The organism is Arthrobacter saudimassiliensis, assembly GCF_059090665.1.
The window spans coordinates 681857-738711 of sequence record NZ_JBNHFX010000003.1 but is presented as its reverse complement, the minus strand read 5'-3'; the positions used below and the strand labels follow the sequence as shown (position 1 = coordinate 738711).

General features: G+C 70.1%; 47 protein-coding genes (2 of these 47 running past the window's edge). 28 read left to right on the top strand and 19 right to left on the bottom strand.

The features are described from left to right. A protein-coding gene (locus AC5RV6_RS14540; RefSeq protein WP_494008034.1) for a hypothetical protein crosses the window boundary here: on the top strand, nucleotides 1–123 show its 3' portion. Its footprint begins 204 nt before the window's first position; only the last 123 of its 327 coding nucleotides appear in the window; its start codon lies off the left edge, out of view; the stop codon is at nucleotides 121–123. Here AC5RV6_RS14540 and AC5RV6_RS14535 read toward each other — a convergent pair. The 4 genes from AC5RV6_RS14535 to AC5RV6_RS14520 are packed head-to-tail and all read right to left on the bottom strand — an operon-like array spanning nucleotide 120 to nucleotide 6487. Continuing rightward, nucleotides 120–3230: an alpha-mannosidase gene (locus AC5RV6_RS14535; protein ID WP_494008033.1), complete on the bottom strand. Its 3111-nt coding sequence runs from the start codon at nucleotides 3228–3230 to the stop codon at nucleotides 120–122. The genes AC5RV6_RS14540 and AC5RV6_RS14535 overlap by 4 nt on opposite strands. Before the next feature lie 7 nt (nucleotides 3231–3237). Continuing rightward, nucleotides 3238–4188: a carbohydrate ABC transporter permease gene (locus AC5RV6_RS14530; protein ID WP_494008032.1), complete on the bottom strand. Its 951-nt coding sequence runs from the start codon at nucleotides 4186–4188 to the stop codon at nucleotides 3238–3240. A 2-nt stretch (nucleotides 4189–4190) separates the two neighbouring features. Next, nucleotides 4191–5150, bottom strand: coding sequence for a carbohydrate ABC transporter permease (locus tag AC5RV6_RS14525; RefSeq protein WP_494008031.1), 960 nt, complete (start codon nucleotides 5148–5150; stop codon nucleotides 4191–4193). Nucleotides 5151–5155: 5 nt separating this feature from the next. After that, a complete protein-coding gene (locus AC5RV6_RS14520; protein ID WP_494008030.1) occupies nucleotides 5156–6487 on the bottom strand; it encodes an extracellular solute-binding protein in 1332 nt (443 codons plus the stop codon). A 262-nt stretch (nucleotides 6488–6749) separates the two neighbouring features. Between AC5RV6_RS14520 and AC5RV6_RS14515 the strand changes: the two genes are divergently transcribed. From AC5RV6_RS14515 to AC5RV6_RS14500, 4 genes are all read left to right on the top strand, one after another. Next, entirely contained in the window at nucleotides 6750–7658 is a 909-nt protein-coding gene (locus tag AC5RV6_RS14515; RefSeq protein ID WP_494008029.1) for an MBL fold metallo-hydrolase, read from the top strand. 113 nt (nucleotides 7659–7771) lie between these two features. Continuing rightward, nucleotides 7772–8998 carry an NRAMP family divalent metal transporter gene (locus tag AC5RV6_RS14510; RefSeq protein ID WP_494008028.1) on the top strand — a complete coding sequence of 409 codons (1227 nt, stop codon included), beginning with the start codon at nucleotides 7772–7774 and terminating at the stop codon, nucleotides 8996–8998. Between the two features lie 129 nt (nucleotides 8999–9127). Continuing rightward, complete coding sequence (locus tag AC5RV6_RS14505; protein WP_494008027.1) at nucleotides 9128–10345, top strand: NRAMP family divalent metal transporter; 1218 nt, start codon at nucleotides 9128–9130, stop codon at nucleotides 10343–10345. Nucleotides 10346–10390: 45 nt separating this feature from the next. Next, nucleotides 10391–11200: a putative hydro-lyase gene (locus AC5RV6_RS14500; RefSeq protein ID WP_494008026.1), complete on the top strand. Its 810-nt coding sequence runs from the start codon at nucleotides 10391–10393 to the stop codon at nucleotides 11198–11200. Between the two features lie 97 nt (nucleotides 11201–11297). Here the strand turns inward: AC5RV6_RS14500 and AC5RV6_RS14495 are convergent, their stop codons facing one another. The 6 genes from AC5RV6_RS14495 to AC5RV6_RS14470 form a co-directional block, all read right to left on the bottom strand. Continuing rightward, on the bottom strand, nucleotides 11298–12140 hold the full coding sequence (locus AC5RV6_RS14495) for an alpha/beta fold hydrolase (RefSeq protein ID WP_494008025.1): 843 nt from the start codon (nucleotides 12138–12140) through the stop codon (nucleotides 11298–11300). Between the two features lie 109 nt (nucleotides 12141–12249). Beyond that, a complete protein-coding gene (locus tag AC5RV6_RS14490) occupies nucleotides 12250–12924 on the bottom strand; it encodes a GntR family transcriptional regulator (RefSeq protein ID WP_494008024.1) in 675 nt (224 codons plus the stop codon). A gap of 64 nt (nucleotides 12925–12988) precedes the next feature. Further along, nucleotides 12989–14725 carry an acetyl/propionyl/methylcrotonyl-CoA carboxylase subunit alpha gene (locus AC5RV6_RS14485; RefSeq protein ID WP_494008105.1) on the bottom strand — a complete coding sequence of 579 codons (1737 nt, stop codon included), beginning with the start codon at nucleotides 14723–14725 and terminating at the stop codon, nucleotides 12989–12991. A gap of 8 nt (nucleotides 14726–14733) precedes the next feature. Beyond that, nucleotides 14734–16455 (bottom strand): 5-oxoprolinase subunit B/C family protein, encoded by a 1722-nt coding sequence (locus AC5RV6_RS14480; RefSeq protein ID WP_494008023.1) that lies wholly within the window; start codon nucleotides 16453–16455, stop codon nucleotides 14734–14736. Next, nucleotides 16452–17210 (bottom strand): LamB/YcsF family protein, encoded by a 759-nt coding sequence (locus AC5RV6_RS14475; RefSeq protein WP_494008022.1) that lies wholly within the window; start codon nucleotides 17208–17210, stop codon nucleotides 16452–16454. The genes AC5RV6_RS14480 and AC5RV6_RS14475 overlap by 4 nt, the downstream gene beginning before the upstream one ends. Before the next feature lie 63 nt (nucleotides 17211–17273). After that, nucleotides 17274–17975: a TetR/AcrR family transcriptional regulator gene (locus AC5RV6_RS14470; RefSeq protein WP_494008021.1), complete on the bottom strand. Its 702-nt coding sequence runs from the start codon at nucleotides 17973–17975 to the stop codon at nucleotides 17274–17276. Nucleotides 17976–18086: 111 nt separating this feature from the next. On the opposite strand from AC5RV6_RS14470, the gene AC5RV6_RS14465 reads away from it, so the two are divergent. The 8 genes from AC5RV6_RS14465 to AC5RV6_RS14430 all read left to right on the top strand — a co-directional run bounded on the left by AC5RV6_RS14465 (nucleotide 18087) and on the right by AC5RV6_RS14430 (nucleotide 27682). Then, entirely contained in the window at nucleotides 18087–19187 is a 1101-nt protein-coding gene (locus AC5RV6_RS14465) for an NAD(P)-dependent alcohol dehydrogenase (protein WP_494008020.1), read from the top strand. Between the two features lie 228 nt (nucleotides 19188–19415). Next, nucleotides 19416–21134, top strand: a complete 1719-nt coding sequence (locus tag AC5RV6_RS14460; protein ID WP_494008019.1) for an ABC transporter permease — start codon at nucleotides 19416–19418, stop codon at nucleotides 21132–21134. Continuing rightward, nucleotides 21131–22273, top strand: a complete 1143-nt coding sequence (locus AC5RV6_RS14455; protein ID WP_494008018.1) for an ABC transporter ATP-binding protein — start codon at nucleotides 21131–21133, stop codon at nucleotides 22271–22273. Before AC5RV6_RS14460 ends, AC5RV6_RS14455 begins: the two co-directional genes overlap by 4 nt. A 13-nt stretch (nucleotides 22274–22286) precedes the next feature. Continuing rightward, a complete protein-coding gene (locus tag AC5RV6_RS14450; RefSeq protein WP_494008017.1) occupies nucleotides 22287–23324 on the top strand; it encodes an ABC transporter substrate-binding protein in 1038 nt (345 codons plus the stop codon). Between the two features lie 51 nt (nucleotides 23325–23375). Continuing rightward, nucleotides 23376–24989 (top strand): bifunctional 3-(3-hydroxy-phenyl)propionate/3-hydroxycinnamic acid hydroxylase, encoded by a 1614-nt coding sequence (locus tag AC5RV6_RS14445; RefSeq protein ID WP_494008016.1) that lies wholly within the window; start codon nucleotides 23376–23378, stop codon nucleotides 24987–24989. A 10-nt stretch (nucleotides 24990–24999) separates the two neighbouring features. Then, nucleotides 25000–25935 carry a DODA-type extradiol aromatic ring-opening family dioxygenase gene (locus tag AC5RV6_RS14440; RefSeq protein ID WP_494008015.1) on the top strand — a complete coding sequence of 312 codons (936 nt, stop codon included), beginning with the start codon at nucleotides 25000–25002 and terminating at the stop codon, nucleotides 25933–25935. Nucleotides 25936–25945: 10 nt separating this feature from the next. Then, nucleotides 25946–26791: an alpha/beta fold hydrolase gene (locus AC5RV6_RS14435; RefSeq protein ID WP_494008014.1), complete on the top strand. Its 846-nt coding sequence runs from the start codon at nucleotides 25946–25948 to the stop codon at nucleotides 26789–26791. Nucleotides 26792–26875: 84 nt separating this feature from the next. After that, entirely contained in the window at nucleotides 26876–27682 is an 807-nt protein-coding gene (locus AC5RV6_RS14430; RefSeq protein WP_494008013.1) for an IclR family transcriptional regulator domain-containing protein, read from the top strand. A gap of 30 nt (nucleotides 27683–27712) precedes the next feature. Here the strand turns inward: AC5RV6_RS14430 and AC5RV6_RS14425 are convergent, their stop codons facing one another. Next, nucleotides 27713–28744: a LacI family DNA-binding transcriptional regulator gene (locus AC5RV6_RS14425; protein WP_494008104.1), complete on the bottom strand. Its 1032-nt coding sequence runs from the start codon at nucleotides 28742–28744 to the stop codon at nucleotides 27713–27715. A 290-nt stretch (nucleotides 28745–29034) separates the two neighbouring features. Between AC5RV6_RS14425 and AC5RV6_RS14420 the strand changes: the two genes are divergently transcribed. The 5 genes from AC5RV6_RS14420 to AC5RV6_RS14400 all read left to right on the top strand — a co-directional run bounded on the left by AC5RV6_RS14420 (nucleotide 29035) and on the right by AC5RV6_RS14400 (nucleotide 34619). Next, on the top strand, nucleotides 29035–30300 hold the full coding sequence (locus AC5RV6_RS14420) for a M20 family metallo-hydrolase (protein WP_494008012.1): 1266 nt from the start codon (nucleotides 29035–29037) through the stop codon (nucleotides 30298–30300). Between the two features lie 34 nt (nucleotides 30301–30334). Next, on the top strand, nucleotides 30335–31078 hold the full coding sequence (locus AC5RV6_RS14415; RefSeq protein ID WP_494008011.1) for a DUF5058 family protein: 744 nt from the start codon (nucleotides 30335–30337) through the stop codon (nucleotides 31076–31078). Between the two features lie 27 nt (nucleotides 31079–31105). After that, entirely contained in the window at nucleotides 31106–31831 is a 726-nt protein-coding gene (locus AC5RV6_RS14410; protein ID WP_494008010.1) for a hypothetical protein, read from the top strand. Between the two features lie 79 nt (nucleotides 31832–31910). Continuing rightward, nucleotides 31911–33179 carry an amidohydrolase gene (locus AC5RV6_RS14405; RefSeq protein ID WP_494008009.1) on the top strand — a complete coding sequence of 423 codons (1269 nt, stop codon included), beginning with the start codon at nucleotides 31911–31913 and terminating at the stop codon, nucleotides 33177–33179. A 3-nt stretch (nucleotides 33180–33182) separates the two neighbouring features. After that, nucleotides 33183–34619, top strand: coding sequence for an amidase (locus tag AC5RV6_RS14400; protein WP_494008008.1), 1437 nt, complete (start codon nucleotides 33183–33185; stop codon nucleotides 34617–34619). A gap of 163 nt (nucleotides 34620–34782) precedes the next feature. Here the strand turns inward: AC5RV6_RS14400 and AC5RV6_RS14395 are convergent, their stop codons facing one another. Next, nucleotides 34783–35289 (bottom strand): SRPBCC family protein, encoded by a 507-nt coding sequence (locus AC5RV6_RS14395; protein ID WP_494008007.1) that lies wholly within the window; start codon nucleotides 35287–35289, stop codon nucleotides 34783–34785. Then, complete coding sequence (locus AC5RV6_RS14390) at nucleotides 35286–35642, bottom strand: ArsR/SmtB family transcription factor (protein WP_494008006.1); 357 nt, start codon at nucleotides 35640–35642, stop codon at nucleotides 35286–35288. The genes AC5RV6_RS14395 and AC5RV6_RS14390 overlap by 4 nt, the downstream gene beginning before the upstream one ends. A gap of 354 nt (nucleotides 35643–35996) precedes the next feature. Between AC5RV6_RS14390 and AC5RV6_RS14385 the strand changes: the two genes are divergently transcribed. The 4 genes from AC5RV6_RS14385 to mmsB all read left to right on the top strand — a co-directional run bounded on the left by AC5RV6_RS14385 (nucleotide 35997) and on the right by mmsB (nucleotide 42931). After that, entirely contained in the window at nucleotides 35997–38699 is a 2703-nt protein-coding gene (locus AC5RV6_RS14385) for a glycoside hydrolase family 3 protein (protein WP_494008005.1), read from the top strand. Between the two features lie 288 nt (nucleotides 38700–38987). Next, entirely contained in the window at nucleotides 38988–40103 is a 1116-nt protein-coding gene (locus AC5RV6_RS14380) for a substrate-binding domain-containing protein (protein WP_494008004.1), read from the top strand. A 78-nt stretch (nucleotides 40104–40181) separates the two neighbouring features. Continuing rightward, complete coding sequence (gene mmsA, locus AC5RV6_RS14375; RefSeq protein WP_494008003.1) at nucleotides 40182–41729, top strand: multiple monosaccharide ABC transporter ATP-binding protein; 1548 nt, start codon at nucleotides 40182–40184, stop codon at nucleotides 41727–41729. Then, nucleotides 41726–42931: a multiple monosaccharide ABC transporter permease gene (gene mmsB, locus AC5RV6_RS14370; RefSeq protein WP_494008002.1), complete on the top strand. Its 1206-nt coding sequence runs from the start codon at nucleotides 41726–41728 to the stop codon at nucleotides 42929–42931. Before mmsA ends, mmsB begins: the two co-directional genes overlap by 4 nt. A gap of 70 nt (nucleotides 42932–43001) precedes the next feature. Here mmsB and AC5RV6_RS14365 read toward each other — a convergent pair whose 3' ends face one another. Further along, nucleotides 43002–44102, bottom strand: coding sequence for a thermonuclease family protein (locus tag AC5RV6_RS14365; RefSeq protein ID WP_494008001.1), 1101 nt, complete (start codon nucleotides 44100–44102; stop codon nucleotides 43002–43004). 434 nt (nucleotides 44103–44536) lie between these two features. On the opposite strand from AC5RV6_RS14365, the gene AC5RV6_RS14360 reads away from it, so the two are divergent. The 3 genes from AC5RV6_RS14360 to AC5RV6_RS14350 all read left to right on the top strand — a co-directional run bounded on the left by AC5RV6_RS14360 (nucleotide 44537) and on the right by AC5RV6_RS14350 (nucleotide 47530). After that, nucleotides 44537–45373, top strand: a complete 837-nt coding sequence (locus AC5RV6_RS14360; protein ID WP_494008000.1) for an excalibur calcium-binding domain-containing protein — start codon at nucleotides 44537–44539, stop codon at nucleotides 45371–45373. A gap of 64 nt (nucleotides 45374–45437) precedes the next feature. Continuing rightward, on the top strand, nucleotides 45438–46022 hold the full coding sequence (locus AC5RV6_RS14355; RefSeq protein ID WP_494007999.1) for a TetR/AcrR family transcriptional regulator: 585 nt from the start codon (nucleotides 45438–45440) through the stop codon (nucleotides 46020–46022). A gap of 95 nt (nucleotides 46023–46117) precedes the next feature. Then, on the top strand, nucleotides 46118–47530 hold the full coding sequence (locus AC5RV6_RS14350) for a serine hydrolase domain-containing protein (RefSeq protein WP_494008103.1): 1413 nt from the start codon (nucleotides 46118–46120) through the stop codon (nucleotides 47528–47530). A gap of 42 nt (nucleotides 47531–47572) precedes the next feature. Here AC5RV6_RS14350 and AC5RV6_RS14345 read toward each other — a convergent pair whose 3' ends face one another. The 3 genes from AC5RV6_RS14345 to AC5RV6_RS14335 form a co-directional block, all read right to left on the bottom strand. Further along, nucleotides 47573–48574 carry a sugar phosphate isomerase/epimerase family protein gene (locus tag AC5RV6_RS14345; RefSeq protein WP_494007998.1) on the bottom strand — a complete coding sequence of 334 codons (1002 nt, stop codon included), beginning with the start codon at nucleotides 48572–48574 and terminating at the stop codon, nucleotides 47573–47575. Nucleotides 48575–48677: 103 nt separating this feature from the next. Continuing rightward, nucleotides 48678–49832 carry a Gfo/Idh/MocA family protein gene (locus tag AC5RV6_RS14340; protein ID WP_494008102.1) on the bottom strand — a complete coding sequence of 385 codons (1155 nt, stop codon included), beginning with the start codon at nucleotides 49830–49832 and terminating at the stop codon, nucleotides 48678–48680. Nucleotides 49833–49951: 119 nt separating this feature from the next. Beyond that, complete coding sequence (locus tag AC5RV6_RS14335) at nucleotides 49952–50998, bottom strand: substrate-binding domain-containing protein (protein WP_494007997.1); 1047 nt, start codon at nucleotides 50996–50998, stop codon at nucleotides 49952–49954. Between the two features lie 232 nt (nucleotides 50999–51230). On the opposite strand from AC5RV6_RS14335, the gene AC5RV6_RS14330 reads away from it, so the two are divergent. The 3 genes from AC5RV6_RS14330 (at nucleotide 51231) to AC5RV6_RS14320 (ending at nucleotide 55100) form a co-directional block, all read left to right on the top strand. Next, nucleotides 51231–52706, top strand: a complete 1476-nt coding sequence (locus AC5RV6_RS14330; protein WP_494008101.1) for a sugar ABC transporter ATP-binding protein — start codon at nucleotides 51231–51233, stop codon at nucleotides 52704–52706. After that, nucleotides 52703–53764: an ABC transporter permease gene (locus tag AC5RV6_RS14325; protein WP_494007996.1), complete on the top strand. Its 1062-nt coding sequence runs from the start codon at nucleotides 52703–52705 to the stop codon at nucleotides 53762–53764. The genes AC5RV6_RS14330 and AC5RV6_RS14325 overlap by 4 nt, the downstream gene beginning before the upstream one ends. Nucleotides 53765–53903: 139 nt before the next feature. After that, nucleotides 53904–55100, top strand: coding sequence for an ROK family transcriptional regulator (locus AC5RV6_RS14320; RefSeq protein WP_494007995.1), 1197 nt, complete (start codon nucleotides 53904–53906; stop codon nucleotides 55098–55100). Between the two features lie 13 nt (nucleotides 55101–55113). On the opposite strand, the gene AC5RV6_RS14315 is transcribed toward AC5RV6_RS14320, so the two are convergent. Continuing rightward, nucleotides 55114–56373, bottom strand: a complete 1260-nt coding sequence (locus tag AC5RV6_RS14315; RefSeq protein WP_494007994.1) for a hypothetical protein — start codon at nucleotides 56371–56373, stop codon at nucleotides 55114–55116. A gap of 87 nt (nucleotides 56374–56460) precedes the next feature. After that, nucleotides 56461–56855, bottom strand: the 3' end of a protein-coding gene (locus AC5RV6_RS14310; RefSeq protein ID WP_494007993.1) for an exonuclease domain-containing protein. 841 nt of this gene lie beyond the right edge of the window; 395 of the gene's 1236 nt are visible here — the last part of the coding sequence; the start codon falls outside the window, past its right edge; it ends in the stop codon at nucleotides 56461–56463.

Genomic DNA, 56855 nt, shown 5'->3' with positions numbered 1-56855 from the left:
GGCACCTGCCTGATTGCCGGCGCGCGGATGGGCGCACCACGCACCGGGGCGCTGCTGTTCCTGCTGACCTTCCTGCTTTGGGTGGCGCCGATCGTGGCGGTGCTGGTGGCCGGCAGCGCCTAGGGAACCGCCCGCGCGAAGCGCAGCGTGACCAGTTCGAAGGGACGCAGGGTCAGCGCCACCGTACCCCCGGTCGGTGAGCCCGGAGAAGCCGCGCCAAGGGCATCCGCGCCGGCAGCACCCGGGCCGGAGGGACGTTCCTGCAGATCGGTGGCCGTCACCGAAGTCCAGGGGAAGTCGGCGGTGAGGGCCGCCGTCGCGCGCCCGCCGAACGCTTCATAGAGCCGGACAACGACGTCGCCGCTGCGGTCCTCGGCCAGCTTTACCGCCTCGATCACCACCGCCGGATTGTCGACGGTGAGCAGCGGAGCGCTGCGTCCGCCGTCGGCGTCGTCCGTGCCGCCGACCCCGGTGACGGTGCGCAGCGGCAGGTTCAGCCGGTACCCCTCGGCCACGGCCTCCGGAATCCCTGCGTCGGGGCGGAGCGCGAACCGGAACCGGTGGCGGCCCTGGTCGGCGCCGGGATCCGGAAACACCGGGGCACGCAGCAGGGAAAGCCGCACGGTGGTGCAGGTACGCCCGGCCGCCTCGTCCCGGAGCGTGTCGTGCCCGTAGGTGCGGTCATTGGCGACGGCGACGCCGAACCCGGGCTCCCCGACGTGGACCCACCGGTGGGCCACCGTCTCGAAGCGGGCGGCGTCCCACGAGGTGTTGGCGTGGGTGGGCCGGTACAGGTGCCCGAACTGGATTTCCGACGCCGCCCGGTCCGCGTGCACATCCAGCGGAAAGGCGAGCTTGAGCAGCTTCTGCCGCTCATGCCAGTCCACCTCCACGTCCAGGTCCACCGCGGTGCCGTCCGGGCTCAGCGAGATCCGCTGCACCAGGGTGGAGGAGCCGAAGGATCGGTCGATGCGCAGCACCCGGCCGTCGTCCTCCACCGCCATGGCGTCCGGGCGCATGAGGGCAATGGTGCCGAACCGGTAGTGCGCGTCCAGGTCCCACGCGTCCCACTGGTTCGGAGTATCCCGGAACAGCTGGAACTGGTTGCCCGGGCGGCCCGGCGGGAAGACCTCACGGCCGCCGAAGGTCAGCGAGGGGAACAGCCCGTCCTCATCCACGGCCAGCCGCAGGCGCCCGCCGACAAGCTCCCAGCCGGCGCCGGTGCGTGCCCAGCTGCCGGGAACCGCCTCCGCGGCAGCGCCGGGCCCGCCGCCGTCCGCCGATTCGCCCCGGAGGAGGCCGTGAGCGACGCCGCCGGCGGGCACGCCTTGCTGCGGATACGGGCCGGCGTTAAGCACCGCCGCCGAGTCCCCGGTGCCGAGCAGGCTCCGCGCGGCGGCTTCGATCAGCACGGTCAGTTCGGCGGCCACGCGGGCGTAGTTGCGCTCGGCCTCCTGATGCACCCACGCGATCGAGCTGCCGGGCAGGATGTCGTGGAACTGCTGCAGCAGCACCGTGTGCCAGGCCTGCTCCAGCGCGTCGTAGGGGTACCCGGCGCCGGTGCGTACCGCGGCCGTCGCCGCCCACAGTTCGGCCTCGCGCAGCAGGTGCTCGCTGCGCCGGTTGCCGGCCTTGGTCCGGGCCTGGCTGGTGTAGGTGCCGCGGTGGAACTCCAGGTACAGCTCCCCGGACCAGACCGGAGGATCCGCCAGCTCCGCCTCCGCCGCCTCGAAGAACATCTCCGGGCTGGAAAGCCGTACCCTCGGCGAGCCCTCCAGATCCGCGGTGCGCGACGCGGCCGCCAGCATTTCCCGGGTGGGCCCGCCGCCGCCGTCGCCCCAGCCGAACGGCACCAGCGAGGTGTTCCCGAAGCCCTTCTCACGGTAGCCGCGCTGCGCCCGGGCCAGCTCCCGGCCGGAGAGCTCGGAGTTGTAGGTGTCCACCGGCGGAAAGTGCGTGAACAGGCGGGTGCCGTCGATGCCCTCCCACCGGAAGGTGGAGTGCGGCATGGTGTTCGTTTCGTTCCAGGAGATCTTCTGGGTCAGGAACCAGCGCATCCCGGCGGCCCGGGCAATCTGCGGCAGGGCCGCGGTGTAGCCGAACGAGTCCGGCAGCCACACCACCTCCGGCTCCACCCCGAAGTGCTCCCGGAAGAACCGCTGCCCCGTGATGAACTGCCGGGCGAGGGCCTCGCCGCCGGGCATGTTCGTGTCCGACTCCACCCACATGCCCCCGGTCGGCACGAACCGTCCGGCCCGGACCTTCTCCGCGACCCGGGCGAACAGCTCCGGATAGTACTGCCGCAGCCAGGCGTACTGCTGGGCGGAGGAGGCGGTGAACATGAACCCCGGCTCGTGGTCCATCAGCTCCACGACGTTGGCGAAGGTCCGGGCGACCTTGCGCACTGTTTCACGCACCGGCCAGAGCCAGGCGCTGTCGATATGGGCGTGCCCGACGGCGTGGATCCGGTGCGCGCTCGCATACGCCGGGCTGGCCAGCACCCCGGCCAGTTCGGTGCGGCCCGCTGCGGCGGTGCCGGCGACGTCGGCGGGGTCGACGGCGTTCACCGCCCGCTCCAGCGCGCGCAGGATCTCGTACCGGCGCGGCAGGTCCATGGGCAGCTCGTGCATCAGCCCGTTCAAGGTCCAGACGTCCCGTACCAGGTTCCAGGCCTCCACATCCAGCAGGGCCAGGTCCGCGGACCGGAAGACGTACAGGGGTGCCTCGCCCGCCGTTTCCCGGCTGCCCAGCGGCGTGGGAGCGTAGGTGAACCCGCCGATGATGTCCGGGTTGGACGCCGCCTCCAGATAGAACGTGAATTCTTCGCCGGGGGCCGCGTCCAGCGGTACGTGCAGGTTCCGCGGTTCCACGGCCTTCACCACAACCCCGTCGGCGGTGTAGACCAGGGCCTCGGCCTGGAAGCCCGGCTGCTGGCCGGTGAAGCCCAGGTCGACCACCAGCTCCGGCCGCCCGCCGTCGTCCTGCGCCCAGTGCCCGGGCACGGTGCCGGAGAGCCGGAACCAAGTGGTGCCCCACGGTGCGCCCCAGGCGGTGCCGGGGGAAAAGGGACGGAAGTCCTGGTCCTGGGCCTGTGCGAAGGGCACGGGCTCGCCCGGCGCGGTCCAGGCGGCGATGTCCAGCGGACGCCGGTCCCGCCAGCGGGCGGGTTCGAGGCGTTCGGCCAGGAACCGGCTGATCCGGGCCTCGACGTGTTCGCGGTTCTCGTGCACCGGATACCTAGCCTTTCATGGCCCCGCTCAGGGCGAAGGACCCGCCGAATCCGCGGGAGAGGATGTACAGGACGATCACCGGAACCGAGTAGAGGATGGAGAACGCCGCGAGTTCTCCGTAGGCCACGCCGCCGTACTGGTCGAAGAAGCGGAAGATGCTCACCGACGCGGGCTGGTTGTCGGGCGAGAACAGCAGGATGAACGGAACGAAGAAGTTTCCCCATGCCTCCAGGAACACGAAGATGAACACCACCCCCAGCCCGGGGCGCATCAGCGGCAGCACCACATGGAACAGCGCCTTCATATTGGAGGCCCCGTCGATCCAGGCGGCTTCCTCCAGGGACACCGGCACCGAGTCCATGAAGTTCTTTGTCATCCAGATGGCGATGGGCAGGAACGTGGCGCCCATGAAGAAGATGGTGCCGGCCAGGGAGTCGAGCAGGTTCAGCTGCACGAACAGGCTGTAGACCGGCACCATGATCGCGGTGATCGGCAGGCAGGTGCCGAACAGGACGGTGTACATGAAGGGGCGCTTGAACCGCAGCTGGTAGCGGGAGAGCGGATAGGCGGCCAGCACCGCGGCGGTGACGGTCACCAGGGCGGAGCCGACGGCGAGGATGAAGCTGTTCAGCAGCGGCACGAAGGTCTGCTGGGCGGTCATGATCGCCCCGAAGTTCTCCAGGGTCAGCGTGGCGGGGACGGCCAGCCGGTAGCTGGCATCCGCATTGACGGAGGCGGTCAGCAGCCAGGTCAGCGGCAGCAGGAAGGACACGGCGAAGATCGCGAGCACGATGTTCGCGCTGCGGGCGCTGCGCCGTCGCCCGCCCCGGCCCGCGGTGCTGACCGGGCCGGTGCGGGGATTGCCGGCCGGGGCGCCGTCGTCGGGGGCCCCGGCGGTCCGGGCGGTGCCGGGACGGCGCAGCCGGCCGGGGTCGGCGGCGGAGTCGAGGGCGGCCATGGTCAGTCCTTCCGTTCGCGCAGCATGCGGATGTAGGCGATGGAGAACACGGCGCCGATGAACAGCATGACGACGGCGATCGCGGTGCCGTAGCCGATGTCCCCGTACTGGAACGCCTGCTCATAGGCCATGATCGGCAGCGTGGTGCTCGCGTTCAGCGGCCCGCCGCGGGTCACCACGTAGATCACCGTGAAGGTGCCCAGGGTAAGCAGGGTGATCAGCATCAGGTTCGTGGCGATGCTGCGCCGGATCATGGGCAGGGTGATGAAGCGCAGCAGCTGCAGCCGGCCGGCGCCGTCGATGGTGGCGGACTCGGTGATTTCCGGCGGCACGTCGTTGAGCGCGGCCTGGTAGTTCATCATCGAGAAGGCGGTGCCGCGCCAGATGTTCGCCAGGACCAGGGCCAGCATGGGCTGCTCGTACAGCCAGTCCACGGCCGGCAGCCCGGCCAGCCCGGTGAGCTGGTTGAGCATGCCGTCGCGGAAGAAGAACGCGTAGGCAATGAACGCGGCCACGATCTCCGGCAGCACCCAGGCCGCCACCACGCAGGTGCCCACGATTCCGGCCACCACCCGGTTGGCGCGCTGCATGATCAGGGCCAGGGCCAGCCCCAGGCAGTTCTGCCCGATCACCGCGGACCCGAGCACGAACAGGAACGTCAGCCACAGCGAGCGGGGGAACAACGGGTCGCTGAGCAGCGTCCGGTAGTTCTCCAGCCCGATCCACTCCGGATTCCGGGCGCTGACCCCGGTGAGGCCGGCGTCGGTGAACGATCCGTAGAACGCCCACAGGATCGGCCCGCCGAGGAAGATCAGCAGCAGCGCCACGGCGGGCAGCAGCGGCAGCAGGCGGGCCCACCGGCGCAGCCGCACCCCGGCGGCCGGGGTGCGGGGCGGGAGCGCGGACTGCCGGGCGCGGGCCTCCGCGGGCCCGGCGGCCCGGGCGGGGGAGCTGCTCGCCATCGCCGCTATTTCTCGGTCACGTTGTCTTCGCCGACGATCCGCTTCAGCGTTTCGTCGTACGTTGCCGCCGCCTCCTCCGGGGACTTGCCTCCGGCCACGACCTCCTGCGTGGCGGTGAGCACCGCCGTGTCGATTTCGGCGAAGTCCGCGGTGGCGGGCCGGTAGTTGCTCACGTCCAGCACCTCGGTCACCTCGGCGGCAAAGGGGTTCATCTCCTGGTACTCGGGCGCCTCCGCGACGTCGGTGCGCACCGCGATCTTGGAAGCGTCCACCGTGTAGGCCAGCGAGTTGTCATAGTTCATCGCGGTCTTGAGGAACTCCACCGCCAGGTCCGGGTTCGCGGTCCCGGCCCCGACGGCGAGGGTCCAGCCGCCGGACATGCTCACGGCGCCCGGTTCCTGGCCGTCCTGGGTGGGGAAGGGGGCGGTGGCCATGACCTCCCCGTATTCCGGCCATTCGTAGTCCGCGCCCTCCTGCCAGAACTGCGGGGCGTAGGAGCCCTCCACCGTGGCGCCCATCCGGTCCTGGGGAAGCATCTCGCCGACGATCTGCTGCCAGATGTTCGGATCCAGGGCCTCGGCCGGGGTCACGGCCAGGCCCTCGTCGTAGATGGTCTTGAGGAACGCCAGGGAGTCGATGAACCCCTGCGAACCCGTCACCCACTTCTGCTCGTCCTCGTCGTAGAGGGCGCCGTCCTCGGTGCCGTACAGCAGTTCGTAGAAGCTCTGCATGGTCCCGGCGTACATGCTGAACGGCACCACGTCCGGATTCGCCGCCTTGACGGTGCGGGCCATCTCCAGCAGGTCGTCCCAGGTTTCGGGCTGCCACGGCAGTTCGATGCCGGCCGCGCCCAGGACGTTCCGGTTGTACCAGATGACCCGGGTGTCGGTTTCCAGCGGCACCGCGTACGTGCCGCCGTCGTCGCCCAGCCCGGCCTGCTTGGCGGTCTCGTTGAAGGTGTCCCAGTCCTCCCAGTCCGTGAGGTAGTCATCGAGCTGCAGGACGTAGCCGGCGTCGACGTCGGCGCGCAGCTTGAACGAATCCTCCACGAACACGTCAGGGGCGGTGTCCGGAGACCGCTGGGACAGGGCGAGCTTGGTGGCGTAGTCGTCGTCGTTGCCCTCGATGGGCGTCAGCTCCACGGTGACGCCGTCGTTGGCGGCCTCGAACTGCTCCTTGGTGTCTTCCATCAGGCCCTCGAGGACGGGGTCCGCCTTCTTGTAGGCGATCCGCAGGGTCTGCGAATCCTCCCCGCCGGCCTCGCCGCCCGAGCATCCGGTGAGCACCAGGCCCGCCGCTGCCGCCACTGCCATCAACGTCTTCGTCATGCCGCGCATGGTTCTCCTTTGATCCACGACGTGCCCGGCAGCTGCCGGCGGCCTGCTTGGTGACCCGAAGGCTAGTACGTCGCCGGAACTTACTCAACGGGTCCGGTCGGGTGGGCGGCCGGCCGGAGCGGCGCTGATCAGCACGTTTGTGCCCGACGCCGGCGCGGGGACGCGGCAGCGTCCGGCGCACGCGCTTCCGTGGCCTCGGCGTTTCGGGCATTGACCGGCGCGCGGGGCGGTGCCACCCTCGTGCTACGAGAAAGGCACGGGCATGACACATCACGGCGGATCCGGCGGCCGCAGGCCGGGCAGGAACAGGGCCGACGGCGCCGACTACACCTTGACCGAGCCGGCCCGGGACGTGGTGTTCGTGCAGGGGCCGGCGTCGAACTGGCTCCTGCTGCGCCGCGGTGCGGAGTTCACCCTGGTGGACGGGGGATATCCGGGGGACCGGACCCTGGTCCTGGCCTCCATCCGCGAGGCCGGGCTGGATCCGGGCGCAGCTGCGGCGGTGCTGGTCACCCACGCCCACGTGGACCATACGGGGGCGGCCGCGTTCTTCGCCGAGGCCTACGGCACGCCCGTGCTGGCCAGCCGCGGCGAACTGGCCCTGCTGCGCGGACAGGAAAAAGCGCAGGTGCCCGCGCTGCAGGTGCTGGCCCGATCCTGGCGGCCGCGGGTACTGGCGTGGAGCGTGCAGGTGCTCGGCGCGGGCGGGCTCGCCAGGGTGAGGATCCCGGATGCGGCGGCCTGGACGGATGGGCAGCTCGCCGAGCTGCCCGGCAGTCCCGTCGCCGTGCCCACCCCGGGCCATACGCCCGGGCACACCGCCTTCTATCTGCCCGGCGCGCACGCCGTGATCACCGGCGATGCACTGGTGACCGGCCACCGGACCAGCAGCCACACGGGGCCGCAGCTGCTGCACGGCATGTTCCACCACGACGGCGCGGGGACGGCGGACGCCCTGCTCACCCTGGCCCGTCTCGACGCGTCGCTGCTGCTGCCCGGGCACGGGCCGGCGCTGCGGGTCGGCATCCGGGAGGCGGTCGACGCCGTGCGCGGAGCCGCCAGGCGCAGCCGGCCGCGCGCCGTCGTCCTGCCCGGACGCCGGCAGCCGGGCTGGGCGGGCGAACCCGGTTACGGTCGGGTGCCGGACCGAAGCCGGGCCGTTCGGGGCTGACGCTCCGAGGCCCCGCGTGAGCGCGGAGGCGGCGGTCGGCTTCCCGAGGGCGGAACCGCCGCCGTACACTTTCCGCGACAGGCAGCACCGGACCCCAGCGAACGGACCGGGCCATGGACGAGAAAACCCCTGCACAGCGCAAACCCCGCCGGGAGCCGGACACCAAACGGGCGGCCATCCTCGGGGCCATGTTCCTCATGGCCACCAGCGCCATCGGCCCCGGCTTCATCACCCAGACCACCGTGTTCACCGTGCAGCTGGGGGCCGCGTTCGCGTTCGCGATCCTGGTCTCGATCCTGGTGGACATCGCCGTGCAGCTGAACGTCTGGCGGGTCATCGGCGTCTCCGGGCTGCGCGCCCAGGTGCTGGCCAACAAGGTGCTGCCCGGCGCCGGCTGGGTGCTGGCCGCGCTGGTGTTCGTCGGCGGGCTGGTGTTCAACGTCGGCAACGTGGCCGGCACCGGGCTGGGCCTGAATGCCATGCTGGGCCTGGACACCCGGATCGGGGCCGCCGTTTCCGCCGTCCTGGCCATCCTGATCTTCCTCTCCAAACGCGCCGGCCTGGCCCTGGACCGGATCGTGGTGATCCTCGGCGCGGTGATGATCCTGCTCATGCTGTACGTGGCGATCGTGGCCGCTCCGCCGGTGGGGGAGGCGCTGAAGAACACCGTGCTGCCGGACCAGGTGGACTTCCTGGCGATCACCACCCTGATCGGCGGCACCGTGGGCGGCTACATCACCTACGCGGGCGCGCACCGGATGGTCGACGCCGGCAACTCGGGCATCGGCAACATCCGCCCGATCACCCGGGCGGCGCTGCTCGGAGTGATCGTCACCGGAGTGATGCGGGCGCTGCTGTTCCTGGCCGTGCTCGGGGTGGTGGCCGGGGGAGCGGTGCTCACCAGCGGCAACCTCGCCGCCGAAGCGTTCGGCGTCGCCGCCGGGGAGATCGGCATCCGGATGTTCGGCGTCGTCTTCTGGGCCGCGGCGCTGACCTCAGTGATCGGCGCGTCCTACACCTCGGTCTCCTTCGTCACCTCCCTGACCACCAGCGCCCGGGTCCGGAACCTGCTGACCGTGGCATTCATTGCCGTCTGCGCAGCGGCCTACCTGCTGGCGGGGCAGCCCCCGCAGACCCTGCTGGTGTTCGCGGGTGCGTTCAACGGCCTGATCCTGCCGCTGGGTTTCGCGATCCTGCTCTGGGTGGCGTGGCAGCGCCGGGACCTGCTCGAGGGCTACCGGTATCCGAAGTGGCTGCTGGCCGCGGGGGTGCTGGCGTGGCTGCTCACGCTTTACCTCGGCTGGAACTCCCTGGCCGGACTGAGCACCCTGTGGCAGTGACGCATGTAAAAAGCGTGTAAAGAATCGATGGATTGTTCAACAAAAACAGGCGTGGATTGTTCAACAACCCTTAGACTGCTGGAAGCCCCTGTGGCGCCCCCCACATCTCCCAGCGATCGGAATCACCGCATGGACAGCACGCCGACGAAAGTGAAGGTCCGGCCCAACGCCAAGCGCACGGCCCTGCTCGGGGCCATGTTCCTCATGGCCACCAGCGCCATCGGGCCCGGCTTCATCACCCAGACCACGGTCTTCACCGTCCAGCTCGGCGCGGCCTTCGCCTTCGCCATCCTGGTCTCGATCCTGGTGGACATCGCCGTCCAGATGAACGTCTGGCGCATCATCGGCGTCTCCGGCCTGCGCGCCCAGACCCTCGGCAACAAGGTGCTGCCCGGCGCCGGCTGGGTGCTGGCCGGGCTGGTCTTCCTCGGCGGCCTGGTGTTCAACATCGGCAACATCGCCGGCACCGGCCTGGGCATGAACGCCATGCTGGGCATGGACACCAAGATCGGCGGGGCGATCTCCGCCGCCGTCGCCATCTTCATCTTCCTGTCCAAGAAGGCCGGCCTGGCCCTGGATCGGATCGTCGTGGCGCTCGGCGCGGTCATGATCCTGCTGATGATCTACGTGGCCATCTCCGCCGCCCCGCCGGTGGGCGAGGCGCTGAAGAACACCGTGCTGCCCGAGCAGGTGGACTTCCTGACCATCACCACCCTGATCGGCGGCACGGTGGGCGGTTACATCACCTACGCCGGTGCCCACCGGCTGCTGGACTCCGGCACCACCGGCCCCGGCCACGTCAAGGACATCACCAAGGTCTCGCTGCTGGGGATCATCGTCACCGGCGTGATGCGCATGCTGCTGTTCCTGGCCATCCTGGGCGTGGTCGCCAGCGGAGTCACCCTCGCCGGCGACAACCTCGCCGCGGACGCCTTCCGCCACGCCGCCGGGGAAATCGGGCTGCGGATGTTCGGCATCGTGTTCTGGGCCGCGGCCCTGACCTCGGTGATCGGCGCGGCCTACACCTCGGTCTCCTTCATCACGACGCCGGCCACCAAGGACCGCACCCGCAGCCTGATCACCGTGGCGTTCATCGCCTTCTGCACGGTGGTGTACCTGCTGCTGGGCCAGGCCCCGCAGACCCTGCTGGTCTTCGCCGGCGCGTTCAACGGGCTGATCCTGCCGCTCGGCTTCGGCATCCTGCTCTGGGCCGCCTGGCGCCGCCGGGACCTGCTGCAGGGTTACGAGTACCCCAAGTGGCTGCTGATCATCGGCGTGCTGTCCTGGGCGCTGACCCTGTTCCTCGGCTGGAATTCACTCTCCGGCCTCGCCGCGCTCTGGCAGTAACCGACGTCGGGCGCTGCCCGGCCCGCACATTGGAAGGATCGAAGGATGACCAACTCCACGGCTTTGACCGCCGCCGACCGCGCGGCAATGTCCCCGGCCGAGGCCCGGGCCCGGTTCCGGGACGGGCTGGTGACGCCGACGGCGGGCTGGTCCGCCGGGTACGCGCAGGCGAACCTGATCATCGTGCCCAAGGCGCAGGCCTTCGACGTCCTGCTTTTCGCGCAGCGGAATCCCAAGTCCTGCCCGATTCTGGGCGTGCTCGACGCCGGCGAAACCAGCGGCCCGCTGCTGGCCGGCGGCGACATCCGCACCGACGTGCCCCGCTACACGGTGTACGTGGACGGCGAGAAGGTCGCCGATCCGACGGATATCACCGAGTACTGGCGCGATGACCTGGTGACCTTCATTGTCGGCTGCAGCTTCACCTTCGAGGCGGCGCTGCAGGAGGGCGGGATCCGGATCGCGCACATCGACCAGGGCACCAATGTGCCGATGTACCGCACCTCGGTGCGCTGCGAGCCGGCCGGGTCCATGGCCGGCCCGATGGTGGTCTCGATGCGCCCGGTGCCCGCCTCCCAGGTGGCCGACGCCGTGCGGATCACCTCGCGCTATCCGGCCGTCCATGGGGCTCCGGTGCATGTCGGCAACCCGGCCGAGATCGGGATCGCGGATCTGTCCCGGCCGGACTTCGGCGACCCGGTGGAGATTGCCGAGGGCCACGTGCCGGTGTTCTGGGCCTGCGGCGTGACCCCGCAGGCGGCGGTGATGGAGTCCAAGCCGTCCCTGGCCATCGGCCACGCGCCCGGGCACATGCTCATCACCGACGCCCGGGACAGCTGCTACCTGGTGCCGTAGCGGTTAAGGGCCGGTTATGCGCCGGTCCTGTCCCGGCCCTCGCCGTGCCGGCAGATGACGGCACAGCGGGGGCCGGCCGCGTCGGCTCCGCTCCCGCTTACTTGGCCACGAATGCCAGCAGCGCCTTGTTGACCTCGTCGGCGTGCGTCCAGAGCAGGCCGTGCGGGGCGCCGTCGACCTCCACGTAGTCCGCCTCCGGCAGCGCCTGCCGGAACCGGCGGGCGGTGGCATCGATGGGCAGGATGTTGTCCGCCGTGCCGTGCAGGATCAGCGACGGCCTGCCGCTGGCGCGGACCGCCTCGATGTCGGTGCGGAAGTCTTCGATCCAGGACGGGACGACGGCGTAGGCGGCCACTGGCGCGCTGATGCTGGCGGTGTTCCAGCTCGCTGTCACGGCCTCCTGGCTGATCCGTGAGCCGAGGGTCTCGTCCAGGTTGTAGAAGTCGGAGAAGAAGTTGGTGAACCAGGCGTAGCGGTCCTCCCGCGCCTGGGCGGCGATCCCGTCGAAGACCTCCTGCGGAACGCCGTCGGGGTTGTCGTCCCGGGCGACGAGGAACGGTTCCAGTGAGGCGAGGAAGGCGAGCTTGGCGATCCGGTCCGCGCCGTAGCGGGAGACGTAGCGGGCCAGCTCCCCGGTGCCCATGGAAAACCCGACGAGGATGACGTCGCGCAGGTCCAGGGTCTCCAGCACCTCGTTCAGGTCCGCGGCGAAGGTGTCGTAGTCGTAGCCGCTGCCGACCTTGCTGGATGAGCCGAAGCCGCGGCGGTCGTAGGTGATGACGCGGTAGCCGGCGTCGAGCAGTTCGCGCGCCTGCCGTTCCCAGCTGTGTCCGTTGAGCGGGTAGCCGTGGATCAGGACCACGGGCTGACCGCCGCCGTGGTCCTCGTAGTAGAGGTGGATCGGGGTGCTGTTCTCGGTGCCGACCTGGATGAATCCCATGGCTGTTCCTTTCCTGGCGGGGTGGACGTGCGCCGATGGTACCGGCCCCTGGGCAGCAGGCCCACAGCAGAGCCGGGAGCAGGCCCACAGCCCGGACCGTCGCGGCTCCCTACCGCCCGTCAACCTCCAGATGGCCCAGCAGCTCCGCCTCCGCGGCGTCCAGGTAGCCGCGCAGCACGTCGGCGGCCTTCTTCCGCTTTCCGGCGCGCAGCAGCTCCACCAGCTTGGCGTTCTGCTCCACATAGTGGGTGTGGAAGTCCGGTTCGCTGCTCATGGCGTGGAAGACCAGGCGCATTTCGGCCAGCACCAGGGACATCATCTGCTGCAGCCGGCAGCTGCCGGACATCGCCACCACGGCCTCATGGAAGGCCTGGTTGGCGGCAGCCATCTCCGCCACCGCACCGCGCGACTTCGCGTCCCGCGCGTCGGCGATCACGCCGTCCAGCCGGTCCAGGTCCAGCTCCGGGCCCCACAGCACCGCCGCCGGTTCCAGCAGCCGGCGCACCTGGTAGATCCGCCGCACCGCGTCGGCGCCGGGGGAGGCCACGAACACGCCGCGGTTCGGATAGCGGGTCACCATGGCTTCGCCGGCGAGGACGGTGAACGCCTCCCGCAGCGTGTTGCGGGAGACCTGCAGGGACGCGGCCAGCTGCTGTTCGGACAGCTTGGTGCCGGGTAGCAGCTCCCCGGCGGCGATCCGGCTGCGCAGCACCTCGGCCACCCACACCGTGGTGTTGGCGTGTGCGTCCCGCTGCGCGGCGTCGTCCCCCAGGTTCACGAGCATCCATCCAATTTAGCGGCCCGGAGCGGACCGGCGGCGCACCGCCGGTCCGTGTGACGGAACCCGGTCAGCCGATCTCCCCGAGGGCGTCGCCGCGGCCGACGGCGGCACCCGGTTCCAGGCCGGCGCGGGCGAAGGTCCCGGCCCGGTGGGCGCGGACGGTGGTCTCCATCTTCATCGCCTCCAGCACGGCGACCGGATCGCCCTCGGCCAGCTGCGCGCCGTCGTCGGCCACCCACTTGACCAGGTTCCCGGCCATCGGGGACGCCAGCACCGCCTCGTCCGCGGTTCCGGCGGCGGCTCCGGCGGGAGCGCCCGCGGCACCGCCGCCGGAGCGCAGCGCGTTCAGCAGGTCGGCGGGCAGCCCGACGGCGACGGCGCGGCCGTCAATGTCCACGGTGATGGTCTCGCGGGCGGTGCCGTTGGCGGCGGCGGCGATGTGCGGGGAGGCGGCCAGCGGCTCGGCGAACTCGGATTCGATCCAGGTGGTGTACACCCCGAGGTCTCCGTCACGGGTGAACGCCTCGGAGCGGACCACGGCCTGGTGGAACGGCACCACGGTGGGCACGCCGCGGATCACCAGCTCATCCAGGGCGGCCTTCGCGCGGCGCAGCGCCTGCGGCCGGTCCTCGCCCCAGACGATCAGCTTGGCCATCAGCGAGTCGTATTCGCTGGGCACCACGGAGCCGGAGCGCACCCCGGTGTCCATCCGGATGCCGGGGCCGGTGGGCGGCTCGAAGGCCTCCACCGGGCCGGGACCGGGCAGGAACCCGCGGGCCGGATCCTCGGCGTTGAGCCGGAACTCGAAGGCGTGCCCGTGCGGCTCGGGGTCTTCGGTGAAGGACAGCGGCAGCCCGTCGGCGATGCGGAACTGTTCGCGGACCAGGTCCACGCCGGCGGTCTCCTCGGTGACCGGGTGCTCCACCTGGAGCCGGGTGTTGACCTCCAGGAAGCTGATCAGCCCGTCGGGGGAGACCAGGTATTCGACCGTGCCGGCGCCGGTGTAGCCGGCCTCCCGGCAGATGGCCTTGGCGGATTCGTGGATGGTGGCGCGCTGCTCCTCGGTGAGGAACGGGGCCGGCGCCTCCTCGACCAGCTTCTGGTTGCGGCGCTGCAGCGAGCAGTCGCGGGTGCCGACGACGACGACGTTGCCGTGCGTGTCGGCCAGCACCTGGGCCTCCACATGGCGCGGCCGGTCGAGGAAGCGTTCGGCGAAGCACTCGCCGCGGCCGAAGGCGGCCACCGCCTCGCGGACCGCGGATTCGAACGCGTCCTCCACATCCTCCAGCCGGCGGGCGATCTTCATGCCGCGTCCGCCGCCGCCGAAGGCCGCCTTGATCGCCACCGGCAGGCCGTGCTCTTCGGCGAACGCGCGGACCTGCTCGGCGCTTTCGGCCGGGCCCTCGGTGCCGGGCACCAGCGGCGCCCCGGCGCGGACGGCGATTTCGCGGGCGGTGACCTTGTTGCCCAGGTCGCGGATGGCCTGCGGGGACGGGCCGATCCAGGTCAGCCCGGCGTCGAGCACCGCCTGCGCGAAGTCCGCGTTTTCGGACAGGAACCCGTAGCCGGGGTGTACCGCGTCGGCGCCGGCGCGCCGGGCGGCGTCGATCAGCTTTTCGATGTTCAGGTAGGTGTCCGCGCCCGCGGACCCGCCGAGCGGATAGGCCTCATCGGCGATCCGCACGTGCAGCGCGTCAGCGTCGGGGTCCGAGTACACGGCGGCGGAGGCGATGCCCGCGTCGGCGCAGGCGCGGGCCACGCGGACCGCGATCTCGCCGCGGTTGGCGATCAGGACCTTGCTCATGGGGGTGCTCATGCGGTTCCTTCCGGAAACAGCCCGGCCGCCTGCTCCGCGGTGAACGGGGCGAGCGTGTCGGGGTCGACAAATACAAAGCGGAGGGAGTGCCCGGGCGGCAGCTGCGCCGCGACCGGCAGGTCCTCGGGTACGACGACGGCGATCACCGGATAGCCGCCGGTCACCGGGTGATCGGCCAGGAACAGCACCGGCAGGCCCGACGGCGGGACCTGCAGCGAGCCGGCGACCACGCCTTCGCTGGGCAGCTCGCCCTCGCGGCGGCGGGCCAGCGGGGCCGCGTCCGGGTCCTCCGGGTCCAGCGCGAGCCGGACACCGATCCGGTTCGATTCGCTGGTGGTGAGCCAGGTCTGCGCGGCCAGCGCCGCGGCGGCGTCGGCGCCGAACCAGTCCTGCCGGGGCCCGGCGGTGATCCGCAGCAGGGCCGGCGTCGCGCCCTCGCCCAGAGTGCCGGGGCTGCCGGCGGCACCCAGCACGGGCGGTTCGGCGTCGCCGACGTGCAGGCCCGCGGGCGCCGGTCCGACCGGCAGCCGGGTGCCGGCGGCCAGCGGCGCGGGGCCGATGCCGCTCATGGAATCGGTGCTGCGGCTGCCCAGCACCGCGTCCACGGCCAGCCCGCCGCGGACGGCGAGGTAGGCGCGCACCCCGCGGAACGGGGTGCCCAGGGTCAGGGTCTCCCCGTCGAGCAGGGCGAACGGGGCGGCGTGCGGAGCCGGGCGGTCCCGGTCCCCGGCGGGGGAGACGACGGCGGCGGGCAGCTCGGCGCCGGTCAGGGCCAGCACCGTGTCCCCGTGGGCGGTGAGCTCCAGGCCGCCGAAGAGGTTCTCGACGACGGCGGCGTCGGCCGGGTTGCCGACCAGCCGGTTGGCCTGCCGGGCCGCACGGGGATCGGCGGCGCCGGCGGCGGAGACGCCCAGGTCGGCGTAGCCGGGCCGGCCGAGGTCCTGGATGAGGGACTGCAGGCCGGGTGCCGTGACCTGAAGCCAGCCGCCGGTGAAGTCGCCGGGGATGGCGTCGGGCGCTTCAGCCGGTTCCCGGCTTGATGCGGGTGCGGCGGCGGGGGCCGACGTCGTGAGCTGCTCGCGGACGGCGGTGAACTGCACCCTGTCACCGGGGCGGACCAGGGCCGGGGACTCACGGTCCAGGTCCCACATCGCGGCGTTGGTGCGGCCGATCAGCTGCCAGCCGCCGGGGGATTCGCGCGGATAGACCGCGGAGTAGTCCCCGGCCAGGGCCACGGCGCCGGGCGGCACGGCGGTGCGGGGGCTGGAGCGCCGGGGCACGTTCAGCGCCGGATCGCCGCCGGTGAGGTAGGTGAAGCCGGGGGCGAAGCCGCCGAAGCCGCCGGTCCAGGTGGTGCCGGTGTGGGCGCGGACCACCGCGTCCTCGGAGAGGCCGGTGAGCCGGGCGACCTCGGCCAGGTCCGCGCCGTCGTACACGGTTTCAATGGTGACCGTGCGCGCCTCGCCGGCGTCGCCGTGGGTGAGGTCCAGGGTCCGGAGCAGGGGTGCGGCGGCGACGGTGTCGCGGCGGCTGCCGAAGCGCACCAGCACGGTGTTCGCTGCGGCCAGCGCGTCCACCTGGCCGGGCAGCGGATGGGCCTTGAGCTGGCTGTGGAGGCCGACGACGTCGGCCAGCGAGCCAAGCTCGACCAGCAGCGCGCGGGTGCCGGCGGGCCGGATTCCGAGGATGGTTCCGGCCCGGGTGTCGGCGCCGCTCACACGAAGCTCTGGATGCTGACGCCGGCGTTCTCCAGGCCGGTGCGGACGGCCCGGGCCATGGCGACGGCGCCGGGGGTGTCACCGTGCACGCAGATGGACTCGGCCTGCATCGGAATCTCGGTGCCGTCGATGGCGATGATGGTGCCCTCGGTGGCCAGCCGGATCATGTTCTCGGTGACCTTGTCGGCGTCGTGGATGACGGCGTCGGCCTCGCGGCGGGAGACCAGGGTGCCGTCCGGGTTGTAGTTGCGGTCCGCGAACGCCTCGGCCACGCCGCGCAGTCCCGCGTCGGCGGCCTTGTCCAGGGCGACGGCGCCGGGCAGCAGCAGCACCGGCAGCTCGTTGTTGAAGGCGCGGATGGCGTCCACCACGGCCTGCGCGTGGTGCTCGTGGTGCACGATCGTGTTGTACAGCGCGCCGTGCGGCTTGACGTATTCGATGTCCGCGCCGGCGCGCTGGGCCAGGGCCTGCAGGGCGCCGAGCTGGTAGAGAATGTCGTCGGCCAGTTCGGTGGGGGAGCAGTCCAGGAAGCGCCGGCCGAAGCCGGCCAGGTCCCGGTAGCCCACGTGCGCGCCGATGGTGACACCGGCGGCGACGGCGTCCCGGCAGGTCTGGGCAATGGTGGAGGGGTCGCCGGCGTGGAAGCCGCAGGCGACGTTGGCGGAGGAGACGGACTCGAAGACGGCGGCGTCGTCGCCCATCTCCCAGCTGCCGAACGATTCGCCGACGTCGCTGTTCAGGTCAATGATCGGCATGGCAGGTCCTAACGCGCCTCGGGAACAGGGGTTCTCCAAGTGTGCGGGATCACGGCGGATTGTTCAACAATCTGACGCTTTCTTTGCCTGCCCCTCCTGATCCAGGAGGGCGGCGAGGCCGTCCAGGATGATGCCCAGTCCGACGTCGAACTCGGCGCCGAAGCTGTAACCCGGCTGCATCGCGCGGTCCATGGCCATCTCGGCCAGGTAGGGCAGGTCCTCGGGGGAGAAGGACCGTGCCATTGCCTCGACCACCTGCGGATCCGCGTCCGGGGTGCCGACGGGCAGGCCGGCCTCCTGCAGCGCGAAGCCGTAGATGTAGCTGTCCAGCAGGGCGTAGGCGTGCCCGGCGGCGGCGAGGGAGAGTCCGGCCCGGCGCAGCACGCCCAGGGTGGCGTTGTGGTGGCGCAGATTCGCGGTGCCCGGCGTCGTGCGGGTCTCCATCAGTCCGACCGCCCAGGGGTGCCGGGCCAGCGCCGCGCGCATGGCCCGGGCCCGGTGCTCCATTGCGGCGCGCCAGCCGCCGGGCTCCTCCTCGGGCACGGGGACCTCGGCGAACACGAGGTCCACCAAGCCGTCCAGGATGTCCTCCTTGTTGGCGACGTGGTGATAGAGGGACATCGGCTGCACCGCCAGCGCCTGGGCGAGCGAACGCATGGTCAGCGAGCCGAGCCCGCCGGCGTCGGCAAGGCGGGCGGCATGCTGCAGCACCCGGTCGCGGGTCAGCGGCGGGCGGGGCTGTCGGGAAGGCGATGTGGAAGTCACTGCCGGCAAGTGTAGCGCCACCGTACTTTGTAAGGTAGCTTCCCCTTACTAAGTAAGGGTGGGCGCTGGTTCCGGCCGGTTCCTCCTATGGATTCGTGGAAGGACTCCGTCATGGCCCGCACCTCCCGTACCTCCCGTCCAGCCGTTCCCACCGACACCGCCAACGCCGGGGCCGTTACGCCCGGCGCCAACCCGGCCGACTCCGCCGGAAGGACGGCGCCCGGCGCAGGCCTGCCCGTGGCGGCTCCCGCCGTGCTGCAGCACGGCTACGGCGGCGCCGAGGTCCTGAAGCTGGCCGAGCACCCGGTGCCCAGGCCCCGCGAGGGCGAGGTCCTGGTGCAGGTCCGCGCGGCCGGCCTGGCCCGCGGCGCCTGGCACATGATGACCGGAACCCCCTATCTGCTGCGCGCCGGCTTCGGACTGCGCCGGCCCCGGCAGCCGGTCATGGGGCACAACCTCGCCGGCACCGTGGTCGCCGTCGGTGCCGGCGTCTCCCGGTTCCGGACCGGGGACGAGGTCTACGGCATCGGCCGGGGCTCCTTCGCCTCCTTCGCCTCTGCCCGCGAGGACAAGCTGGCCGCCAGGCCGGCCGGGCTGGACGCCGAGCACGCGGCGGTGGTGCCGGTGTCCGGGCTGACCGCCCTGCAGGCGCTCGACGCCGCGGGAACGGCCGCGGGAATGCGGGTGCTGGTCCTGGGGGCGGCCGGCGGGGTCGGCAGCTTCGCCGTGCAGATGGCCCGGGCCGCCGGCGCCGAGGTCACCGGGGCGTGCAGCACCGCCAAGGCCGGGTTCGTCCGGTCCCTCGGCGCCGCCGCGACCCTGGACTACACCCGGGAGGATTTCGCCGCGGGCGGGCCGCGGTATGACGCGATCATCGATGTCGCCGGCAGCCCGTCTCCGGCGCGCCTGCGCCGGGCACTGACGCCCGGCGGCACGGCTGTGATGGTCGGCGGAGAGGAAGGCGGCCGGCTCACCGGGGGATTTTTCGAACGGCAGGCCGGCGGTGCGCTTCTCTCACTGTTCGGCGGGCGCCGGCTGGTCGGACTGATGAGCCGGGAAAGCGCCGCCGACCTGGAGCGCGTCACCGCGCTCATCGAGTCCGGTGACGTCGTTCCGTACATCGACAGCCGGTATCCGCTGGCCGACGTCGCCGCGGCCATGCGGCGGCTGGAGTCCGGCCAGGTGCGGGGCAGCATCGTGCTGCATCCCTGAGGCCGACGGTTCTCCACATCGGCGGAATCTCGGCGCACTGTTCAACACTCCGGACGGCATGACGGTCGCTGGCCGTAATGGTTGACGCCACGTGATTTAAGTCACTAACCTCAGAGTACGAAATATGAAACCTGCGTACGGAATGCGTACGCACTCTACTCGGGAAGGAGGTGTGCCTTGAGTGCGTTGACCGTGTCACGCCAAACTTCCCGTGTTCGATCCGGCTCCATGATCGGGAAGATCGCAAAGGGCATCTGTCTGCTGATCTTCACCTGGTTGTTCGTCTGGCCTCTGGGAATGCTGATTTACGGCGCCTTCAACACGTCGCCCCTGGCAGCAGGACGGAGCTGGACACTCGACGGATTCCACCGCGTGTTCAGCGACTCCGCCACCTACCAATCTCTGGGTGCGACGATGGTCTATGCCGTGGTCATCACCGTGCTGTCGATGGCGATCGCGATCTTCTTTGCCACCGTGACGACCCGCATGGACGTTCCGTTCCGCCGCTTCGTCACGCCGGTTATGGTCGTCCTCGTCGCGATGCCCACGGTGCTGTATTCGCTGAGCTGGGCGATGCTCGGCGCCGGCCAGTCCGGCCTCATCAACCGTGCCCTCGATTTCATCGGCTTGGACGCCTTGGCCCAGTCCTTCAACACGCGCAGCTGGTTCGGGCTGGTCCTGGTCACAGTGCTCAAGGCCAGCGCCCTGGCGTACATGATTGTCCTCGGGGCCTTCCGGAACCAGAACGCCGCGCTTCAGGAGGCGGCCAGGATCAGCGGGGCTTCCCGGATGCAGTCGTTCTTCGGCATCGAGCTGCCGGCTCTGCTGCCGGCCCTGGGGGCGGCCAGCCTGTTCATTTTCGTCAAGGGCCTTGAGGCGTTCGAGACCCCCGCAGTCCTCGGACTTCCGGCCGGCATCAACGTCTACGCAACGCACATCTACGACTACCTGCGCGGCGGCTACGAGGCCGATTACCCGGCCGCATCCGCCTCGTCGCTTGTCATCGTGGCGATTCTGGCCATCCTCGTGCTGGTCCAGCTCAAGCTGACGGGCGGCGGCAAGAGCTACACCTCGGTGGGCGGCCGATCCAAGGAGAGCGGGCTGCGCCGTCCGGGCAAATGGGCACCGGTCGTCGTCGCCGCCATGCTGGCGTTCTTTGCGGCTGCCCTGGTCCTGCCCACGTTCCAAGTCCTCATCAGTGCGTTCCAGCCCTATCTCGGCTCGCCGGACCTTACGCTGGCCAACATCGAGCGGCTTCTGGACACCCCCACCGTGATCCGGGCCCTGCAGACCACGATCATCGTCGCGAGCGTCGGCGGTCTGCTGACCGTGCTCCTGGCCCTCGTCGTCAGTTTCGCATTCGTGCGGATGAAGGGGCGCCTGGGCCGGTATATCCAGCTGGCATCCTGGGTTCCGGCTGCCATGCCCGGGCTGGTTCTGGGCCTGGCGTTCCTGTGGTCAGTGCTGCTGACGCCGGGCACCCGATCGCTGTTCGGAACGGTGTGGATTCTGGTCCTGGGCCTGGCCGTGGCTACTGTGCCGCTTGCGACCCGCACGCTGGAGGGGGCGCTGGCCCAGATCGGCGTCGAAATGGAAGAAGCCGCCCGGATCGCCGGCGACAGCTTCCTCCGCGCCGTCGGCACCGTCACCGTCCGGCTGATGGGACCCAGCCTCATCTCGGCCTGGTTCCTCGTCGCGATCACGATGTCCGGCATCCTCGATGTCCCCATCCTGCTTGGCGGCGCACGAACCGAAATGATCGCCACGGTGAGCTTCGGCTTCTACAACAGCGGTGAAACCGTGCTGGCCTCGGCGCTGTACGTCATCTTCACAGCTGCGATGGCTGCCCTCGCAGCCGTCGCCTTCCTCGCCTGGCTTCTGGTCCGGGCCCTCGTCCGCCGATCCGCTGCCCGTCCTGCCGCAGCAGAAGAAGGAGCCACATCATGACCGGTATCTCCATTCAGGGACTTCACAAGTCCTTCGGAACCAAAACGGTGCTGGACCACGTCAGCCTCGATGTCGAAGACGGTGAGTTCATCTGCCTGCTGGGTCCCTCCGGCTGCGGCAAAAGCACGCTCCTGCGGTCAATCGCGGGACTCGAGACGCCTGAAGGCGGCACGATCGCCCTGGGTCGCGACATCGTTTTCGACGGTGAGCGGGGCGTGAACAAAGCCCCCGAACAGCGGAAGCTCGGGATGGTTTTCCAGAGTTTCGCCCTCTGGCCGCACAAGAACGTCTTCGACAACGTCGCATACGCGCTGAAGCGGGCCAAGACGCCCAAGGCGGAAATTGCGGAGCGGGTCCGGGAAGCACTGGTGATGGTGGATCTGTGGGACTACCGGGAGTCCTTTCCCGGGACCCTCTCCGGTGGCCAGCAGCAGCGTGTGGCCTTGGCCCGCGCCGTCGTCGCCCGGCCCCGGCTGCTGCTGCTTGACGAACCCCTTTCCAGTCTCGACACGAACCTGCGCGCCCAGATGCGCCGGGAGGTCAGGCGTATCCAGCAGCACCTGGGTGCCACCGCCGTCTACGTCACCCATGACAAGGAAGACGCCGGCGGCCTGGCGGACCGGGTGCTCGTGCTCCAGGATGGGCGGATCGTCCAGCAGGGCGCACCCCGGGAAGTCTTTGTCGCGCCGAAAACCGCCTTCGTGGCCGAGTTCGTGGGCTTCGACAACTTCTTTGAGGCGAGGGTCATCGACTCCACCCCGGATCGCGCAGCCGTGCAGGTGGGCAACGGCAATCGGTTCAGCGCTGTGACCTCATCCCGGCTCGAAGCCGGCAGCACCGCCACCGTGGCCATCCGCTCCAGGTTGGTGCGGGTCGAACCCGGCACGGATACCGCCGCCGAGAACGCGTTCACGGGCACCGTCCTCTCAAAGGCGCACCTCGGCGACGACGTCGAAATCGTCGTGAGTGACGGCAGGGCGGAAATCGTGGCCCGGGTCCGCCCCGGGTACGCCCGGAGCATCGAAGCCGGGCAGCAGGCCACCGCCCTGCCACCGGACGGCACCGTCGTCGTCGTCGAAGGCACCCGCAAGGGCGGCCAACGACTCGCCGCTGCACCGCGCATCCCCGCACACGCCTAAGGAAAGACAACACATGAAGAATCTCAAGAGGCTCGCCCTGGCAGTAGCTGCGACGATGCTCCTGGCCGGCTGCAGCAGCGCAGAGGCCGAAAGCACGGAGGTCACGGCTACCAGCATGGCTGAACTGTACGAGGAGGCGAAGGCCGAAGGGCGGGTGGTCGTCTATGGCCCCACCGAAGACCTTTTCAGCGCCGTCTACGAGGATTTCCGCGAGGCCTATCCGGGCATCGAAGTCGTCACGTCGGACATCTTCGGCCAGGAACTGGACTCCAGGCTGGAGGGTGAACAGCTGGCCGGAGGGTTCGAAGCCGATCTGGTGCACATCGGTGTATCGGACGTGGAACGGTTCCACGAGAAGGGATATCTCGCTCCATACCGGCCGTACGGCACTGAGGAGCTGGACCCGGCTTTCCTCGGCCCCGAGGATGCATGGAGCGTTCCGTCCCAGCACCTCTACGGCACCGCGTACAACACCAACGCCTTGGCGGCCGACCAGGTGCCCTCCAGCTGGGCACAGCTGGCCGGCAAGGAGTTCACCGGCATGGCCACTGCGACGCCCAAGCAGAGCGGTGTCACCCCGCAGATGCTCGCCGCCGCGCTGGACGCTGGGGTGATCGATGAGGCCTGGATCGACAGGTTCAAAGCCGACACCGCTCCCAAGGTGTTCCCCAGCGTCGCCAACGCCCTGCAGGCGACCGTGACGGGTGAAACAGAGCTGGCCTTCATCGCCGGCTACGGCAGCTACATGCGCCAGGTGGAGCAGGGCGCACCGCTGGGCTTCGCGGCGATGTCCGACGGCGCCTACTTCTCCGACGTCGCCTACGGAGTGCTCGACGGCGGCCCCAATCCGCACGCGGCACGGCTGCTGATCGGATGGATGTTCAGCGAGGAAGGGCAGGCCTCGGTTGCCGAGCACGTCTTCGAATTCGGAACCATGCCCAACGCGCCGCTGCCGGCGGGCGCCGAGGCACTCGGCGACCCGACGCGGCTGCCCTACCCGGGCGCCGAAAGCTACCGGGCCACGCTCGAGCTGCTCAACGCCAAGTTCTAACCGCCGTGCCGGCCCCCGCCGCCGGCACGGCCCCTCATCAGGAGCTGTTTCATGAATACCGAAGTGCTCATCGTCGGAGCCGGCCCGTGCGGCACGACGATCGCCAATCTGCTGGGCGTCTACGGCGTCCGGACCATCATCATCGACCGCGCTCCAGCCGTCATTGACTATCCGCGGGGCGTTGGAGTGGACGACGAATCCCTCCGTGTCTTCCAGGCCTGCGGCCTGGGTCGCCAGGTACATGCGGACATGATCCAGAACCAGGCCCTGATCTGGTTCGACTCGCATCAGACAAAGCTGGCGGAAATCGCCCCGTCCGGCCAGCCGTTTGGATGGCCACGCCGGAATTCCTTTCTCCAGCCGATGCTCGAAGCCAAACTGCGCGAGGGCCTGACGCGCTTCGACCACGTCCAGCTGCTCGTGGAACAGGAGCTGGTGGGCCTGCGCGAGACCGAATCGGGAGTGGAAGCGCACCTTGTATCGGCCGCCGACGGCCGCGAGGAGACCATCACCGCCCAATACGTCATCGGCGCTGACGGCGGCCGCAGCACGGTCCGCAAACTGATCGGCGCCGTCCTGGAAGGCAGCACGCTGGGGGCGCGATGGCTCGTAGTGGACATCAAGGACTCGACCTATCACGCGCCCTTCTCCGGCAACTACATCAGCAGCCGGCGTCCGTTCGTCTCCATCGACCTGCCCTTCGGGTACCGCCGGTTCGAGTTTCGGCTCAACGACGACGAGACCGACGAACAGATGGTCCGCCCCGAAGCCGTGGAAAACCTCATCCGGACCCATTTCGACTGGACCGGACCGATGCCCGGTCTGGAGCGCTCTCGGGTGTATTCGCACCATTCCCGCGTAGCGGACCGCTTCCAGATCGGCAGGGTCTTCCTGGCCGGCGATGCCGCGCACCTGCAGCCGCCCTGGTTCGGCCAGGGCATGAACTCCGGCATCCGGGATGCTGCCAACGTCGCCTGGAAACTGGCCGCCGTCATCCGCCGCGGCGCCGACCCCGCCGTGTTGGAAAGCTACGGGCAGGAGCGCCGTGGCCACGCCCGCGCCCTCGTGGAGCTCGCCACGACGCTGGGAAGGGTCTACGGCCCGAAAACGCTGGCAGGGGAGAAGCTGCGCAGCTACGGGCTGCGCGCGATGCAGCGCATTCCGGCCACGCGGGACTACCTGCTCCAGATGAAGTTCAAGCCCATGCCCTTCTATGAGCAGGGCATTGTCCTCGAGCCGTCTCCAAAGAAGCCGGTGGGACGAATGTTCATCCAACCCGACGTGGAACTTCCCTCCGGACAGCGGGTCAAACTCGACGAGGCGGCGGGCGAGTGGTTCGCGTTGATCGGGGTCAACACGGATCCCGCCGAACACCTCGACGAGGAGTCCCTGCGGTATTGGCGCTCGCTCGGTGCACGATTCCTGCGTGTGAACCGCTCCCGGGCCGGGGAACACATGCGCAGGGCCGGTTCTGAAACCGTCATCCTCGACGACGTGCAGGGCGGGTTCCGCGACTGGGCCCGCGGGCACGCGGACCGGGAGATCGTCCTGGTCCGGCCGGACCGTTATTTGGCCGCCACCTGCAACCGGAGCGAAGCCAACGCCATGACCCGGCGGTTCATGTCAGTGCTCCCCGTCAAGACCGCCGCCCTAACCCCCAACTAAGGAGAAACACATGGCAGAGATTATCGGCTACGTGGCAATGTCCCACTCCCCGTTCTGGGACGAATCCTTCGAGGTCGCCGGCCCCGGCGCAGACTTTGCAGCCGGCGCCGCCCGGATCAAGGAGAAGGTACGGGAACTGGACCCGGACCTGGTGGTGATCTTTGGTCCGGACCATATGCGGAATTTCTTCTTCGACCTGATGCCCGCATTCTGCGTAGGTGCCGGCGAGATCGTGAGCTTCGGCGACTATGGCAGCCACAAGGGTTCGGTGCCGTACATGGAAGGGATCGGGCGCAAGGTGGTCGAAAACGTCCGCGCGCGCGGATTCGACCCCGCCTTTTCACTGCGCATGGGCATCGATCACGGCATTGTGCAGCCCTATGAGGTGCTGCTGCCCGACATGGGTGTTCCCGTGCTGCCCATCATGGTCGACTGCGGTGCTGCGCCGCGTCCCTCATTTGCCCGATCACACGCCTTCGGGCAGGCCGTAGGGGCGGCGATCCGCGAGCTGGAGGAAGACCTGTCGGTCCTGGTGATCGCGTCCGGCGGACTGTCCCATTGGGTCAAGGCCGCGTCGCCCTACGACGAGGCGACCGACCCCGAGACCCGTGAATTCCTCATCGACGGGCGCGACACCGTCGTCGAGTACAACGCGGCCCGCGAAGCGGGGCTGGCCAAGCGCATCGCCGAGGGAGTCGAAGGGGACATCAACGACACCTGGGACCGCTGGTTCCTCGAGCACCTCACGTCCGGCGACGTGGCCGAGCTCCTGGCGATGGACCCGGACGAGATGGAAGCCAGCGCGGGAAACGGGGCGCATGAGGTCCGCTGCTGGCTTGCCGGCCTGGGCGCCTGGGACGGTCCGGTCGAAACCATCGCGTATGAGCCGGTGCACCGGTGGGTCACCGGCATGGGCCTGGTGGCCGGCTTTCAGGGAGCCAACTGAGATGCCGGTCATGGACATTCCCGCCTTCGCCACCGATCCCTTTTTCGGCCTCGACGATGCCTGGCTGCAGACCGCCCCCGGCGAGCTCACCCATCTGCATGAAGCCGGCAGCGGGGCGCCCGTGGTGTTCCTGCACGGATCCGGCAGCGGTGTCTCCGCCGCCGCCAACTGGTGGCTGAACCTGCCCGCACTGTCCCGGCACTGCCGCACCATTGCCATTGACCTGCTCGGCTTCGGACAGACCGTGGAGGCCCCCGGCAGCAGATTCGGCATCAAGGCCTGGGTGGCGCACGTGCTGCGGGTGCTCGACGCCCGCGGCATCGAAAAAGCCTGGCTGGTGGGGAACTCGCTGGGCGGCTGGGTGGCGTTCCAATTCGCCCTGGACCATCCCGAGCGGACCGCCGGGATCATCTCCATGGGAACCGGTGGAGCGCCGCGGACCAAGGCCCTGGCCAGCCACGCGCGGCCTACCCTCACGCCTGAAGGGATCCGGGCGGCGCTGCTGGACTTCGTGGTCGACCCTGGGCTGGTTTCCGAGGAACTCGTGGCGGCACGATACGCAGCCGCGGCGCGCGACGGCGCCGCCGAGCGTTTCCGGCGGGTGATCGAAGCCCGGGACATTGACAGGACCGAGCTGCCCCTGGACTTCGACGCCCTCTCCCGGCTGGAGCTTCCGGTGCTGTTGATCCACGGGCGGGAGGACAAGGTCATACCCATGAGCCGCAGCCTGGATCTCGCCGGCGTCATTCCGCACGCCGACCTGCACCTCTTCTCCCAGTGCGGTCATTGGAGCCAGGTCGAGCGCGCGGCTGATTTCAACGCAGTGGTCGCATCGTATCTGGCGGCCCACGTCTAGGCTAAAGTTGCCAGTCGGCGGGGCACCTGGGGCTGAACGAGGCCTTCCCCGCCCCGCCGACGGGAACACTGAGAAGGGAGAGGCATGGACCAGAGCAGGTTCGTGCACCCGATCGCCCCCGGCGATTATGTCCAGTCCCTGGACAAGGGGCTGACCGTCATCAAAGCATTCAACAGTGAGCGGCGGGCCATGACCCTCACCGAGGTTGCGGACACCACCGGACTGTCCAAACCAAGCGCCCGGCGTTTCCTGCTGACGCTCCAGGCGCTGGGGTACGTGTCCCAGGAAGACGGCCGGTTCCGGCTGCGTCCCAGGGTGCTGGACCTTGGCGGGTCCTACCTCACCTCAGGGGAGCTACCGGGCATCGTGAACCCGTTCCTGTCCGAGCTGAACGCCAAGCTGCGTGAGGCCTGCTCGGTGGGCGTGCTGGACGGCGACAACGCCGTATACATTGCCCGGGCGTCTGCACAGCAGCGCATCATGACCTTCAACGTGCAGGTGGGTACCCGGATCGATCCGGTCATCACCGCGCTCGGACGGGTACTGCTCGCCCACCTTCCGGAGACCGAGCTGCAGGCCTACCTGGATCGTCGGCGGCGGCTTGCCACGGTGCCGCAGATCTCCACGGACAGCACGTTCGCAGCCGACCTGGAGCGGATCCGGCGCCGCGGCTGGTGCCTGATGGACCAGGAAGTGGAAGTGGGCGTGCGGACGATCGCCGCGCCATTGCGCAATGCCGGCGGGGCCGTCATCGCCGGGATCAACGTGGCGGTGCATACGGCAAGGGTGTCCTTGGAAAAGCTGGAGGAGGAGTTCCTCCCTGAGCTCCTCCGTACGCAGACGGCGATCGAAGAGGCGCTGGCGGAGTACGGTCCGGAACTGAAGGGATAGGCCCGGCCGGATTCCTGCGCTGCGGCCGGTTCAGCTCGGCGGAACCGCACCCAGCGTGGAGGCGCGCGGCACCAGCGTGGGCGGCAGCCGGACCGAGGCCGTCTCCCGGCCGGCAATGCGATCCAGCAGCAGGCCGAACGCCAGCCGGCCCATCCGGTCCCGGTCCGAGCGCACGGAGGTCAGGCCCACCGGCAGGTCCGCGGCCAGCTCGACGTCGTTGTAACCGACCAGCGCGACGTCGGAGCCCACGGTGCGGCCGGCGTCGCGCAGCGCCCCGATCACGCCCACGGCGGTGAGGTCGTCCACCGCGAACACCGCCGACGGCGCCGGATCCAGCGCGGCGAGCCGGTTTCCGGCGGCGTGGCCGGCCGCCACCCCGAACCCGGTGGCCGCCACGGCGTCGTCGGGCAGCGGGTGCCCGGCATCGGCGAACGCCTGCCGGAACCCGGCGGTGCGGTCCCTTCCGGTGCTGGCCAGCGGGTCGCCGGCGGCGACCGCCACCCGGCGGTGGCCCAGTTCCAGCAGATGTTCGGCGGCCAGCCGGCCGCCCTCGACGTCGTCCGTGCCGACGCTCAGGTGCCCGGGGAGGGTGCGCATGGCCAGGACATAGGGCACGCCGAGGGCCGCCAGATGATCGGCGAGCGTGTCGTCGGAGCGGGCATCGGCCAGGATCACGCCGTCGATCCGCCGCGCCAGCAGAGCGTCAAGGCGATCCCGGCGCACCTGCGGATCATCAAGCCCGTTGGCGACCACGGTGTTGTAGCCCGCGTCCGCGGCGGCGGCATCGGCGCCGGCATACATGGTGGCCAGCGCAAGATCGGTGAGCCGGTGCACCAGGACACCGACCAGCCGGGACGTGCCGGTGCGCAGCGCCGCCGCCGAGGCGTCGCGGCGGTAGCCGAGGGTCTTCGCGGCCTCCCGCACCCGCGCCACGGTGGCCGCGCTGATCCGCACCGGCTCCTCGGCGAGGGAACGGGAGGCCGTGGAAGGATGCACGCCCGCCAGCCGGGCGACGTCGTCGAGGCTGGGGCCGCGGGCGGCCCGGCCGCGTGAAGGATTGATGTGCGGAGCCTTCCGTAGCGGTGGAGGCCGGCGGATCGCCGGAACGGACGCCAGTGTAAGCGCAGCGGGCCCCGGAAACGGTCGGTTAATCCCATTGATCAAAAGAATTTACATTCGGCAACAGACCGGCGGAAATATTCGGCAAATTCCGGAAAAACTCTGGACGTATCGGCGAAGGCGTGTGAGTCTGTCAGCACGCCCGGCCCGAAAGCGCAGCCGCCGCCTTCGGCCGGGATATTTTTCACCCGCTTGTGCAATCGATTGCATTTCGTGCCGACCGAAGGAGCCGCATGCAGGAAACGGCGCTTACCGGGCTCGACGGCTGGCTGGATACGGCCCTTGCCGAACTCTCCGGCTTCCGCAGCGAGGACCGCCCCGGCTGGACCCGGGAGGTCTTCAGCGAGCCCTACCGTGCCTCCCGGGCCTGGACCGCGGCGCGGATGCGCAGTGCGGGCCTCGAGGTGCACCAGGATCCGGCCGGCAACCTCATCGGCCGGCTGACCGGCACCAACCCGGCCGCACCGCCGCTGGTCGCCGGCTCGCACACCGACACGGTGGACGGCGGCGGCCGGTTCGACGGCGTCGTCGGCGTCCTCGGCGCGCTGGCCGCCGTGCAGGCGCTGGCCGAACGCGGCGTCCGCCTGCAGCGGGACCTGCTGGTGGTGGACTTCCTCGGCGAGGAGTCCAACCCCTTCGGGCTCAGCTGCCTGGGCAGCCGCGCCCTGGCCGGTGAGCTGACCGCCGCGGACCTGGCCCGCACCGACTACCGGGGCCGCACCCTGGCCGCCGCCTACGAGGACTTCGGACTCGATCCCGCGGCCCTGCTGGCCGCCGGCCCGTGGACCGGAGCCCGCCGTCCGCACGCCTACGTGGAGCTGCACATCGAGCAGGGCCCGGAACTGGAGGCCCGCGGAACGCCGATCGGCATCGTCACCGCCATCACCGGCATCGAACGCCTGGTCGCCAGCTTCACCGGCGCCCCGGACCACGCCGGAACCCGGCCCATGGATGACCGGCGGGACGCCATGGTCGCCGCCGCCGAAGCCGTGCTCGCCGTCCGGGCCGAGGGCTGCGGCGCGCCGGAGCACGGCGTCGCCACCGTCACCCGCCTGGAGAACGCCTCACCGGCGCCGAACGTGGTGCCCTCGCTGGTCCGGCTCTACGGCGAAGTGCGCAGCGTGGACGAGACCTGGCTGGCCGGCACCCGGGCCCGGCTGGCCGGCGAGATCGCCGCCCGCGCCGCCGGCTTCGGCGTCGAGGCCGACCTGCGCTGGTCCACCGACAACCAGGTGGTCCGCGCCGCGGCCGGCGTGCAGGACCTCGCCGCGCAGGCCGCCGACGCCGCCGGCATCGAGTGGGCGCCGATCCCCAGCGGCGCCACCCACGACGCCGTCCACATGGCCCGGCTCGCCCCGATGGGCATGATCTTCGTGCCCTCCGCCGGCGGCCGGAGCCACTGCCCCGAGGAGTTCACCGCCACCGCCCAGATCACCACCGGCGTCCAGGTGCTGGCCGAAACCCTGCTGCGCCTCGACACCCACGACTTTTCCCAGTGACTTCCTGATCCCCCCAGCCACAAGGAGCACCCCCATGAGTCCTGTTCCAGTCCGTGACGGCAGTTCCACCGACATCCTGGCCATTGCGAACATCCCCATCCTGTGGGTCTTCGCCCTGGCGGTGTTCGCCGTCGTCATCATCCAGAGCCTGATCTACATGAAGGCGGCCGCCAAGGCCGGCCCGGCGGCGGAGATCTCCAAGTCCGAGCTGCGGGCCTCCTTCCGGGCCGGCGCGGTGGCGGCCACCGGCCCGTCGCTGGCCGTGGTGCTGGTCAGCATCGCGCTGCTGTCCCTGTTCGGCACGCCCGCGGTGCTGACCCGGATCGGGCTGGTCGGCTCGGCCGCCACCGAAACGGCGTCGGCCTCCATCGCGGCCGGCACCATGGGCGCCGAACTCGGCGGGCCGGACTACACCCAGACCGTCTACGCCGTGGCGTTCACCGCGATGAGCCTCTCCGGCGCCATGTGGATGATCTGCTGCCTGATCTTCACCCCGCTGCTCAAGCGAGGCGACAGCAAGCTGCGCGAGGTCAACCCCGGCCTGATGGCGATCATCCCCACCGCCGCGCTGCTCGGCGCGTTCGCCAGCCTCGGCGTCGCCGAGCTGCCCAAGTCCAGCGTGCACGTGCTGACCGTCGCCGCATCCGCTGCCGTGATGGGCATCTGCCTGTTCCTGGCCAAGCGGCTGCAGGCGCCCTGGCTGCGGGAATGGGGCCTGGGCATCTCCATCGTCCTGGGCCTCGCCATCGCGTACCTCGCCCACACCGCCGGCGCCTAACCCCCCACTTTCGAAGGAGAACGGCTTATGTCCACCACCGCCGCGGGCGCACAGGCATCCGCACTCGCCGAATTCGACCGGACCACCTCCCGCTGGGGCCAGCTGACCATGATTGCGGCCCTGCTGCTCTCACTTGCCGGGCCCGCCTACCTTGTCTTCTTCGCCGACCTCGGCGTCACCGGAGGCATGGTGCTCACCGCGGCCCTGGCCGTCGGTGCCTCCTTCTTCGTGCTCTGGTTCGTCGAGCCGATCACCTACTACCCGGTGCTCGGCCCGGCCACCATGTACCAGGCCTTCATGATCGGCAACCTGGCCAACAAGCTGCTGCCCGCCGCGATGGTCGCCCAGGCCACCATCGGCGCGAAGTCCGGCACCAAGAAGGCGGACTTCTCCGCGCTGATGGCCATCTGCGGCGCCGCCATGGTGCACGTGCTGTCCATGCTCATCTTCGTCGGCCTGCTCGGCACCTGGCTGCTCAGCCTGATTCCGCTGGAAGTGATGGAGGTGACCCGGATCTACATCTTCCCGGCCATCATCGGCGCCGTCGTGGTCCAGCTGGTCGTCTCCGCCAAGCAGCCGCGCATCACCCTCGTGGCCGTCGCCGTGGCCCTGCTGGTGGTCTTCGTCCTGGTTCCGCTGGTTCCGGCCCTGGCCAAGCTGGCCACCGGCATCACCGTGATCGTCACCGCCGTCCTGGCGTGGTTCGTCCGCGACCGCAACGCCGCCGCCGGCAAGGCCGAACTGGTCAACTGACCCGATGCCGGCCGCGACGGCGCGGCCGGCATCCCACCCCGACCTCCGGGCCCCGCCCGAAACCGAAAGGCTGATTCCCATGAGCACCACCGCCCTGAACACCACCGCCCTGCTGGATTCCCTGGGCTACAGCGACGCCGACCGGCAGAAGCTGCACGAGACCTACCGCCACCTGCACGCCCATCCCGAGCTGTCCATGCAGGAAACCGAGACTGCCGCGTTCCTGCAGTCCCGCCTCGAGGAGCTGGGACTGGAGGCCTTCGGCTGCGGCGGCACCGGCGTCGTCGGCATCCTGCGCAACGGCGACGGGCCCGTGGTCGGCTTCCGCGCCGACACCGACGGGCTGCCGATCGGTGAGAACACCGGCCTGGAGTACGCCAGCACCGCCACCGGCACCCTGGAGGACGGCACCGCGGTACCGGTCATGCACGGCTGCGGGCACGACACCCACATGTCCGTGGCGCTGGCCGCGGCGGAACTGCTGGCCCGCAACACCGACGCGTGGGCCGGCACCGTGGTGTTCATCTTCCAGCCCGGCGAGGAAACCGCCGCCGGCGCGAAGGCCATGGTGGAGGACGGGCTGTGGGACCGGGCACCCAAGCCCGAGGTGATCTACGGCCAGCACGTCTGGCCCGGCGTCGCCGGCGGCATCGAAATCAGCAGCGGCACCGCCATGGCCATGGCCGACTCCTGGCGCGTGACCGTCCTGGGCCGGCAGGCGCACGGCTCGCAGCCGGAGAAGTCCATAGACCCGATCGTCCTGGGTGCACACATGATCGTGCGGATCCAGACCATCCTCGGCCGCGAGGTCCCGGCCCGCGAATCCGCGGTCATCACCGTGGGCACCTTCCACGGCGGGCTGAAGGAGAACATCATTCCCGGCAGCGCCGAGTTCACGCTCAACGTGCGCAGCTTCGAACCGGCCGTCCGCGAGCAGGTGCTCGGCGCGCTCCGGCGCATCATCGCCGCCGAAGCCGCCGCCTCCGGGGCCCCGGAGCCGCTGATCGAGGAGATCTCCAGCTTCCCGCGCTGCTACAACGAGCCGGCCGCCGCGGCCGAGGTGCTCACCGCCCTCCGCGGCGCGCTCGGCGACGAGGCCGTGCGCGAGGTGCCGCCGGTGATGGGCAGCGAGGACTTCGGCCTGCTGGCCGAGGCCATCGGCGTCCCGTCGGTGTACTGGATGTTCGGCTCCACCGCGGCTGCCCGGCTGGAGGCCGGCGAGGCCGTGGCCGGCAACCACTCACCCGAATTCGCTCCCGAGCTGGAGCCCACCCTCGGCACCGGCCTGACCGCCGCCCTGGCCGCACTCCTGGGCCGCACCGGCACCGGCAGCGGACAGGAGGGCTGAGCCATGGCCGTCTCCCCGTCCACCGCCGCGATCCAGGCGATGTCCGCCGTCGAACTGACCGCCGCCATCCGCACGCGTGAGCTCTCCGCCCGCGAAGCGCTCGAGGCGCACCTGGAACAGATCGACGCGGTCAACCCCGCCATCAACGCCGTGGTCACCCTGGATCCCGAGGGCGCCCGCACCCTGGCCAAGGCCGCCGACGAGCGCACCGCGGCGTCGGACGGGGAGGACCTGCCGCCCCTGCACGGGCTGCCCATGACCCACAAGGACACACACAACACCGAGGGGATGCGCACCACCCAGGGCTCGGCGCTGCTGCGCGATTTCGTGCCCGACGCCGACGACCTGGTGATCGCCCGGCTGAAGGCCGCCGGGGTGGTCACCACGGGCAAGTCCAACGTGCCGGAATTCGCCGCCGGGTCGCACACCTTCAACGAGCTTTTCGGCACCACCACCAACCCGTACGCGCCGGACCGCAGCGCCGGCGGCAGCAGCGGGGGAGCGGCCGCCGCGCTCGCCGCCCGCATCCAGTCCGTCAGCGACGGCTCCGACATGGGCGGCTCGCTGCGCATCCCGGCCTCGTTCTGCAACGTGGTCGGCTTCCGGCCCTCCACCGGCACCGTGCCGACCTGGCCGGCGTCGGACGCGCACAGCTGGCTGGCCACCAGCGGCCCGATGGCCCGCGACGTCGCCGACGTCGCCCTGATGCTGACCGTCATGGCCGGCCCGGACCGGCGTCGCCCGCCGGGGCCGTCACTGGCGCCGGAGGTGTTCGCCGGCGCCCTGGAGCGGGACCTGCGCGGGCTGCGGGTCGCGTGGACCCCGGACTTCGGGCTCGGTATTCCTGTGGAACCCGAAGTGCTGGCGGTCGTTGAGGCGCAGCTGTCGGTGTTCGAGGAGCTCGGCGCGCACGTGGAGCGGGCCTGCCCGGACCTCTCCGAGGCGGACCTTGTGTTCCGCAACGTCCGGGCCCTGGACTTCGTCGGCATGCTGGGGGACCTGGTGGCCGAACACGGCGAGGCGATCAAGCCCGAGGTGCGCTGGAACGTGGAGCAGGGCCTGGTCCTCACCGGCCGGGACGTGGCCGACACCGCCGTCGCCCGCACCCGGCTGCACCTGGCGGTGCAGGAGTTCTTCGGCCGCTACGACGTGCTGCTGGCCCCGACCGCGCAGGTGCTGCCGTTCGACGCCTCGCTGCGGTATCCGGAGCGGATCAACGACACGGCGCTGGACACGTACCTGGACTGGATGCGCTCGGCCTGCGTCATCTCCGCCACCGGGCTGCCGGCCATCTCGATGCCGGCAGGCTTCAGCTCCGGCGGGCTGCCGGTGGGCATGCAGATGGTGATGAACCACGGCGAGGACTTTGAGCTGCTGCAGGTCGCCCATGCCTTCGAGCAGGCCACCGGGTACGCCCGGCAGGCGCCGCCGGCTCCCTGAGGCGGGTGCGGGCGCTTCCGCTGCCGGTTCGGGAAACCGCTGCCGGTACGCCGTGGCAGCGTCTTCCCGAAACGGCAGCACGGCGGAGCCCCGGGGCCTGTGTCCCGGGCTCCGCCGCGCCCAGCCGCGACAGCGGGCGTCGGGAGTAACGACGCCGGGTGGCTCAGGTACCTTCGCCCTGCAGCACCTGCGGCTGCAGCTGGGCGAGCAGCTCCTCCATCCGGTCGAAGCCCACGGCCACGCCGGACTCCATGCCGGAGGCAGCCATGCCGTCCCGGGCCTCCATGGACGGATAGACGGAGTGCGCGCTGATCCGGGTGCGGCCCCCGGGCAGCTCCTCCAGGGTCATGAACTCGATGCTCACCACGTCCGGGTAGCCGGAGAACTCGAAGGTCTGCACCGCGAACTCGTTTTCCCGCACGGTGTGGAACATGCCGGAGAAGACGTAGGGAACGCCGTCGGGCCCGGTGTGGATGTAGCGGTAGGTGCCGCCGCTGTGGAAGTCGTAGTGGTCCATTTCCATCTTCATGCCGCGCGGACCGAGCCACTGGACCACCAGGTCCGGATCGGCGTACGCGCGGAAGACCTGCTCCACCGGATAGTCGATCTCCCGGCTGAAGTCGATGAAGGGAAGTCCCTCGGGGACGGTGAGCTGCAGTGCGTTGGTCATGATGGATCCTTTGCCTGCGGGCCGCCTGCCGCGGCCTGAGTGGAGAGCACGGTGTCGAGGCCGCGGAACTGCTCCTCGCGGACCAGCCGGTACCGGCCGATCCAGGCGGTGAGCGCCTCCAGCCGTGCGGGGTTCAGGTGTACCGGCCGGCGCTGCGCGTCCCGCGAACGGGTAACGAGCTGCGCCTGCTCCAGCACCTGGATGTGCTTCGAAACGGCCTGCTTGGACATCGCGAAGGGTTCCGCCAGTTCATTGACCGTGGCCGGGCCGCGGGAGAGCCGGGCGATGATGCTGCGGCGGACGGGGTCGGCCAGGGCGAGGAACGCCCTGTCCAGCAGCTCGTCCGATTCCATGCCCCGCCGCCTTGTCTCCGTGCCGGCCGTGGTCAACACATTTGTTGTTCAACCGATCGGTTGAATACAACCTAGGTCCGGCACGGCCACCGGTCAAGGGGTCTGCCGGAAAGACAAAAACCGGCGCCGCCCGCCCGGAGCGGACCGTCTCGGTTGACCCGCCGACACCGCGCCCATACCGTCCCCCGTGCATTCGCCGCCCCGACTGGACGCGGCTATCACGCGGCAGGAAGCACCGGTTCCAGTGTCTGCACCCGGCGTCGTCCTCCGCATCACCGCGTGTCTCACGACGCGGTTATCCGACGGTCCGCCGCGCCCAGGGGGTGAACGCGGCCCGTATGAGGGAACCTCCCCATGACATCACGATCCACATCCCACCCACGACGGCGCCCGCGCGCCCTGACACGGGGGCTGGCCGTCGTCGCCGGCCTGCTTCTGGCCACCACCGGACTGCTTCCGGCAGCCCACGCGGACCCCGGGGCGGACCCGGAACCGGCCGCCGACCTGGCCGCCCCCGCACCCCTGCAGGAACAGCCCTGGATGGACCCGGACCTGTCCCCGGACCTGCGCGCCAACCTCGTGGTCAGCGCCATGACGCTGGAGCAGAAGGTCACCTACCTGATCCAGAGCGGCGGCCCCGGCGTGCCCGAACTGGGCCTGCCGCCGATCCGCAGCAAAGACGGCTGCTGCGGCCTGGCCCTGGACACCGGGCCGTCCACCGCGCTGCCGGTGGGCGTGGGCCTGGCCTCCACCTTCGATCCCACCCTGGCCCGGGCCTACGGCGCGGTCGCGGGGGAGGAGGCCCGCGCCGTCGGCTTCAACGCCATTGCCGGGCCCACCATGGACCTGGTCCGCACCCCCTACAACGGGCGGATGTGGGAGGACCTGGGCGAGGATCCGATGCTCAGCGGGCACACCGCCGCCGCGCAGACCCAGGGCGAGCAGGGTGCCTCGGTGTCCGCGCTGGTCAAGCACTACAACCTGAACAACTTCGAAACCCGGCGCGGACACGTGGACGTCCAGGTCAACGACCGGACCCTGCAGGAGACCTACACCCGGCCGTGGGAGCGGCTGGTCAGCGAGGCGGACCCCGGCGCGGTCATGTGCTCGTTCAACAAGGTCAACACGGAGTTCGCCTGCGGCAACGGCCGGCTGCTCAACGGCATCCTGAAGGGCCAGCTCGGGTTCCGCGGCTTTGTGTCCTCGGATTTCAACGCCGCGCACAGCTTTGCGGATTACGCGGCCGGGCTCGACGTCGCCGGCCCCGGCCTGGAGTTCTCCGGCCCGGCACTGCTCGCGGCGGTGCAGGACGGCAGGGTCTCCGAGATGCGGCTGAATGACGCGGCGCGGCGGGTGGCGCGCACCATGTTCGCGTTCGGAATCGTGGACAATCCGCCGCCGGGCTCCTTCGAGTCCCCGCAGCCGGACCTGGCGGTGCCCGCCAACATGCTCGACGCGCACGCCGGCATCGCCGCGGAGGTGGCCGGGGAGGCCGCGGTGTTGCTGAAGAACGACGGCGGCACCCTGCCGCTGGCGGACACCGCCACACCGTCCATGGCCGTCATCGGCTCCGACGCCGACTGGTACATCGACGGCGGCGGCTCCGGCGCGGTGCCGAACCCGGCGCAGCTGACCACCATCCTGGACGGGCTGACCGCCCGGGCGGCGGACACCACGGTCGACTACGCCGAGGGCACCGACCCGGTATCGCTGGCCGACACCCTGCCCGGGCCGCCGCCGATTCCCAGCAGCGTGCTCATCGGCGTGCGGGCCGAGTACCGCCTGGGCGTGGAGAACTTCGCGGGCGAGCCGGCCCTGGCCCGCGCGGAGCGGCAGATCAACCTGCGCACCGGCATCTCGGCGGACACCATCAACACCTCCCAGGTGCCCGGCGTCGGCGTCCAGCTGGCGTCCGCGCCGATGTCCGCCCGCTGGACCGGCACCCTGGTGGCCCCGGCGACGGGGGACTACAACCTGACGCTGACCCACCTGGGCACCGCCCGGCTGTACATCGACGGAAACCTGGTGGAGACCACGCCGTCGGCGCCCTTCGGCACCGAGTACGTGGCGATCAACCTCGCCGAAGGGCAGCGGGTGCCGATCACGGTGGAGTACACCACCGACGCTCCGAACCAGTTCAACGGCGGGCTCAACGACCAGCCCGGCGCCATGATGCGGCTGGGCTGGACCGCGCCGGAGGAGGTCCTGTCACCGCAGATCCAGGCCGCGGTGGACGCGGCGTCGCAGGCCTCCACGGCCGTGATCGTGGCCCGGGACTACACCGGGGAGGCCGCCGACCGCGGCACCCTGACCCTGCCGCAGGACCAGGATGGGCTGATCCGGGCGGTCGCCGCGGCGAACCCGAACACCGTCGTCGTGCTGGCCACCAGCGGGCCGGTCACCATGCCGTGGATCGATGCGGTGCCGTCGGTGCTGGAGGTCTGGTACCCCGGCCAGGCGCAGGGCGAAGCGGTCGCGTCGCTGCTGTTCGGCGACACGAATCCGTCGGGCAAGCTGCCCGTCACCTTCCCGGCCAGCGAAGCCCAGGCCGCGGGAGTGGGAGTGCAGAACCCGTTCCCGTTGATCAACGAGGTGGACCCGGTGGTGCCGTACAGCGAAGGGGTGTTCGTCGGCTACAAGGCGTACACCACCCAGGGCGTCACGCCGCTGTTCCCCTTCGGCCACGGGCTGTCCTACACCCGGTTCAGTTACCTGGGCGCGGAGACCGGCGGCGTCGTCCCGGCCGAAGACCCGTCCGTCACCGTGCCGGTGCAGCTGTGGAACTCCGGCACCCGCACGGGTGAGGAGACCGTCCAGGTCTACGTGGGCACCCTGCCCACCGACGTCCCGACGCCGGCCCGGCAGCTGGCCGGGTTCGCCGACATCACGCTGCGGCCCGGCGCCGTCGGCACGGTGAACGTGGAGCTGGACCCGCGCTCGCTGCAGTACTGGGACACCGCGGCCGGCGGCTGGGTAACCCCCACCGGGGAGGTGCCGATCTACGTCGGCAGCTCCGTCAACGACACCCGGCTGGTGGGGAGCATTTTCGTCGAGTAGCCGGCTGGAAGGACATGGCGAAGGCGGAGCCCGGGGCCTGGCCGGCCCCGGGCTCCGCTGGGCCCGGCCGAGGAGATTGCGATTCGGTAACTACCAAGAACCCTCTTGTGAGACACGCCACTTCGGGGATAAGTTGTGTCGGCCCACATATTGCCGACGGTGGGGTCGCCGGCAGGGCGTTACAGCGTTGTATCCGCACGATCCAGCCGACCCGGGAAACAAGGGCGTATCCCGAGCTTGTCCATGCCGCTTTGCCGCGCCGGCCGGGTCCTTTTCGAAGGTTTCAGCATGACCAGATTGAAGAATGTTTCGGCTCTCTTCCTGGGCCTCGGCCTCGCCGCGGGACTGGCAGCCTGCGCCCCGGCCGGAACCACCTCCAGTGACGGCGAGGGCGGCGTCGAATGCAGCGTCGGCATCTCCATGCCCACCCGCAGCCTGGAGCGCTGGATCAACGACGGCGAGGGCCTGAAGGAAAAGCTCGAGGCCCGGGACTGCGACGTGGACCTGCAGTACGCCGATGACAAGACGGACCAGCAGATCAGCCAGATCCAGAACCAGGTGGCCGGCGGCGCGCAGATCCTCGTGGTCGCCGCGATCGACGGCGAGACCCTCGGCCCGGTCCTCGAAGACGCCAAGGAGCAGGGCCGCACCATCATCGCCTACGACCGGCTGATCAACGGCACCGAGGCCGTGGACTACTACGCCACCTTCGATAACTACCTGGTGGGCCAGCTGCAGGGCCAGTTCATCGAGGAGCAGCTCGGACTGGCCGACGGCGAGGGCCCATACAACCTGGAGCCCTTCGCCGGCAGCCCCGACGACAACAACGCCGCCTTCTTCTTCGGCGGCGCCTGGGACGTGCTGCAGCCGTACGTTGAAAGCGGCCAGCTGGTGGTTCCCTCCGGCAAGGCCCCGGCCACCAGCGAGGACTGGGCCTCCATCGGCATCCTCGGCTGGAAGTCGGCGGACGCACAGGCGGAGATGGACAACCGGCTGCAGTCCTTCTACACCGGAGGCGAGAAGGTCGACGTCGTGCTCTCACCGAACGATTCCCTGGCCCTGGGCATCGAGGCCTCGCTGGAGGCCGCCGGCTACCAGCCCGGCACCGACTGGCCGCTGATCACCGGCCAGGACGGCGACGTCGCCAACGTCAAGGCCATGCTCGATGACCGCCAGTCGATGACCGTCTGGAAGGACACCCGCGAGCTGGGCGCCCAGGTGGACACCATGATCAGCCAGATCGTGGCCGGCGAGGAGGTGGACGTCAACGACACCGAGACCTACGACAACGAGGTCAAGGTGGTCCCGACGTACATCCTCGAGCCCCAGGTGGTCACCAAGGACCAGGTGGAACCGGTGCTGGTGGAATCCGGATTCGTCGACGCCTCCGACGTCGGCCTCTGACCCCGGCCGGACGGCGGGCGCGGCACCTGATCCGGCGCCGCGCCCGTCGTCGCCCCCTTTTACTGAAGCGAGAACCACATGAATGACGTCATCCTGCACATGGACGGCATCGTGAAGGAGTTCCACGGGGTCAAGGCGCTCGACGGCGTCTCGGTCTCCGTGGAACGCGGCGAGGTGCATGCGATCTGCGGCGAGAACGGCGCCGGGAAGTCCACCCTGATGAAGGTGCTCAGCGGCGTCTACCCGCACGGCAGCTTCACCGGCACCATCACGCTCGACGGCGCCCCGGTCAGCTACGGCTCGATCAACGACAGCGAACGCGACGGGATCGTGATCATCCACCAGGAACTGGCGCTGAGCCCGTACCTGTCCATTGCGGAGAACATCTTCCTCGGCAACGAGGTCTCCCGCGGCGGGGTGATCGACTGGAACAAGACCAACCTGGAGGCGGCGAAGCTGCTCAGGCGGGTGGGCCTGGACGAGAACGCCGCGACGAAGATCCTCGAGCTCGGCGTCGGCAAGCAGCAGCTGGTGGAGATCGCCAAGGCGCTGTCCAAGGAAGTGAAGCTGCTGATCCTCGACGAGCCCACCGCTGCCCTGAACGACGACGACTCCGCGCACCTGCTCGGGCTGATCGACCAGCTGCGCGACGTCGGCATCACCTCCATTGTCATCTCCCACAAGCTCAAGGAAATCCGCGCCATCGCCGACACCGTCACGGTGATCCGCGACGGGCGGACCATCGAATCCTTCCCGGTGGCGGACACCGACGAGATCGAGACCCGGATCATCCGCGCCATGGTCGGCCGGCCGCTGGACAGCCAGTTCCCGCCCCGGGAACCGCACATCGGGGGGGAGAAGCTGCGGGTCGAGGACTGGACGGTGCACCATCCGATCGACACCGAGCGGGTGGTGGTGGACGGCGCGTCGTTCACCGTCCGCGCCGGCGAGATCGTCGGCTTCGCCGGGCTGATGGGCGCCGGGCGCACCGAGCTGGCGATGAGCATCTTCGGCCGCTCCTGGGGCACCGGCATCTCCGGGAAGGTCTACAAGGACGGGACGGAGATCTCCACCCGGTCCGTGGACGAGGCGATCCGCAACGGGCTGGCCTACGTCAGCGAGGACCGCAAACGGTACGGACTGAACCTGATCGGCAGCATCACCGTGAACATCTCCGCGGCGGCGCTGGGCAAGCTCGCCCGGCTGGGCGTCATCGACCGGAACCGCGAGTACGCCGTCGCCGATGAGTACCGGCAGCGGATGAACATCCGCACCCCCAGCGTCACCTCGCTGGTCGGCAACCTCTCCGGCGGCAACCAGCAGAAGGTGGTGCTCAGCAAATGGATCTACTCCGGCCCGGACGTGCTGATCCTCGATGAGCCCACCCGCGGGATCGACGTCGGCGCCAAATACGAAATCTACGGAATCATCAACGAAATGGCCGAGCAGGGCAAAGCCGTGATCGTTATTTCCAGCGAGCTGCCCGAACTTATCGGGCTGTGCGACCGCATCTACACCATCGCCGAAGGCCGGCTCACCGCCCAGGTGGACCGGGCCGACGCGACGCAGGAGGAACTGATGCGCCACATGACCGCCGCCCGCACCGAAGGAGCACAGGCACCGTGACCACCACCACCCCAGAACAGGCGAAGGCGCCGCTGCCGCCGCAGCCGGGAGGCAGCTCCCGACGGCGGCTGAGGATCGACGTGCGCCAGTACGGCATCCTCGCGGCGCTGGTCGTCATCGTGCTGCTCTTCCAGATCCTCACCGGCGGACGCCTGCTGTATCCGGGCAACGTCAGCAACCTCATCCAGCAGAACGCGTACGTGCTGATCCTGGCGATCGGCATGGTCATGGTGATCATCGCCGGGCACATCGACCTGTCCGTCGGCTCGATCGTGGCGACCGTGGGGGCGATCGCGGCGCTGTCCATGAACGATTGGGGGCTGCCCTGGTGGGCGGCCGTGGCCCTGTCCCTGGCCGTGGGCGCCGCGATCGGCGCCTGGCAGGGCTTCTGGGTGGCGTTCGTGGGGATACCGGCGTTCATCGTCACCCTGGCGGGGATGCTGATCTTCCGCGGCGTGGCGCTGGTGCTGCTCACCGGCGGCACCATTTCCGGGCTGCCCCGGTCGTATGTCGCCATCGGCTCCGGCACGTTGCCCTCCACCGGCACCCCGGACCTGATCACGCTGGGCATCGGGGCACTGGCCTCCGTGGCCCTGGTCGCCCAGGGGCTGCGGACCCGCGCGAACCTGCGCCGGCTGGACCTGCCCCGGGAACGCACCGGGTCGTTCGTGTTCAAGCACGCCGTGGCCGTGGCCGCGATCATGTACCTCTGCTACCTGCTGGCCTACAACCGGGGCACCCCGATCATCCTGATCATCCTCGCGGTCCTGGTGCTGACCTACTCGTTCCTGCTGAACCGGACCGTGTTCGGCCGGCACATCTACGCGATGGGCGGCAACCTCAACGCGGCAATGATGTCCGGGGTGAAGACCCGCTGGGTGAACTTCTTCGTCTTCGTGAACATGGGCTTCCTGGCCGGGCTGGCCGCGGTGGTCAGCACCGCGCGGGCCGGGGGAGCGGTGGCCTCGGCCGGCGGCGGGTTCGAGCTGGACGCGATCGCCGCGGTGTTCATCGGCGGCGCGTCAGTGCAGGGCGGCGTCGGCACCGTGATCGGCGCGGTGATCGGCGGGCTGGTGATGGGCGTGCTGAACCAGGGCCTGTCCATCCTGTCCGTGGATGCGGCCTGGCAGCAGATCATCAAGGGCCTGGTGCTGCTCGCCGCGGTGGCGTTCGGGTTCAGCCGGCGGCGCACCGCACGGTAGCTCTTCGCTACGAGCGAGAACGACGGCGGCCGTCCCGGATATCGGGGCGGCCGCCGTTTTTCGCAACGGATCAGCAGGGACGCCAGGTCTTGCCGCCGGGCGCGTAGCAGCGGGGCCCGGTGTAGCCCGGGTAGGGGTTGCTGTCCTGGGCCGGGGGCGGGGGAGCGTGCTGCTGTTGCTGCTGGGCCTGCCGGTTGGCCTCGGCCTGCGCTGCGGCGTGAGCGGCGGCATGGGCGGCGGCGGCAGCTTCAGCTTCCGCGGCAGCCACGCGGGCGGCCTCGGCCTGCTCGGCGGCAATCCGATCCGCCTCGGCCTGAGCGGCCTTCCGCTCCTCTTCCGCCTTGGCCTCGGCCGCGACGCGTGCGGCTTCCTCCTCCGCGGCCTTCCGCTCCGCCTGCAGCGCGGTGAGGCTGTCGTGCCGGGCATGGACTCCGTCCCGGGCGGCGGCCGCCCGGGTCATGAGGGCCATGTGCTCCGCTTCGGACAGCGCCGTCCAGATCATGCCCTTCCCGGCCCTGGCCCCCTTTTCGACCGCGTCGTAGGCCTCGTCGACCACCTTGACGAGCGCCAAGGCTGCCGCTGCGGCGGCAGCGGCGGAGGTCGCCGTCGTTCCCGTTTCCCCGGCCGCGGCCTGCGCCGCAGCCTCTTCGAGGGCAGCCACCATGGCGGGCACCGTGCACTCGGTCCCGGCGCCGAAGAATCCGGCCCCGTTGGCCTCCGCGTCCGCGTAGGCGGCGTCCACGGCCGGGCGGAACCTGCGGTTCTCGCCGTACGTCACGGGAACCCCGAGCCCCCGGCGGGCGATTTCGGCGTTGATCAGCCGGTCCTCGCCGTCGTACACGGCGGCCAGGGTGCGGCCGTGGCGGTCCTCGCGTTCGACGTCGAACTCCAGCTTCACCTTGCTGCCGGGCGGCAGGGCCTCCTCCAGGAAGGCGGTGGCCTCCGGCCCCAGGCACTCGACGGGCTTGTCCGGATCCTTGGTCTCCGGGGTGTCCACGTTCAGCAGGCGGACGGTCAGTTCCTGGTTGTCGAAGTCCACGACCAGCGTGTCGCCGTCGATGATGCGGATGACTTCGCCCTTGTCGGCGTTGGCGGCGGTGGCGAAGACGACGGTGGAGGCGGTGACGGCGACGGCGGCTGCGGCCGAGAGCAGCACCTTCCGGGTGATCATCGGCGGGCTCCTGAGACGGAAGGTCCTGGTAGGTGAGCTGCGCCGCTCTGCTGCCCGTGATCGGGTGCAGAGGAGGGCGCCGCTCCAAAGATGTGGTGCATGAGTTTCCCAACTATCGAATGGTCCGGAGATACCATCGGCCGGGCGAGGGCAGGCGGTAGGGGAACAGGGGGAGGGGTGCCCTGCCAGTGACGCCCGGGCAGGGCGGCACGGAGGCCGGGAACAGCCGTTCGGTGCTGGGGAGCTTTCGGAAAGCGCTATCGGACGGGCAAGCAACCTTTTACGGTTGTCGCATCGGTTGCGCGTCTGCCCGGGGTGAATCCGGTGCACCGGCGAGGGAGCTGCAGGCAGCTCCGGCGCGGCGGGCGTGAACAGCAAAGGTCAGGGGCTGGCCCGGGTGCACGGTGCAGCCGATGATCCAGCTGAGGTCTCCAATGGCACATCACCCCCTTTTCCCGTCTTCCACCGCAGCTCCCCGGACCCGTCCTCCCGACGAGCCGTTCGGTGCAGCGCGAAGGTCCTCGCCTGAATCCCGACGCCGGACGGTCCGGGCCGCAGGTGGACTCGCTGCGCTGGGCCTGGCCGTCAGCGGCTGCACCGTGGGCCCGCTCGCGGAAAACCAGCCGGAGTCCGGGGATCCTCCCACAACCACTTCCCCTGAGCCCAGCACCGAAACCCCCAGCGAACAGCCCACGTCCACCCCTACGGAGAAGCCGCTGGCCGGGGAGCCCTGCGCCTCCGAGACCCAGTCCCGGGAGCAGAAGGGGGCCGAGTACGTCTGTACCCGTGATGACTCCGGCCAGCTGATCTGGATGGATCAGGAGTCCTCCGAGCGGCTGCTGGAGTCCCGGCGCGTGGCGCAGGAGCAGGCTGACGCGGAAGCACGAGCCGAGGAGGAACGCAGGGCCGCCGAAGAAGCGCGGTTGGCGGAAGAGGCACGCCTGGCGGAGGAGCAACGACTGGCCGAGGAGCAGGCCGCAGAGGAAGCCCAGCGTCTGGCTGAGCAGCGAGCGGCTGAAGAGGCCGCGGCCGCTGAGGCGCAGCGCTTGGCGGAGGAGCAAGCCGCAGAGCAAGCGCGGATCGCCGAAGAGCAAGCGCGGATAGCCGAGGAGCAGCGCCGGCTCCAGGAACAGCTCCAGCCGCCGACGGACGTCTACTACCAGAACTGCGACGCCGTGCGGGCCGCCGGCGCCGCTCCGATCTATCCCGGCAGCCCGGGATGGCAGGAGAAGTTCGACGGGGACAACGACGGCATGGGCTGCGACGACTGAACGGCCAGAGAGCGGGGCGCCTCTTCCTCTTGCTAGTATTTGGTCAACTAACCAAATTGGTCGGGTGACCAAAACCGCCGGGGGACGGATGTCGAGCGAGTCCAAACGCAGCCAGTTGATCCAAGCCGCCTTCGAGGTGTTCAGCGAGAAGGGGTACAACGCGGCGTCCGTGAAGAACGTGGCTGACCGGGCTGGCATTACGCCGGGACTGGTGCACTACTACTTCGCCAGCAAGGAGGACCTGCTGATCGCCGTGCAGCGCGCGGCCCAGAGCCGGTACCACGAGCTCTACAAGGAGCGGCCGGCGCCGGAGAGCCCGGCGGCGGTGCTGGAGGAAATCCGACAGCGGGTGCTCGATAATCCCGACTGGTACCGGTGGCGGTATGAGCTGTACGCGCTGGGCATCAAGGGCGGGCGCCTGCAGCAGGAAGCTGCGGCGGTCCTGCAGGAGGGGCGCGACAGCGTGAGCGCCCAGCTGCGTCAGCTGCTCCCCGACCACGACGCTGCCGAGCACCTGGCCGCCGTCCTGCTGGCCTGCTTCGACGGGCTGGCGCTGCAGCACCTGCTGGACGGGAACTTCAACCTCGACGCCGCCTACCAGGCGCTCGCGGGGCTGCTTCAGCAGTACCTGGCGGAGGCGGCACGATGATCCGGGACAGGAAAACAGCAGCGGCAGCGGCACACTCCCGGGGCGGCCGACGCCGGAGGACGGCGCGGCTCGGCAGGCTCCTCGGGTTGCTGGCGATGCTGCTGGCGACCCCGGCCCTGGTCCTCGCGGGGCCACCGTCGGCCGCGGCGGCTGACGACCGCGCCGAGCGGATCTCCTCCTACGTCGATGATGCCCTTGACCGCTACGGCATACCCGGCGCCTCGCTGGTGATGTTGGAGCAGGGGAGGCCGGCCACCGGGCTGGCTTGGGGCACCACGGCGGACGGGCGGCCCGTGACCACGCAGACCCCGTTCCTGCTGGGGTCGCTGAGCAAGCCGCTGACCGCGTTCGGCGTGATGCTCCTGGTCCAGGACGGACGCCTGGACCTGGAGACACCGGTGGAGCAGATCCTGCCGGACTTTCGCTACGAGGCTCCGGGCGGCGCCAGCATCAGCATCCGGCACCTGCTGCGGCAAACCAGCGGCATCAGCGCAACCGACTCCCTGGCGGTGACGGACCGGAACTACCCCGCGTCGAGTGCCCTCGACGAAGCCGTTGCGGCACTCAGCGGCGTCCGCCTGGCAGCCCCGCCCGGCGAAGCCTACCGGTACGCGTCCGCCAACTATCTGCTGCTCGGCGCCGTGATTGAGGCGGTCGACGGGAAGCCGTTCGCCGATTACATGGAGGAACGGGTCTTCGCCCCGCTGGGCATGACCCGCACCTCCGCCGACTGGGAACGGGCGCAGGCCTCCGGCTACGACACCGGCCACGCGTCCTGGTTCGGCCGCGCGGTGCCGGGCAGTTTCTATGACCACGCCGGTGCGCCGTACGGCTACATGACCTCGACGGCGGAGGACCTGGGCCGCTTCCTCGCCGCCATGCAGGGCGGAGGAGGCCCGGCGTCTGAGCCGACGCTCGAGGCGCTGTCGGCCGCGCCGGAGGACGGCCGCAGCTACGGCGCCGGCTGGCATTGGAACGCGGAGGAGGGCATCCCGTTCCACGGCGGCGCGACGCCGCACGCCCGGGCCGAGATGTTTTTCGAGCCCGACGGCGAAACCGCGGCTGTCCTGCTCACGAACAAGTACCACACGCTGGAGGACGGACAGGTCGCGGCGATCATGGCCGGCGTCCGTGCACTGGAGGCCGGGGCGGAACCGCCGGCACTGCCCTCAGCCCCGGCTGTTCCGTGGATCCTGCTGGGCGTCGTGCTGGCAGCGGCAGGCGGGCTCGTCGTCATCATCCGCCGAAGCCTGCGGCTGCGGACACTGCAGCCAGGGATCAGGCTGCGGCTGAGCCTGGCCGGCGGGTTGCTGGCGGCGGGTGGCGGACTGATTCCGCTTATCTGTGCGCTTACGGGCACGCCGTGGCATTCCCTGCGCTGGTTCGCGCCGGACCTGGCCCTGCTGTTTGGCTGCCTGGCGGCGATTTTGCTTGCCTGTGGCGCGGTCCTGGCCCTCACTGTGCGCAGGGTGCCGAAGGGGCACAGGGAGGTAGCTGCTTCCGCCTGACTCCACACGCAATGGCGGTTCGACGCCGCGTCCTTGGACCCGCTACCGCGAGGAGAACGCGGCGTCGAACGCCGCCGCCGGCGGATCCATCGCCAGCGAGCGGACGAACGCCAGCGCCTCGGGCGCCCCGACGAGACGGTCCATCCCGGCGTCCTCCCACTCCACCGAGATCGGCCCGTCGTAGCCGATGGTGTTGAGCATCCGGAACGCGTCCTCCCACGGCACGTCCCCGTGCCCGGTGGAGACGAAGTCCCAGCCGCGCCGCGGGTCCGCCCAGGGCAGGTGCGAGCCCAGCCGGCCGTTGCGCCCGTTGGTCATCCGCTTCTTCGTGTCCTTGCAGTCCACGTGGTAGATCCGGTCCTTGAAGTCCCAGAGGAAGCTCACCGGGTCCAGGTCCTGCCAGACGAAGTGGCTAGGATCCCAGTTCAGCCCGAACGCCGGCCGGTGCCCGATGGCCTCCAGCGCCCGGACCGTGGTCCAGTAGTCGTAGGCGATTTCGGACGGATGCACCTCGTGCGCGAAGCGGACGCCGACCTCGTCGAACACGTCCAGGATCGGATTCCAGCGGTCCGCGAAGTCCTGGTAGCCGGCCTCGACGGCGTCCGCGCCCACCGGCGGGAACATCGCCACGTACTTCCAGACGGAGGAGCCGGTGAACCCGACGACGGTCTTCACACCGAGTGCGGCGGCCATCCGGGCGGTGTGCTTCATCTCCTCGGCGGCGCGCTGCCGCACCCCTTCCGGGTCGCCGTCGCCCCAGACCACGTCCGGCAGGATGTCCCGGTGCCGCTGGTCGATCGGGTCGTCGCAGACCGCCTGCCCCTTCAGGTGGTTGGAGATGGCGTACACCTTGAGGTTGTACTTCTCCAGGATGTCGCGGCGGCCCTGGACGTAGGCGTCGTCCTCCCACTGCCACGGATCCAGGTGGTCGCCCCAGCAGGCGATCTCCAGGCCGTCGTAGCCCCAGCCGGAGGCCAGCCGGGCCACCTCCTCGAACGGCAGGTCGGCCCACTGGCCGGTGAACAGGGTGACTGGACGGGTCATGGCTGGCTCCTTCAGACGATCGGATGAACAAGTGGTGCTGACGTGCGCGACGGCGGGTGGCGACGCCGGGTGCCGACGCCGGTGCCCCGGCGTGCGCCCCCGGTTACTTCACCGGGGTCCAGATACTGGAGTCGGCGGAGCTGCGGGACACGGCGTCCAGCACCTGCTGGACCTGCAGGCCGTCGGCGAACGACGGCGCGGGCTGCCCGCCGTCGGCCACCGCCTCCACAAAGTCCTTGGCCTGGTGCACGAAGCCGTGCTCGTAGCCGAGCGAGTGCCCGGCCGGCCACCAGGCGGACAGATACGGGTGCTCCGGCTCGGTGACCATGATCCGGGTGAAGCCCTGCTGCCCGGCCGGGGCGGTGTAGTCGTAGAAGTCCAGGAAGTTCAGGTCCTCCAGGTCGAAGCTGAGGGCCCCGCGGCTGCCGGAGACCTCCAGCCGCAGCCCGTTCTTCCGCCCGGTGGCCATCCGGGTGGCCTCGAAGGAGCCGAGCACCCCGTCCTCGAACCGGCCGGTGAACAGCGCGACGTCGTCCACCGTCACCGGAGCGCGACCGGCCCCTGCACCGCCGGCACCGAGGCCGACGGCTCCGGCGGCGGCGTCGGGCACCGGCCGCTCGGCGACCAGGGTCTCCAGGGTGCCGCTGACCTCTGTCAGCTGCCTGCCGGTGACGTACTGGGCCAGGTCGATGATGTGCGCGCCGAGGTCCCCGAGCACCCCGGAGCCGGCCTGCTCCTGCTGCAGCCGCCAGGTCAGCGGCGCGTCGGCGTCCACCAGCCAGTCCTGCAGGTACACCGCCCGCACCTGCCGGACGGTGCCGACGGCGCCCGCGGCCACCAGGTTCCGCGCGTGGGTGGTGGCGGGCAGCCGCCGGTAGGTGAAGCCGACCATCGCCCGCACCCCGCGGGCCTCGGCCCGGGCGGCGGCGTCGGCCATTGCGCGGGCTTCCTCCACGGTGTTGGCCAGCGGCTTTTCGCACAGTACGTGCTTGCCGGCGTCCAGCGCCGCGACCGCGATCTCGGCGTGCGAGGCGCCGGGGGTGACGATGTCGACCACGTCGATGTCCTCCCGCGTGACCGTCTCCCGCCAGTCGGCGGTGGACTCCGCCCAGCCCCACTTCCGTGCGGCGGCGGCGGTGCGGTCCGCGTCCCGGCCCGCCAGCAGCGTCATGTCCGGGCGCAGCGGCAGGTCGAAGAACCGCGGCGCCACCCGCCACGCCTGGGAATGGGCGGCGCCCATGAACCCGTGCCCCACCATGGCCACCCGCAGCGGCTTCTCGGCTTCCATCGTGTTTCCCTTCGGTTGAAATCAGGGGGACCAGGTGCCCGACGCCGGCGCCCCGCCCGGGCGGGCGGCGCGCCGGCGTCGGGCACCGGTCAGGACTCGAACGCGGTGGGCAGGTACTGGTCCACGTTCTCGCTGGTGACCACCGGGGCGTTGAGCACCACCCGGTTGGGCACCTCGATCTCCACCAGGTCGCTCATCGCCTTGTCCTGGGCGATCAGCCGGGCCAGCCGGATGCCGTCGGCGGCCTGGGTGTGCGGATAGATGATCGTGGCCTGCATGACCGAGTCGCCGGACTGGATCTCCCGCATCGCGTTCGCCGAGCCGGCGCCGCCGACCATGATGAATTCGTCCCGGCCGGCGGCGTCGATCGCGGCGAGCACGCCGATGCCCTGGTCGTCGTCGTGGTTCCACAGTGCGTCGATCTCCGGGGCGGCGGAGAGCAGCTGCGACGCTGCGGCCTCCCCGCCCTGGACGGTGAAGTCCGCGGCCACCCGGTTGCTGACCTCCAGCCCGCAGTCCGCCAGGGCGTCCTCGAAGCCCTGGCTGCGGTCCTGGGTGAGCGGCAGCGAGTCGATGCCGGCGATCTCGGCGACCACGGCGTCGGGGTTGTCGCCGACCTGTTCGCAGATGTAGGTGCCGGCGCTGACGCCCATCCCGTAGTTGTCGCCGAGCACCGTGGTGCGGGCGGCGAACGGGGAGGAGAACTCGCGGTCCACGTTGATCACCGGAATGCCGGCGTCCATGGCGCGGGTCGCGACTTCGGTGAGTGCGGCGCCGTCGGTGGGCAGCAGGACGATCGCGTCGACGTCGTCGTTGATGAACTGCTCCACCTGGCTGATCTGCAGGTTCGCGTCGTTGGTGCCTTCGGCGACGCGCAGGTCGATGTCCGGGTACTTTTCCGCCTCGGCCAGGGCGGCGGAGTTGATGGCGCCGAGCCAGCCGTGGTCGGCGGCCGGGCCGGAGAAGCCGATGACGACGGTGTCGCCCTCGGCCTGGTTGCCTTCGACTGAGTTGTTGGTCGGTTCCGTGCTGGTGTCCTCGCCGCTGGAACATCCGGTGAGGACCAGTCCGCCGACGGCGAGAAACGCCGCGGTGGTGACCAGCTGCCTCCGGCCCGACATGCGTGCTGCGTGCATGGCTTTCTCCTCTGTTGATGGGGCGCTGCGGTGCCCGCTGAGGCCCGCAGGAACCTGGGTTCCGCCCCGCACCTCATCGTGACAGGCGTCACAGTAACAGAAGTCCGGCGATAAAGCGCCAACATACTACTGACAATCGACATAAGTGTGTATGCTCCGTCGCATGACCGCATCCCACGAGGCCCCGGCGGCCGCCGCAGCCCGGCCGGAACCGCTGCTGGAAGTCCGGAACCTGACCAAGAGCTTCGCCGGGGTGCCCGCCCTGCGCGGGGTGGACCTGCAGGTGCTGCCCGGCGAGGTGCACTGCGTACTCGGGCAGAACGGGGCCGGCAAGTCCACGCTGATCAAGGCCCTCTCCGGGGTGCACCAGCCCGACGGCGGCGAGATCCGCTGGCAGGGCGAGCCGGTGCAGCTGCCGCGCCCGACGGCGGCGCTGGAGCTGGGCATCGCCACCATGTACCAGGAGCTGGACGTGGTGGACGGGCTGACCGTCGCCGAGAACATCTTCCTCGGCCACGAGGACGCGCGGGCCGGGGTGCTGCGCGTGCGCGACACCCGCCGTCGGGCCCGGGAGCTGCTGGCCCGGCTGGGCCACACGGACCTGTCCCCGGCCACGGAGGTCGGCTCACTGTCCGCGGCCGGCAAGCAGATCGTGTCCATGGCCCGGGCGCTGTCCCGCAACGCGAAGCTGATCATCATGGACGAGCCCAGCGCCATCCTGGACACCGGGGAGGTGGAGAACCTGTTCCGGGTGATCCGCGAGCTCACCGCGCAGGGCATCGCGATCGTCTACATCTCGCACCGGCTGGAGGAGATCCGGCAGATCGGCAGCCGCATCTCGGTGATCAAGGACGGCTACAGCACCGCCTCCTCGCTGCCGGTGGCGGCCACCACCCGGGCGGACCTGGTCCGGCTGATGACCGGCCGCGACGCCGTCAACGTGTTTCCGCCCCGCGCCCCCGTGGATGCGGACGCGGAGCCGGCGCTGGAGGTCGAGGGCCTGGCGCTGGCCGGGGTCTTCCGGGACGTGAGCTTCTCCGTGCGGCCGGGGGAGATCTTCGGGCTGGCCGGGCTGGTGGGCTCGGGGCGTTCGGAGATCCTGGAGACCATCTACGGGGCGCGGCGCTCCACCGCCGGCACGGTGAAGGTGCTGGGCAAGACGCTGCGCCCGGGCTCGGTGCCCGCGGCGATCGACGTCGGGCTGGGCCTGTCCCCGGAGGAGCGCAAGAGCCAGGGCCTGCTGCTGGAGGAGCCGATCTACCGCAACGCCACGCTGTCCACCTTCGAACGCTTCGCCCGCCGCGGCCTGCTCAACGAACGCCGCGAAAAGGAGGCCACCCGGACCCAGGCGCAGGCCGTGCAGCTGCACCCGGCGGATCCGGACCGGCCCGCCCGCACCCTCTCCGGCGGCAATCAGCAGAAGGTGCTGCTGGCCCGCTGGCTGATCCACGGCACCCGGGTGCTGCTGCTCGATGAGCCGACCCGCGGCGTCGACGTCGGCGCCAAGACCGAGATTTACGGGCTGATCCGGGCGCTGGCCGCCAACGGGGTGGCCGTGGTGGTGGTCTCCAGCGAACTGGAGGAGGTGCTCGGGCTGGCGGACCGGGTGCTGGTGCTCGACGCCGGCCGGGTGCTCGCCACCGGCAACGCAACCGACATGGACGAGCACACCGTGCTTGACCTGGTGCTGAAAGGAAACGCGCAGTGAGTGAGTCCAAGACGACGGCGGTCCAGCCGCCCCCGGCCGGCGGCGCCGCCGCCGCCGCGCCCGCCCGCCCGAACCCGCTGCGCAGCGTGCTCAGCGGCTCCGCCGGGCGCAACCTCGGGCTGGTGATCGCCCTGCTGGTGCTGTGCGTGGTGGGCGCGGTGACCAGCGGGGACCGGTTCCTGAACGTGGAGAACGCGCTGACCATCCTGCGCTATGCCTCGATCATCGGGGTGATCTGCGTGGGCATGACCTTTGTGATCACCGCCGGCGGGATCGACCTGTCCGTCGGCTCGGTGATGGGCCTGACCACCGTGGTCGCGTCGCTGACCGCCGTGCAGCGGACCGCCGGGGAGACCAGCTGGCTGTTGATGGTGGCGGTGGCGCTCGCCGTCGGGATCTTCGCCGGGCTGATCAACGGGGTGATCATCGCCTACGGCAACGTGGTGGCGTTCATCGCCACCCTCGCCATGCTGGTGGCCGCCCGCGGCGCCGCCGAGCTGATCTCCGGGCGGCGCACGCAGATCGTCATCGAACGGGACTTTTTGTCGGTGATGCGCTCGAACTTCCTGGGCGTGCCGCTGCTGATCTGGATCTTCGCGCTGGTGGCCGCGGCCGGCTGGTTCCTGCTCAACCGCACCACCTTCGGCCGCCGGACGGTGGCGATCGGCGGGAACTTGGAGGCGGCGCGGCTGGCCGGCATCAAGGTCAAGCGGCACATCGTCTGGCTGTACATCCTCTCCGGCATCACCGTCGGGATCGCCGGGGTGATGATGATGGGCCGCACCACCGCCGGCACCTCCACGCACGGGCTGCTGTTCGAGCTGGACGCGATCGCCGCCGTCGTCGTCGGCGGCACCCTGCTGATCGGCGGGCGCGGCACCATCGTGGGCACCGTGCTGGGCGTGCTGCTGTTCAGCATCCTCACCAACGTGTTCACGCAGAACAACCTGGACACCTCGGTGCAGCAGGTGGCCAAGGGCGCGATCATCGTGGTCGCGGTGCTGCTGCAGCAGCGGTTCGCGGTGCGCGGCACCGGCCGGCGCAAGGGCGCGCTGTGAGGCGCCGGGGCGGCGTCGGGATGGATGGAGATTGGTGCGGCGGGGCGGCGTTCGGGGGCCGGGCCGGGATACGGGCCGGAGCGGGCCAATCCGCCGCTGACCTGCGAAGTAACGCCGATTCCTGTGCTTCAATTGCCCAGTGGTCGATATAAGGAAGACGGCGCCTGCCTCCGCCGGTGCCAGCGAACTGTTCCAGCTGCTGCGCGACGGGCAGCCGCGCACCCGCAGTGAGCTGGCGGACCTGATGGGGGTGGCGCGGTCCACGATCGCGCTGCGCCTGGACGCGCTGATGGGCCTGGGCCTGGTGGCGCCGGTGGAGGACGCCGTGTCCACCGGCGGCCGGCCGTCGTCGCGGTTCGCGATGAGCACCGGGGCGCAGGTGGTGCTGGGCGTGGACATCGGCGCCTCGCACCTGCGGGTGGGCCTGACCGACCTGGGCGGCGGCTGCCTGGCCGACGCGCTGCGGGACCTGCCGGTGAGCAACGGCCCGGAGGCGGTGCTGGACACCGTGGCCGAGCTCGCGGCCGAGCTGCTGGAGCAGGCGGGCCGCTCGGCGCGGGACCTGCTGGCGGTCGGCGTCGGGGTGCCGGGGCCGGTGGAGCACAGCACCGGGCGGCCGATCAACCCGCCGATCATGCCCGGCTGGCACGGCTTCGATGTGCCCGGGTACCTGGGCGAGAAGCTGGGCGCGCCGGTGCTGGTGGACAACGACGTGAACGTGATGTCGGTGGGGGAGCGCGAGGCGGCGTGGCCGGACGTGGAGAACCTGATCTTCGTGAAGGTGGCCACCGGCATCGGCGCCGGGATCATCTGCAACGGGGAGCTGCTGCGCGGCGCGGACGGGGTGGCCGGGGACATCGGGCACATCCGAGTGCCGCGCGGGGAGGACAAGCTCTGCCGGTGCGGGAACTACGGCTGCCTCGAGGCGCTGGCCTCCGGCGTCGCCGTGGCGGCGACGCTGCGCGAGGCGGGCCTGGACGCCCGCGACGGCCGGGACGTGGTGGCGCTGGTCAACAGCGGGGACCAGCAGGCCGTGCATGCGGTGAGGCAGGCCGGCCGCGACGTCGGCGAGGTGCTCTCCGCCTGCCTGAGCATGATGAATCCGGCGGTGATCGTGATCGGCGGGTCGATGGCGCTGACCGGCGAGCACTTCATTGCCGGGGTGCGGGAGGTGGTGTACTCGCGGACGATGCCGCTGGCCACCCAGCACCTGCGGATCGTGCAGTCCGCGTCCGGGCTGGATGCCGGGATGCTCGGGGCGAGCATGTTGGCGATCCACCACGCGCTGTCGGTGGAAAGCGTGGACCGGATGCTGGCCGCGGGGGCTGGGGTTTAGGGACTCCCTGCGGCTAGTCAGATCCCGGCGTCGAAGCGGAACCGGATGCCAGTTCACCGGGTGACTCGTCCTCCGCGGCGGCGGAGCGTCTGGCCTGAACCTTGCTGGCCTTGCGGAGCAAGCTGTCTTCGCGGCGACTGTTAAGGATTCTTGGTACGGCGACCACATTGGAGCGCGCTTCGGAAACAAGGTCGCTGACTGACTTTCGCCAGGTCTCTCGCTCGACCTCGCCTCCGGCGACGACGTCGAGGCCGGTCACCTCTGCAAACGCAGCGATCATTCCCAGCGCCTGCTCCGCGCCCTGAAGGAGCTGGCGGGCTTTCAGCGGGCTGCGCACCCGGTTCGCGTCGCTCACGTCGGCGGCTGCGGAAAGCGCATCTGCGAGGCCCTGCACGCTCTCTGTCACAGCCTGGCGTCGCTTCTGCAGCGCTTTACGATTTTCCTCGGCGTGGCCGGCCACTGCTTCCGGGCTGTGTTGCCGCAGATGCGCCAGTTCCAGAAGGTCGAGACGTTGCTGGTCGACGTGAATTGCCGCGAGAATGACCAGCCATCGTTGCATTTCGTTGGTAGATGCTCGCTGCACGGCATCAACGCGATCGGCAAATGAGCGCGCAGAGACCGCAGCGCGCAGGGCGTCCACCTGGCCGCGGGCCTTGGCTTCGGCCTGCGCCAAGGCGGAGGAGTGCCCGGCAATCTGGGCCCATACCGTCTCACTGACGACGCCGGTCGCATCGTAAATGGCGCATGCCCTGGTCAGGACCGACGTCAGCCCCTGGATGTCGCCGAGGGCTTCGATGCGGTTGTCCTCCAACAGCACATCGAGTTTGACGTCCATGGTTTCGACCAGTGACTGGAGGTCTGCTATAGCGCTGCGCAGTGCCATTGTGGCGGCCAAAGTGGCCGCGTTGGACATCATCAGCGGATTGGCGCCGCTGAATGAATCGAACTCCAGAAACTGATCGATCCGGCCTTTGTCGCCGCGCACGACGCCGGCAATCAGTCCGTCCTTCGGCACGTTGAAGCCTGCGAGTTCCTGAAGTCTGGCGTAGCTCTCGTTGGTCACGCGCAGCCACTGCGGGTCGAAGGCCGTGCCGACCGCAGCAACCCCGGACAGCCCGGCCAGCAGGTCCTTCGCCGATTGCTCTGCTGTATCGAGTGCCTCTGCGGGCAGCTCGAGACGGCTCAGCAACGACGACACGGCCTGGTCATCTCCAGCAATAAGTGCGCCGTGTTCAGAAAGGACGATTTCGATATCGCCAGTTGCAGGATTCACGCCCTCATTGTGGCATGAGGCACTGACATGGCGACTGATGGTGGAGAGCAGTTATCGAGTCGTGTCACCTTTCGAATGCATCGGCTCTCAAACACGGCTGACGCCGAGACCGGCGAAGAGGAAGTCCTCGGCGACGACGGGAATGCCGTATTTTCTTGCTTTGCCGGCCTTGCCTGACAAAGTGTCGGGGTCTGCTGCCACTACAACATCGGTCTTCTTGGTTACGTTGTCGGCCACCACGTAGCCGAGGTCCCGCAAAGCCGATGCATAGTCGTCGCGGGGCCTTGCCATGGCTCCGGTCAGCACGACGATGGAACCTGAAGCGACGGACAGAGGACCTTTGGTGGTTGGAGAGGGAGTTTCCACCTCTTTTTGGCCTTTGGCGAGTTCATCGTCCACGACCTTGCGCGGAAGGCCTAAGGCGTCGGCAGCGAGACGAAGGTCCTGTTCTTCCTCAGGGGTGATGACGCCATCCGCCCACG

Excerpts from the sequence above, each read along its gene's own strand:
- AC5RV6_RS14530 (WP_494008032.1), bottom strand. The coding sequence starts at position 4,188 with ATGGCCGCCCTCGACTCCGCCGCCGACCCCGGCCGGCTGCGCCGTCCC.
- AC5RV6_RS14525 (WP_494008031.1), bottom strand. The coding sequence starts at position 5,150 with ATGGCGAGCAGCTCCCCCGCCCGGGCCGCCGGGCCCGCGGAGGCCCGC.
- AC5RV6_RS14520 (WP_494008030.1), bottom strand. The coding sequence starts at position 6,487 with ATGCGCGGCATGACGAAGACGTTGATGGCAGTGGCGGCAGCGGCGGGC.
- AC5RV6_RS14515 (WP_494008029.1), top strand. The coding sequence starts at position 6,750 with ATGACACATCACGGCGGATCCGGCGGCCGCAGGCCGGGCAGGAACAGG.
- AC5RV6_RS14510 (WP_494008028.1), top strand. The coding sequence starts at position 7,772 with ATGGACGAGAAAACCCCTGCACAGCGCAAACCCCGCCGGGAGCCGGAC.
- AC5RV6_RS14505 (WP_494008027.1), top strand. The coding sequence starts at position 9,128 with ATGGACAGCACGCCGACGAAAGTGAAGGTCCGGCCCAACGCCAAGCGC.
- AC5RV6_RS14500 (WP_494008026.1), top strand. The coding sequence starts at position 10,391 with ATGACCAACTCCACGGCTTTGACCGCCGCCGACCGCGCGGCAATGTCC.
- AC5RV6_RS14495 (WP_494008025.1), bottom strand. The coding sequence starts at position 12,140 with ATGGGATTCATCCAGGTCGGCACCGAGAACAGCACCCCGATCCACCTC.
- AC5RV6_RS14490 (WP_494008024.1), bottom strand. The coding sequence starts at position 12,924 with ATGCTCGTGAACCTGGGGGACGACGCCGCGCAGCGGGACGCACACGCC.
- AC5RV6_RS14485 (WP_494008105.1), bottom strand. The coding sequence starts at position 14,725 with ATGAGCAAGGTCCTGATCGCCAACCGCGGCGAGATCGCGGTCCGCGTG.
- AC5RV6_RS14475 (WP_494008022.1), bottom strand. The coding sequence starts at position 17,210 with ATGCCGATCATTGACCTGAACAGCGACGTCGGCGAATCGTTCGGCAGC.
- AC5RV6_RS14465 (WP_494008020.1), top strand. The coding sequence starts at position 18,087 with ATGGCCCGCACCTCCCGTACCTCCCGTCCAGCCGTTCCCACCGACACC.
- AC5RV6_RS14460 (WP_494008019.1), top strand. The coding sequence starts at position 19,416 with ATGATCGGGAAGATCGCAAAGGGCATCTGTCTGCTGATCTTCACCTGG.
- AC5RV6_RS14455 (WP_494008018.1), top strand. The coding sequence starts at position 21,131 with ATGACCGGTATCTCCATTCAGGGACTTCACAAGTCCTTCGGAACCAAA.
- AC5RV6_RS14450 (WP_494008017.1), top strand. The coding sequence starts at position 22,287 with ATGAAGAATCTCAAGAGGCTCGCCCTGGCAGTAGCTGCGACGATGCTC.
- AC5RV6_RS14445 (WP_494008016.1), top strand. The coding sequence starts at position 23,376 with ATGAATACCGAAGTGCTCATCGTCGGAGCCGGCCCGTGCGGCACGACG.
- AC5RV6_RS14440 (WP_494008015.1), top strand. The coding sequence starts at position 25,000 with ATGGCAGAGATTATCGGCTACGTGGCAATGTCCCACTCCCCGTTCTGG.
- AC5RV6_RS14435 (WP_494008014.1), top strand. The coding sequence starts at position 25,946 with ATGGACATTCCCGCCTTCGCCACCGATCCCTTTTTCGGCCTCGACGAT.
- AC5RV6_RS14430 (WP_494008013.1), top strand. The coding sequence starts at position 26,876 with ATGGACCAGAGCAGGTTCGTGCACCCGATCGCCCCCGGCGATTATGTC.
- AC5RV6_RS14420 (WP_494008012.1), top strand. The coding sequence starts at position 29,035 with ATGCAGGAAACGGCGCTTACCGGGCTCGACGGCTGGCTGGATACGGCC.
- AC5RV6_RS14415 (WP_494008011.1), top strand. The coding sequence starts at position 30,335 with ATGAGTCCTGTTCCAGTCCGTGACGGCAGTTCCACCGACATCCTGGCC.
- AC5RV6_RS14410 (WP_494008010.1), top strand. The coding sequence starts at position 31,106 with ATGTCCACCACCGCCGCGGGCGCACAGGCATCCGCACTCGCCGAATTC.
- AC5RV6_RS14405 (WP_494008009.1), top strand. The coding sequence starts at position 31,911 with ATGAGCACCACCGCCCTGAACACCACCGCCCTGCTGGATTCCCTGGGC.
- AC5RV6_RS14400 (WP_494008008.1), top strand. The coding sequence starts at position 33,183 with ATGGCCGTCTCCCCGTCCACCGCCGCGATCCAGGCGATGTCCGCCGTC.
- AC5RV6_RS14395 (WP_494008007.1), bottom strand. The coding sequence starts at position 35,289 with ATGACCAACGCACTGCAGCTCACCGTCCCCGAGGGACTTCCCTTCATC.
- AC5RV6_RS14390 (WP_494008006.1), bottom strand. The coding sequence starts at position 35,642 with ATGGAATCGGACGAGCTGCTGGACAGGGCGTTCCTCGCCCTGGCCGAC.
- AC5RV6_RS14385 (WP_494008005.1), top strand. The coding sequence starts at position 35,997 with ATGACATCACGATCCACATCCCACCCACGACGGCGCCCGCGCGCCCTG.
- AC5RV6_RS14380 (WP_494008004.1), top strand. The coding sequence starts at position 38,988 with ATGACCAGATTGAAGAATGTTTCGGCTCTCTTCCTGGGCCTCGGCCTC.
- mmsA (WP_494008003.1), top strand. The coding sequence starts at position 40,182 with ATGAATGACGTCATCCTGCACATGGACGGCATCGTGAAGGAGTTCCAC.
- AC5RV6_RS14365 (WP_494008001.1), bottom strand. The coding sequence starts at position 44,102 with ATGATCACCCGGAAGGTGCTGCTCTCGGCCGCAGCCGCCGTCGCCGTC.
- AC5RV6_RS14360 (WP_494008000.1), top strand. The coding sequence starts at position 44,537 with ATGGCACATCACCCCCTTTTCCCGTCTTCCACCGCAGCTCCCCGGACC.
- AC5RV6_RS14350 (WP_494008103.1), top strand. The coding sequence starts at position 46,118 with ATGCTGCTGGCGACCCCGGCCCTGGTCCTCGCGGGGCCACCGTCGGCC.
- AC5RV6_RS14345 (WP_494007998.1), bottom strand. The coding sequence starts at position 48,574 with ATGACCCGTCCAGTCACCCTGTTCACCGGCCAGTGGGCCGACCTGCCG.
- AC5RV6_RS14340 (WP_494008102.1), bottom strand. The coding sequence starts at position 49,832 with ATGGTGGGGCACGGGTTCATGGGCGCCGCCCATTCCCAGGCGTGGCGG.
- AC5RV6_RS14335 (WP_494007997.1), bottom strand. The coding sequence starts at position 50,998 with ATGCACGCAGCACGCATGTCGGGCCGGAGGCAGCTGGTCACCACCGCG.